Annotated in this window: 42 protein-coding genes and 1 pseudogene (2 of these 43 cut by a window edge); 25 read left to right on the top strand and 18 right to left on the bottom strand. The window is 32.1% G+C overall.

What is annotated here, in order from left to right; genetic code table 11:
- Nucleotides 1-482: the 5' portion of a GNAT family N-acetyltransferase gene (locus ACHRVL_RS06355; protein WP_395411224.1), read on the bottom strand. 43 nt of this gene lie to the left of the window's left edge; 482 of the gene's 525 nt are visible here — the first part of the coding sequence; the start codon lies at nucleotides 480-482; its stop codon lies beyond the left edge, outside the window.
- The gene (locus ACHRVL_RS06350) at nucleotides 466-759 is read right to left on the bottom strand and encodes a DUF1778 domain-containing protein (protein ID WP_395411223.1); all 294 of its coding nucleotides are present in this window, start codon (nucleotides 757-759) and stop codon (nucleotides 466-468) included. Before ACHRVL_RS06350 ends, ACHRVL_RS06355 begins: the two co-directional genes overlap by 17 nt.
- A gap of 582 nt (nucleotides 760-1,341) precedes the next feature.
- On the opposite strand from ACHRVL_RS06350, the gene ACHRVL_RS06345 reads away from it, so the two are divergent.
- A complete protein-coding gene (locus ACHRVL_RS06345) occupies nucleotides 1,342-3,225 on the top strand; it encodes an SIR2 family NAD-dependent protein deacylase (protein WP_395411222.1) in 1,884 nt (627 codons plus the stop codon).
- Nucleotides 3,226-3,290: 65 nt separating this feature from the next.
- Nucleotides 3,291-3,905: a recombinase family protein gene (locus ACHRVL_RS06340; protein WP_395411220.1), complete on the top strand. Its 615-nt coding sequence runs from the start codon at nucleotides 3,291-3,293 to the stop codon at nucleotides 3,903-3,905.
- Nucleotides 3,906-3,984: 79 nt separating this feature from the next.
- On the opposite strand, the gene ACHRVL_RS06335 is transcribed toward ACHRVL_RS06340, so the two are convergent.
- Nucleotides 3,985-5,145: an IS3 family transposase gene (locus ACHRVL_RS06335; RefSeq protein ID WP_395411218.1), complete on the bottom strand. Its 1,161-nt coding sequence runs from the start codon at nucleotides 5,143-5,145 to the stop codon at nucleotides 3,985-3,987.
- A 27-nt stretch (nucleotides 5,146-5,172) separates the two neighbouring features.
- Nucleotides 5,173-6,276, bottom strand: a complete 1,104-nt coding sequence (locus ACHRVL_RS06330) for an IS3 family transposase (protein ID WP_395411217.1) — start codon at nucleotides 6,274-6,276, stop codon at nucleotides 5,173-5,175.
- A gap of 274 nt (nucleotides 6,277-6,550) precedes the next feature.
- Between ACHRVL_RS06330 and ACHRVL_RS06325 the strand changes: the two genes are divergently transcribed.
- Both ACHRVL_RS06325 and ACHRVL_RS06320 read left to right on the top strand, forming a co-directional pair.
- The gene (locus tag ACHRVL_RS06325; protein WP_395411214.1) at nucleotides 6,551-6,967 is read left to right on the top strand and encodes a hypothetical protein; all 417 of its coding nucleotides are present in this window, start codon (nucleotides 6,551-6,553) and stop codon (nucleotides 6,965-6,967) included.
- Between the two features lie 59 nt (nucleotides 6,968-7,026).
- Nucleotides 7,027-10,188 carry a P-loop NTPase fold protein gene (locus ACHRVL_RS06320; protein WP_395411212.1) on the top strand — a complete coding sequence of 1,054 codons (3,162 nt, stop codon included), beginning with the start codon at nucleotides 7,027-7,029 and terminating at the stop codon, nucleotides 10,186-10,188.
- Nucleotides 10,189-10,309: 121 nt separating this feature from the next.
- On the opposite strand, the gene ACHRVL_RS06315 is transcribed toward ACHRVL_RS06320, so the two are convergent.
- Both ACHRVL_RS06315 and ACHRVL_RS06310 read right to left on the bottom strand, forming a co-directional pair.
- A complete protein-coding gene (locus ACHRVL_RS06315) occupies nucleotides 10,310-10,606 on the bottom strand; it encodes a HigA family addiction module antitoxin (RefSeq protein WP_395411210.1) in 297 nt (98 codons plus the stop codon).
- A 389-nt stretch (nucleotides 10,607-10,995) separates the two neighbouring features.
- Nucleotides 10,996-11,706 (bottom strand): annotated as a pseudogene (locus ACHRVL_RS06310) (magnesium chelatase domain-containing protein); the annotation flags it as partial.
- 202 nt (nucleotides 11,707-11,908) lie between these two features.
- On the opposite strand from ACHRVL_RS06310, the gene ACHRVL_RS06305 reads away from it, so the two are divergent.
- The 3 genes from ACHRVL_RS06305 to ACHRVL_RS06295 all read left to right on the top strand — a co-directional run bounded on the left by ACHRVL_RS06305 (nucleotide 11,909) and on the right by ACHRVL_RS06295 (nucleotide 17,912).
- Nucleotides 11,909-14,908 (top strand): amidohydrolase family protein, encoded by a 3,000-nt coding sequence (locus tag ACHRVL_RS06305; protein WP_395411209.1) that lies wholly within the window; start codon nucleotides 11,909-11,911, stop codon nucleotides 14,906-14,908.
- 37 nt (nucleotides 14,909-14,945) lie between these two features.
- On the top strand, nucleotides 14,946-16,253 hold the full coding sequence (locus tag ACHRVL_RS06300) for an amidohydrolase family protein (protein ID WP_395411208.1): 1,308 nt from the start codon (nucleotides 14,946-14,948) through the stop codon (nucleotides 16,251-16,253).
- 342 nt (nucleotides 16,254-16,595) lie between these two features.
- Nucleotides 16,596-17,912, top strand: coding sequence for an ammonium transporter (locus ACHRVL_RS06295; RefSeq protein WP_395411206.1), 1,317 nt, complete (start codon nucleotides 16,596-16,598; stop codon nucleotides 17,910-17,912).
- Between the two features lie 200 nt (nucleotides 17,913-18,112).
- On the opposite strand, the gene ACHRVL_RS06290 is transcribed toward ACHRVL_RS06295, so the two are convergent.
- The 3 genes from ACHRVL_RS06290 to ACHRVL_RS06280 form a co-directional block, all read right to left on the bottom strand.
- The gene (locus ACHRVL_RS06290; RefSeq protein ID WP_395411204.1) at nucleotides 18,113-20,215 is read right to left on the bottom strand and encodes a cytochrome c biogenesis protein CcdA; all 2,103 of its coding nucleotides are present in this window, start codon (nucleotides 20,213-20,215) and stop codon (nucleotides 18,113-18,115) included.
- The gene (tilS, locus tag ACHRVL_RS06285; protein WP_395411202.1) at nucleotides 20,215-21,525 is read right to left on the bottom strand and encodes a tRNA lysidine(34) synthetase TilS; all 1,311 of its coding nucleotides are present in this window, start codon (nucleotides 21,523-21,525) and stop codon (nucleotides 20,215-20,217) included. Before tilS ends, ACHRVL_RS06290 begins: the two co-directional genes overlap by 1 nt.
- A 242-nt stretch (nucleotides 21,526-21,767) precedes the next feature.
- Nucleotides 21,768-23,054: an anthranilate synthase component I family protein gene (locus tag ACHRVL_RS06280; protein ID WP_395411199.1), complete on the bottom strand. Its 1,287-nt coding sequence runs from the start codon at nucleotides 23,052-23,054 to the stop codon at nucleotides 21,768-21,770.
- A 264-nt stretch (nucleotides 23,055-23,318) separates the two neighbouring features.
- Between ACHRVL_RS06280 and ACHRVL_RS06275 the strand changes: the two genes are divergently transcribed.
- From ACHRVL_RS06275 to ACHRVL_RS06265, 3 genes are all read left to right on the top strand, one after another.
- Nucleotides 23,319-24,212, top strand: a complete 894-nt coding sequence (locus ACHRVL_RS06275; protein WP_395411198.1) for a DUF4349 domain-containing protein — start codon at nucleotides 23,319-23,321, stop codon at nucleotides 24,210-24,212.
- 210 nt (nucleotides 24,213-24,422) lie between these two features.
- Nucleotides 24,423-24,797, top strand: a complete 375-nt coding sequence (locus tag ACHRVL_RS06270) for a DoxX family membrane protein (protein WP_089054599.1) — start codon at nucleotides 24,423-24,425, stop codon at nucleotides 24,795-24,797.
- 698 nt (nucleotides 24,798-25,495) lie between these two features.
- Nucleotides 25,496-26,002 carry a hypothetical protein gene (locus ACHRVL_RS06265; protein ID WP_395411196.1) on the top strand — a complete coding sequence of 169 codons (507 nt, stop codon included), beginning with the start codon at nucleotides 25,496-25,498 and terminating at the stop codon, nucleotides 26,000-26,002.
- A 55-nt stretch (nucleotides 26,003-26,057) separates the two neighbouring features.
- Here ACHRVL_RS06265 and lpdA read toward each other — a convergent pair whose 3' ends face one another.
- Entirely contained in the window at nucleotides 26,058-27,461 is a 1,404-nt protein-coding gene (gene lpdA, locus ACHRVL_RS06260) for a dihydrolipoyl dehydrogenase (RefSeq protein ID WP_089054597.1), read from the bottom strand.
- A 561-nt stretch (nucleotides 27,462-28,022) separates the two neighbouring features.
- Here lpdA and ACHRVL_RS06255 point away from each other — a divergent pair.
- The 5 genes from ACHRVL_RS06255 (at nucleotide 28,023) to ACHRVL_RS06235 (ending at nucleotide 31,704) form a co-directional block, all read left to right on the top strand.
- Nucleotides 28,023-28,601: a hypothetical protein gene (locus ACHRVL_RS06255; protein WP_395411193.1), complete on the top strand. Its 579-nt coding sequence runs from the start codon at nucleotides 28,023-28,025 to the stop codon at nucleotides 28,599-28,601.
- Between the two features lie 4 nt (nucleotides 28,602-28,605).
- Nucleotides 28,606-29,295, top strand: a complete 690-nt coding sequence (locus ACHRVL_RS06250) for a hypothetical protein (protein ID WP_089054595.1) — start codon at nucleotides 28,606-28,608, stop codon at nucleotides 29,293-29,295.
- Nucleotides 29,296-29,405: 110 nt separating this feature from the next.
- Nucleotides 29,406-30,545, top strand: coding sequence for a tetratricopeptide repeat protein (locus ACHRVL_RS06245; protein WP_395411191.1), 1,140 nt, complete (start codon nucleotides 29,406-29,408; stop codon nucleotides 30,543-30,545).
- Between the two features lie 170 nt (nucleotides 30,546-30,715).
- Entirely contained in the window at nucleotides 30,716-31,159 is a 444-nt protein-coding gene (locus tag ACHRVL_RS06240) for a hypothetical protein (protein WP_395411190.1), read from the top strand.
- A 137-nt stretch (nucleotides 31,160-31,296) separates the two neighbouring features.
- Entirely contained in the window at nucleotides 31,297-31,704 is a 408-nt protein-coding gene (locus ACHRVL_RS06235; protein WP_395411188.1) for a hypothetical protein, read from the top strand.
- Nucleotides 31,705-31,923: 219 nt separating this feature from the next.
- Here the strand turns inward: ACHRVL_RS06235 and ACHRVL_RS06230 are convergent, their stop codons facing one another.
- Nucleotides 31,924-32,382 (bottom strand): Lrp/AsnC family transcriptional regulator, encoded by a 459-nt coding sequence (locus tag ACHRVL_RS06230; protein WP_395411186.1) that lies wholly within the window; start codon nucleotides 32,380-32,382, stop codon nucleotides 31,924-31,926.
- A gap of 269 nt (nucleotides 32,383-32,651) precedes the next feature.
- Here ACHRVL_RS06230 and ACHRVL_RS06225 point away from each other — a divergent pair, with 269 nt between their 5' ends.
- Nucleotides 32,652-33,854, top strand: a complete 1,203-nt coding sequence (locus ACHRVL_RS06225) for an aminotransferase class I/II-fold pyridoxal phosphate-dependent enzyme (protein WP_395411183.1) — start codon at nucleotides 32,652-32,654, stop codon at nucleotides 33,852-33,854.
- Between the two features lie 166 nt (nucleotides 33,855-34,020).
- On the opposite strand, the gene ACHRVL_RS06220 is transcribed toward ACHRVL_RS06225, so the two are convergent.
- The 3 genes from ACHRVL_RS06220 to ACHRVL_RS06210 form a co-directional block, all read right to left on the bottom strand.
- The gene (locus ACHRVL_RS06220) at nucleotides 34,021-35,115 is read right to left on the bottom strand and encodes a DUF695 domain-containing protein (protein WP_395411181.1); all 1,095 of its coding nucleotides are present in this window, start codon (nucleotides 35,113-35,115) and stop codon (nucleotides 34,021-34,023) included.
- Between the two features lie 149 nt (nucleotides 35,116-35,264).
- On the bottom strand, nucleotides 35,265-37,196 hold the full coding sequence (locus tag ACHRVL_RS06215) for an amino acid permease (RefSeq protein ID WP_395411179.1): 1,932 nt from the start codon (nucleotides 37,194-37,196) through the stop codon (nucleotides 35,265-35,267).
- Between the two features lie 173 nt (nucleotides 37,197-37,369).
- Nucleotides 37,370-38,323, bottom strand: coding sequence for a YARHG domain-containing protein (locus ACHRVL_RS06210; protein ID WP_395411178.1), 954 nt, complete (start codon nucleotides 38,321-38,323; stop codon nucleotides 37,370-37,372).
- Between the two features lie 428 nt (nucleotides 38,324-38,751).
- On the opposite strand from ACHRVL_RS06210, the gene ACHRVL_RS06205 reads away from it, so the two are divergent.
- Complete coding sequence (locus ACHRVL_RS06205; protein WP_395411176.1) at nucleotides 38,752-40,911, top strand: DPP IV N-terminal domain-containing protein; 2,160 nt, start codon at nucleotides 38,752-38,754, stop codon at nucleotides 40,909-40,911.
- A gap of 414 nt (nucleotides 40,912-41,325) precedes the next feature.
- Here the strand turns inward: ACHRVL_RS06205 and ACHRVL_RS06200 are convergent, their stop codons facing one another.
- From ACHRVL_RS06200 to ACHRVL_RS06185, 4 genes are all read right to left on the bottom strand, one after another.
- Nucleotides 41,326-44,232 carry an FAD-binding and (Fe-S)-binding domain-containing protein gene (locus ACHRVL_RS06200; RefSeq protein WP_395411174.1) on the bottom strand — a complete coding sequence of 969 codons (2,907 nt, stop codon included), beginning with the start codon at nucleotides 44,230-44,232 and terminating at the stop codon, nucleotides 41,326-41,328.
- 421 nt (nucleotides 44,233-44,653) lie between these two features.
- Nucleotides 44,654-45,610: a DUF3137 domain-containing protein gene (locus tag ACHRVL_RS06195; protein ID WP_395411172.1), complete on the bottom strand. Its 957-nt coding sequence runs from the start codon at nucleotides 45,608-45,610 to the stop codon at nucleotides 44,654-44,656.
- Nucleotides 45,610-46,167 carry a LemA family protein gene (locus tag ACHRVL_RS06190; RefSeq protein ID WP_395411170.1) on the bottom strand — a complete coding sequence of 186 codons (558 nt, stop codon included), beginning with the start codon at nucleotides 46,165-46,167 and terminating at the stop codon, nucleotides 45,610-45,612. Before ACHRVL_RS06190 ends, ACHRVL_RS06195 begins: the two co-directional genes overlap by 1 nt.
- A 174-nt stretch (nucleotides 46,168-46,341) precedes the next feature.
- Nucleotides 46,342-47,091 (bottom strand): DeoR/GlpR family DNA-binding transcription regulator, encoded by a 750-nt coding sequence (locus ACHRVL_RS06185; protein ID WP_129024185.1) that lies wholly within the window; start codon nucleotides 47,089-47,091, stop codon nucleotides 46,342-46,344.
- 220 nt (nucleotides 47,092-47,311) lie between these two features.
- Between ACHRVL_RS06185 and ACHRVL_RS06180 the strand changes: the two genes are divergently transcribed.
- The 8 genes from ACHRVL_RS06180 to ACHRVL_RS06145 form a co-directional block, all read left to right on the top strand.
- Nucleotides 47,312-50,374, top strand: a complete 3,063-nt coding sequence (locus ACHRVL_RS06180; RefSeq protein ID WP_370431971.1) for a SusC/RagA family TonB-linked outer membrane protein — start codon at nucleotides 47,312-47,314, stop codon at nucleotides 50,372-50,374.
- A gap of 15 nt (nucleotides 50,375-50,389) precedes the next feature.
- Nucleotides 50,390-51,667 carry a carbohydrate-binding protein SusD gene (locus tag ACHRVL_RS06175; protein ID WP_395411168.1) on the top strand — a complete coding sequence of 426 codons (1,278 nt, stop codon included), beginning with the start codon at nucleotides 50,390-50,392 and terminating at the stop codon, nucleotides 51,665-51,667.
- 246 nt (nucleotides 51,668-51,913) lie between these two features.
- Entirely contained in the window at nucleotides 51,914-53,485 is a 1,572-nt protein-coding gene (locus ACHRVL_RS06170; protein ID WP_395411165.1) for a glycoside hydrolase family 10 protein, read from the top strand.
- The gene (locus ACHRVL_RS06165) at nucleotides 53,472-54,794 is read left to right on the top strand and encodes an MFS transporter (RefSeq protein ID WP_395411163.1); all 1,323 of its coding nucleotides are present in this window, start codon (nucleotides 53,472-53,474) and stop codon (nucleotides 54,792-54,794) included. The genes ACHRVL_RS06170 and ACHRVL_RS06165 overlap by 14 nt, the downstream gene beginning before the upstream one ends.
- Before the next feature lie 21 nt (nucleotides 54,795-54,815).
- A complete protein-coding gene (locus ACHRVL_RS06160; RefSeq protein ID WP_395411162.1) occupies nucleotides 54,816-55,169 on the top strand; it encodes a hypothetical protein in 354 nt (117 codons plus the stop codon).
- Between the two features lie 32 nt (nucleotides 55,170-55,201).
- The gene (locus ACHRVL_RS06155; RefSeq protein ID WP_395411160.1) at nucleotides 55,202-55,651 is read left to right on the top strand and encodes a GNAT family N-acetyltransferase; all 450 of its coding nucleotides are present in this window, start codon (nucleotides 55,202-55,204) and stop codon (nucleotides 55,649-55,651) included.
- Between the two features lie 2 nt (nucleotides 55,652-55,653).
- Entirely contained in the window at nucleotides 55,654-57,267 is a 1,614-nt protein-coding gene (locus ACHRVL_RS06150; protein ID WP_395411158.1) for a glycoside hydrolase family 3 protein, read from the top strand.
- Nucleotides 57,268-57,390: 123 nt separating this feature from the next.
- Nucleotides 57,391-57,671 carry the 5' portion of a peroxiredoxin gene (locus tag ACHRVL_RS06145; RefSeq protein WP_395411156.1) on the top strand. The gene runs 358 nt beyond the window's last position, so the window shows 281 of its 639 coding nt (coding positions 1-281); the start codon lies at nucleotides 57,391-57,393; the stop codon falls past the right edge of the window.

The raw sequence follows: 57,671 nt of genomic DNA, 5'->3' as shown, positions 1-57,671 counted from the left end.
TCAATTGGCAGAAACATTTTTCCAGTACTAGGTATCATTATAAAACCATATTTATGGTAAAAATCAATAGCCTCTTGGTCTATTGGATCAACTACTATTGCACGAATGGCCAACGTTTTTGAACTTATTAAACATTTTTCTAAAGCATCAAATAATAGAATTTCTCCTAATCCTTTTTTTTGCTCTTTTTCATCCATCGCTAACCTACCAAGCAAAGCTATTGGTATGCTATAGGTCTTTGGTATTCTTTTACTCAATTCTTCAGGAAAATCTTCTAAAGGAATTGAACTGCTTGACAGCGTAAAATATCCAAGAACTCTATTTGCATCTGCATCTTGGTCTGTTAATACATGGCAGACAGATAATGATTTTTGGGCATCCTGCCCCGCTTGTTTATGCAAATAATTATCTAATAATTCTTTTCCAGATTTAAAATCTTTTCTTTTGTGTACCTTATTAAGGATTTCAATTTTTAAATTCATTTTTCCTGATAAGTTTAGAATGGTTCGCTTGAGCCCTCTTAAGTTTATCATTAGCCTTTGGCGGATTTAAAATTGCATCTACAAATATTTTTTTATCCTCTAGAGTTTTTAAAACAGTCTCATTTTCTTTAATGATCTTGTTTGCCTCTGTATTGATACAATAGATAACAAATTCTGTTAGATTTTTAAAACCTCTCAGTACTGATGCATGCTTAATCAACTCTTTTTGCTGTTTACTGATACGAACATCAATTCGGTCGTTGATAGTTACTGACATACTAATTTTGCTTTTTGAAGTGGATTTAATTTAATTTGATTTAATTTAATTTAATTTGATTTATAATTTTGTGCTTTGTTTTGTTCTTTTTTAATTACTTTCTCTTTTTAAAATTTAAGGTTACTTTTTCATTAAGTTTTTTTGTCTATTAGTTATGTCTTTTTTGCCTCTTATAATTTTATAGTTACATCGCTTGTACTACAGTTTTTATTTTTTGAGTTATTATTGACAATACTTTTAGACTTTTTCCGAATCTTCCCATCTTAGGAAAGTTAGTCTTTCGTATCAGTATTAGCTTTGCAAATGTACGCTAAATTTACGTACACAACAAATGTTTTGATTCTTTTCTTTTCTCTGTTTGTTATCTCTATTCCTCTTGTTCTGTTTTTCATGACTTATACATTCCTTGCCATCGGGCTCTCCTTACACAATTTTTCCGTTTTTTTTAAGGTAAAAAAAGGAACAATTAAAAAGAACGGAAAAAAGAACTATTCTTTAGTCCGATTTCTTATATTTGACAAAGTCCCTTAAAACGATCGTTTAGTGGAACAATTTAAATAATAACTAAATCAATTTTAATATATGGCTAATGAGAGAATCTTTGAACTTATAAGAAAAGAAGAAGTATTATTATTTGCTGGAGCAGGCATGTCAATATATGCGGGATATCCATCAGGAGCATCACTATCCCAAATTATATATGATAATCTTTCCAATGACATTAAACCAGATATTGAATTTACTTGGAACTTGCCAAAATTATGTGATGATATTTTTCAAATTAAAGGAGGAAATAAAAACTTTTTGATAGAAATTTTGAAAAGAGAGTTTAAAAAAACTCCTAAATCAATTGAGACTCATTCTACTTTGGCGAGAATACCACATTTTAGAACTATAATTACAACAAATTATGATACTTTAATTGAAAGTACAAACCAAAATATAGAGGTAATCAGAAGAAGTACAGATTATGCTAATGCAAATCCTAAAGATCAGCTATTATTTAAGATACATTCTGATTTTACAGATGCTGACAAAATTATCCTGACTAGTACAGATTATCTAAACTATTTTTCTAATAATAGTGAAAATACCATTTTCTGGAATGCAGTTAAAGATAGACTTGCTTCAAACCATATTTTATTTATTGGATATTCATTGGACGATACAAATGTCCAGGATATGATTAAAAAGATTATTGATGAACTAGGTGCGCATAGAAAAGAAATGTTTTTTGTTGCGCCTTCATTATCAAAAGTAAAGCAAGCCTTTTTAAACAGACATAATATTAAGCACATTCAATCTTCAGGGGAAATATTAATCAAAGAAATTGAGGAAGATATAAAAAAAAACTTCTTTCCTGATTTAGCGAAAGGTATTGGAACCGCAGATACAGCTTTAAATTTTGCTAAATCAAATCAGCTTAGTGTTGAACTAAAAAAAAGCGAAGTAGGTCTTGACATAGGTAAAGTTGAGTCTCTTGATTCAAACAGTTCTTATCAAATTGATTTTAAAGTCACACTTTCTGATGAAAAAAGAGAAAAATTTAAAAATTTCATTGAAAATAAAAGTTTCGAAGAAATTGATTTAGGTACCGACTCAATTAAAGAGCTTACTGTTTCGATGAAAGAACTGGTTATTAGAAATCAAGATAGTTTAGCAAAATTAATTCTTAAAAAAAGACCTTATTTCCAGGGAAATATAAATATTCTATTCGATGATGACTTTGAAATTGATAATTATCCTTTTCAAATCACTGCGATTAAGCCCGCAGAAAATGAAAGCAAGTTAAAAATTATAGTAGATGAATTTATCATTTTAATTAATTTTTATTGGGATCCAGCTTCTGACAAAAATCGGTTCCATATGGAAATATTTCCTCCTGAAAAAATTAAATCAACATATAGCGGATTACAATTTTATCAAATATTATCCAGAATAACAGAAAATCAAAGATTTAAAATTCGACATAATAGAAAATCTTTTTTTAATTCGAGTCAGTTTCCTTTACCGTTTACAAAAGATGCTTTTCAATCACATACTTTAAAGGAGTATTTCAAAAATCTAAAATTAATCGAAAAACATTTCGATGTAACTTTTAAAGAAATTGATTCTCAGCAAATGCTTTCAGAAAATTTAATTTTAATACTGAGTTTTATCAACAATGAAACCATAAAATATGATTTTAAGTCAATAAGTTTTGAAGTCAATAAATCAAATCGTGCAATTTTGATGGACTTAAAAGAAATTGACGAGGAAAGAGAATTTGCAATATTTGATAATAATAAGACAGTTATAAATTTACATGGACATGATTTTGATTTAGGATATAGAGCTGATATTATTAATGATCCTATCATTTTAAATCCTGAGATTCTAAATAATAAAATTAAAAATAGTAAAATCATAATCGGTAGTAAATCAAATAAAATAGATATTAAATTTTTAACTGAAAAAATTAATTAAATTACATATCATACATAAGTTGTTATCCAAGTATAATATGTGGTATTTAAAAATATAGATAAATTATGAAAATTGGCTATGCAAGAGTTTCTACAACTGAGCAAGATATTTCCTCGCAAATTTACTTATTAAAAGAGGCCGGTTGTGAAAAGATATATACCGATCACGCCACTGGTATAAATGATAATAGACCTGGTTTCCAAGATATGATTTCAATATTAAGGAAAGGTGATATCATCATAATCTACAAAACAGATCGTCTTTTTCGGTCACTGAGAAATATGGTAGATTTAATCGAAAAATTTAAAGATTTAGGAGTAACTTTTAAAAGCTTGAGTGAACCAGAATTTGATCTAACTTCACCTAATGGAAAATTTATACTTCAAATTTTTGGTGCTGTAGCTGAATTTGAAAGAAATTTAATTAGTGAACGTACTAAAATTGGGCTGGAAGCGGCAAGACGACGCAACAAATCTTTAGGCAGACCCAAAGGGATTAAGCCATCTACTAAAATTAAATATGAAACAGCGCTATACTTCTATAATTCCAAACATATTCCAATCGAAACAGCCTGTAAAAATGCAGGTATAAGCAAAACAACATTTTATAGAGTTGATTTATTTTATAAAAATCTGGAAAAAAAATCAGCTCCAACTAAGAAAAATGAAGATAAACAATAGCACTGCAATCTAAGAACTAATAGCAAAAAAATGGATTTAGCTTATTTAAAAAAGAAAATACATATTACTCGCAAGATTATTATATTATCATATTAATTCTATCAAATTCTTCAATAGTTTTATAACCTAGATGTGAATGCCTTCTTTTCTTATTGTACCAATTTTCAATGTATTCGTATACTTGTTCTCTCAACTGTTTTCTTGACGGTAGTTTATTTCCAGTAAGCAATTCAGCTTTGAAATAACTAAAAAAGCTTTCACAAACTGCATTATCATTATGATCTTCTCTTCGACTCATACTTCTTATAACAAATTTATAAGAGTCTAGCGTATTGGTAAACAATTTATTAGCATATTGAACACCTCTATCGGAATGAAATATTAATTCTTTAGTAATTTTTCTATTATTGACGGCCATTTTCAAAGCGGGCAAAGTTGTTTCTTTAGTGCTCATTCTTGTACTTAAATTCCATCCTATGATTTTCCTATCAAATAAATCCATTACAATGGTAAGATACAAAAAGCCTTTTGTAGTTTGTATGTATGTTATATCTGAAACCCAAGCTTTAGCAGACTCCATAACTGTAAATTCTCTATTTAAAATATTTGGAACTACATAATGATTATGAAATGAATCGGTTGTGACCTTGTATTTTCTTTTAATTTTTCTGCGTAGACCCAACATTCTCATGTATTTTTTTACTGAAGAGTTTTTTATTTTAAATCCTCTACTTTGAAGCTCTCTTGTAATTTTGAAGCATCCGTATCTTCGCTTAAATTCATAATAAATAGATGCAATTTCTTTCTTTAATAAAATAACTCTAGCTTCTGTATCTGTAAGTTCCTGTTTTTTTGTTCTGTAATACGTAGTTTCTGACACTTCTAATACAGCTAACATTTTTGCAATTGAAAATTCTGATTTATTATTTTCAATGAAATTTTTAGTCATTATTTTTCCTTGTGAAACATATTTGGTTCCTCTTTTTAATATCTCGAACGTAATTTTCGAATTTTCAACTTTTCTTTTAAGCTCTCTAATGACAGCTTGTTCCGTAGTTAAATTAGGGTTACCAGCACCTGGAAAACTTCTTTCTCCAAATTTTTCAAAGTCTTTTCGCCATTTGTACAAATTATCCGAACTTATTCCCAACTCTCTTGCAAGACACGCTAGTTGTCCTTTACCTCGCTCATAACTTAATTTAACTGCATTCACTTTGAAAGTACGCTCGTATGTTTTCATACTATAAATTTAATAATGAATGTTATCCTATTTTTGATTTTCGAAATATTCAGATATTTTTTCTTGCATTTGCTTTTTTGTAATACGCATTTTTGAATCAATCAACTCAGATTTAAGCGAATTAAAAGAGTCTCCAGATATAGTATTATCAGAACGATTTTCCTTCCTATCCATACTTCGTCTAATAAATTTATAAGAGTCTAGTTTATTACTAAAAATTCTGCTAGCGTATTGACTACTTGAATGAGAATGAAATATCAATCCTTTCATCACTTTTCTATTTTTAACAGCCATTTCCCACACAGGAAGAGTAGTCTCTTTAACAGTCAATCCATTACTTAAATTCCATCCAATAATTTTCCTGTCAAATAAATCCATAATAATTGTTAAGAATAAAAATCCATTGGATGTTTTTAATCTAATTATCCCTGAAACCCATACTTTAGAAGGTTCTTCAACCGTAGATTGCTGGTTTAAAATATCAGGAAACTTGTAAGGATTGTAAATCGAAGTCGTTTTAAGTCGAAGATTTCTTCTAATCTTACTAACTAATCCTAGATTCCTCATATGAATACACACTTGACCTGTTTTTATTTTAAACCCTCGACTTTGCAATTCTGCAGCAATTTTCGGACCACCATAAAGTTCTTTGTATTCATAAAATATGGAAATTATTTCTTCTTTTAATATTTGAGTTTGACGTTTTGTAGGAGTAAGTAGCTGATTCTTCCATTTCTTATATGCTATAACAGATGTCCCTAAAACATTACACATTTTTGAAATTGCATACTTGTCAGAATGGTCTTTAATAAATTGAAAAATGGCAATTTTTCCTCCGGAAGTATATTTGCTTACATTTTTGAAGATTTCAATTTTAAGTTCTGTGTTTTTAAGCTCTTTTTTAAGCTTTCTTTTTTGTTCGCAAAATCTTTTTTGTTCATCATTTAATCTTGTGTAGCCATGACCACAAAAACTTGCTTCTCCAAATTCGCGAAGTTCTTTTCTCCATCGGATTATAAGCGACGGCGATATTCCAAGTTCTCTTGCGCCTATGTAGCAACCTATTTGATATCCTAATTGGACTGCCTTTTCTTTAAAGTTGCGATCGTAAACTCTACTGCCTTTTTTCATTTCCTAAAGTTCAGATTCTATTACGTGAATTTAAGAAATATAATGTCATAAAATATTAATAAAAAAAGATATTAAATAAATCAAATTAAGAGCATACATCAAATATAAACTATACTCTTTGTTCTCCAACTATTATATAGTATGCGTCATTATTTTATCTTTTTTATAATACTTGATACGATAATAAGTTGTCAATCTAGATGATTTAATAATAGGTATTTTTACGTATGAGATAGTAAAATGTAATTAGTATGTTTGAAGTAAAATCAAAATTATGTACATTCAAGCAGATTCCAGCCGAAATAATCAAAATGCTCAAAATTTTAAATATATTCAAATAGCAGAATTAATCGCTTGCAAAGTGAACAGCAATATTCCAGAAGCATTAGGGTTAAGTTTGATATTTGATGGCAGTTCAGTTAACACAAGGCAACACTCTGAACATGATTATTTCCCTAAACACACAAAAATATTATCTGAGTTAATAAATGAAATTTTAGTACTCGATAAGAAATTTGAGGATCGTGATGATTATTTAATTTTACTTCTAAAGTTTATGAAAGATAACATCTTAAATAACCACGATAAAAAAATTGTAAAAGAAATGTTTTTCAACTTTTATTTAAATGATTTCTTTGATGATATTTCTGCAACATTTTTAAGGGATAAATTAAATTATTATCTTAAATAATAATGCACAAAAAAAGAATCTTGATGAAAAACCTCTAATAAACACTTTATAATAAATAAATGAGCAATACGAGTACTCCAAAGTTTTTAAAAAATAATCCAATCGGAGAAGATTTATTTGAAGGAAAATCACAAGATAAAATTGCAGATATACTATCAAAAGTTATCAAAGAAGAAAAATTTCAAATAATTGGAATCGATGGAACTTGGGGATCAGGAAAAAGTAATCTAGTAGCCATCATAAATAAGAAACTAACTGATCACGTTTTTTTTATATATGATGTTTGGGGACATCAGGAAGATGATCAGCGAAAATCTATTTTAGTAGAACTAACAGATTTCATTTCAAGCAATGAAAACAAACTAGTCTGCAATAAAAAAAAATGGAGAGGAAAATTAAAGAGATTACTTTCAAAAGAGAAAGAAGTTACAACCACTAATACACCACATTTAAGCATTGGCTTTATCCTTACTTTAGTAATGATTATTTATGTGCCAACAATCAATACGTTTGCAAAATCTAATAAAGATTTCTACGGAATAGAAAATTGGATTTGGAAAATTACTATTATTTTATTCCCTGTTTTTTTAATTTTTATAATCTATATTTTAAAAGTTTTCAATCACATTCTCTTTAAAAACAATAAGTGGAAATCTTTCAAAATTGCTTTTCAGGAGACATTTCAAATCTATAATAATAAACAAGTAGATGAAACAAAAACTGAAACAATCTCCGAAAATGAACCTTCTGTAAAAGATTTCAGAAATTGGATGAAAGAAATTGATTTAGATCTTGGGGAAAAAAAACTTATCTTAGTTTTTGACAACTTTGATCGTTTACCAAAAAAAAATATTTTAAGTATTTGGTCCTCAATTCACATTTTCTTTGCTGAAGATCAGTATAAAAACATAAAGGTTATCATCCCATTTGACAGGTTACATATAAAAAATGCTTTTAGTGACTTAAATGGAAACAGTAAAAATGACTTTGCAAATGATTATATAAATAAAACATTTGATTTAGTGTATAGAGTCTCTCTTCCTATATTATCTGACTGGAAAACTTTTTTTAAGGCAAGATGGGTAGAAGCGTTTACTGTAATTGATGAAAATGAATATTTAAGAGTAGAACAAATATATGAAACTTACAGAACAACTATTACTCCGAGAGAAATGATTTCTTGCATTAACGAGATAGTTTCTATAAAATTATTAGATTATAGTGTTCCTGAACGATTTATAGCTCTTTTTGTCTTGAATAAAGATATTATAATAGAAGACCCATTGAAAGCCATTACAAACCCAGAATTCCTTAGAGGCCTTTCCTATTTATATATAGATGATCCTAACTTTCAAAAATATATCACTGCATTAGCTTATCAAATAAATCCTGAAATTGCTCTAGAAGTAGCATATAAAAAACAATTAAAAGAATCATTAGTAAATAAAAATATTGAAAAATTTCAAGAAATTTCAAAAACTGATATTTTCCATAAAATTATAATAACAGCTCTAAATGAAATTGAGAATCTTGAAAATCCAATTATAACCCTGGATTCCCTTACTGATGATGGAAAAATAAGTGGTGTCGAAAAACAACAAGTGTGGAACACCATCTATTTAAAGATTAGATATTTAACTAATGACAAGTCAGTAGTTCTGGAATATCAAAAAATCGTTATAAAAAATATAGACATAAATGAAGCAAGAAAATGGGTATTGTCAATTATATCTCAATTAAGAACAAATGAAAATTTTTCTCCTTTTGAATATTCTAAAACGATAGACGATATCGAATCTTACTTCAAAACAAATAATATAAGTATTGATGTTTTTGAAATAATTCGCAATGTAACTACTAAAGAAACTGAACCAGACCTATTTCTAAAATTAGTAAGTGAAAAAAAATCTGATTATAAAAAATACAATGTGTCAGTAGAAAATAGCAAGTTAAATGAGACACTAAAGACGCTAACAACTATTAATCTAGAAAGTGTCGACTACCTACAGTACCTTAGTCAAGACTATAAATTGGATAAATTCATTGAAGAATTAAAAGATAGAATTGTTGCAGATGTACATGAATTGCAAACTGTAGCCATTCTTCTTCAAAGGCTAAAGCAAATTTCGAGTAAACCACTTCCTATAGAATTGGAAGATAAAGATATTCATAACTTATTTACGGAGTGTCAAATAAAATCAGACGTATATTATGATTTAATAGCAATGAGGCTTTCAAAATTAAATAGTTTTGCTTCAACATATGACAGTGTTTTTAATGATGTCCTTGACTCTAATGATGATGAACTAGTTGAACAAATTACATCAAGAATAGAGTATTTCATTAACTATGATGATTTTTTAATTGGTTCTAAAAACTTTACGACATCAAGTTTATTCAAGAATGTTGCAAGAAAATTAATCACAAGTAATCATGAAGATTCTAGATTAGAACTTCATTCATTATTAATGAATTTTGAAACTATTTGCGAAAATATTGAGATTGATTCGGACATATTCTTAAATCATTTAGACGAATTTGATTTTGATCATTTAGAACCGTCCTTTATAAAAGACTATCCGCTCTGTCTTATGGAGACAGTTGTAAAAAACAATTCTAATTTAGGGTTGAAACTTCTAAATTTAGCAAATCAATATCTTAATTCATTAAATCAACAAGAATGGTCAATTGTATTCAGTAATTTCAAGGAATATAACTACAATTTATTAAAAATCATTCATTTTAATAAATGGAACAGTTTTTCATCTGAAGCATTAAAAGAAACCTTAATTAATGCAATTATAACTAAGAATTTAAACAAAGATATAGTTGAATGGCAATATTTGTTTTCTAGCTTTAAAAAGAGCAATTTAAGCTTAAAAAATACTTTTAAAGAGATAAGGGATAAATTATATAACGATAGTAGTTTGGTTACTAAAGATTTATTCAGCCTGTTATTAAGTGAATTTATTGAATATTCTACTTTTAGTGACAAACCGGGGGACTCATTTAGAACCTTTTTTAAAGTTGAATTTCTAAATGATGGCACTTTAATTGAAAAATTTATTATGCATTCACAAGAAATCAAAAAACTTATGAAAAACTCATCTCATGATGAAGTTTCCGATTTTAAAATTGGCATCCAAGACAGAATGGAAAATAATGACTCCATTAAAAATTTAGCAAACGCCTTGGACATAAAATTACCAACCAAAAAATAGCTTTTATTAAAATAAAAAAATCCTGCTTATTGAGCAGGATTTTTTATAAATTTTAGATTATTAAGAAAATTGACTAATTTGACAAAACTAACAGAGTCTATTGCGAATTTCATTCGTAATCTCAAAGAAAATCATAACGTATTATTTTAGGTGGATTTTCATTAAAATCTTTTTCTGCCTCTAAAAGATCATAATTGCTTTGGAGATTTAAAAAATGTTTCGCTGTACCTCCAAAAACAATAGCCAGTTTTAAAGCCATATTTGGCGTTATAGAAGTATGTCCATTAATAATATTAGACATGTTAGAGCGAGTAGTATCAAGTAATCTAGCAATTTTACTAATTGATAATTTTCTACCTTCTACCAACTCCATTCGTAAAATGTAACCTGGATGGATATTTGTCATTTTCTTTTCCATAAGTCATTTATAGTAATAGAGAATCAAAAATTCATTCGATATAAATTTACAAAAAAGAAGTTTTCAAATCTTTGAAGTAGAAAAACAATTATCATATTGATATTTAAAACTTTCTAATTAATTATAAGAAGAAAACAATAATTATCTCAAAATTGCGTAAATTATTATCAGTATCATTTTAAAACCAATAATCTCAACGTAAAACCATCAATCTCATTTTATGTGAAATTTGACAATTGACATAAGTTAAGTTAAAATTATAATTTAGTATGATGTGCTCGTCGTAATGTAAGTAAACTTGCAAACAAGCACCCAAAAAGATTATCACTTACTTAAACAAAATTATCATTTACTAGTGTAATTTATCATTTACTAATGTAATTGACAAAAATACTTGGAACACGTTTTGCGAGCATCGTTTTACCAGCTCCAGGCGGGCCAATTAAAATAATATTATGCCCTCCTGCCGCTGCAATTTCCATACAGCGTTTTATACTTTCCTGCCCGCGAACATCAGAAAAATCATGTTCAGGAAAATCTAGTGTTTTGTAAAACTCTTCTCGAGTATCAATTACTGTTGGTTCAAGAGTACCTTTTCCACCAAAAAAATCAATTATTTCTTGTAAATTAGAAACACCATAAACATCTAAACCAGCAACAATTGCTGCTTCTTTTACATTTTGAATGGGCAGAAAAAAGCCTTTATATCCTTCTTCTTTTGCTTTTATAGCAATTGGCAAAGCGCCCCCAATAGGCTGTAAACTTCCGTCAAGAGAAAGTTCACCCATAATAATATACTGTTCAATTTCCGGCGCTTTTATCTGATCTGAACCAACCAAAATCCCTATTGCCAGTGGTAAATCGTATGCAGAACCTTCTTTACGAAGATCGGCGGGCGCCATATTTATTGTGATTCTTTTTCCAGGTAAGCTTAATCCATTGTTTTTAAGCGCTGCTGCAATTCTAAAACTGCTTTCTTTAATTGCATTATCAGGAAGACCAACTAAATGATAACCAATTCCTTTATCCATATGCACTTCGATCGTAATCGTTGTTGCTTCCACTCCAAAAACAGCACTTCCATAAACTTTTACCAGCATAATATCTTTAATGAAAAGTAAAAGTATTTAATTTAATTGAAAACCCTTTATTTTTTGTAAATATTTTATTACATAATTTTCAAACTGTTACTTTAACCGATCCAGTTATTAATTTCTACCTAACAAAAAAACACTTTTTAAATTTTACACTTGGTTAAATACTAATAATTGTTATTTTTATGAAAAATTAGCCTTATTATCCATGAAAAAAACCTTACTCCTACTCTTTTTGAGCATGTTTTTAACAAAAATACATGCCCAAGATTATTTCCCTGTTAATGAAAGTGTACATAACAAAATTAAAAACTACACAGTATTCACAAATGCAACGATTTATGTAACTCCAACGCAAAAAATCGAAAAAGGAACCTTACTCATTCAAGACGGTAAAGTTGTTGCCGTTGGAAATACAATTTCGATTCCTAAAAACAGTATTACAATTGATCTTACAGGAAAAACAATTTATCCTTCCTTTATTGATATTTATACTTCGTTTGGGGTCGAAAAACCAAAATCCAACTTGACCCGAGGACGTGATCGCAGTCCTTTGTATGACACCAAAAAAACGGGCTATTACTGGAACGAAAGTATACTTCCAGAAGTAAACTCATACGAAACTTTTAAGTACGACCAGCCTAAAGCCGAAGAATTATTAAAAGCAGGTTTTGGAGTTGTTGGAACCCATATTCCAGATGGAGTTGCTCAAGGAACTGGCGCTTTGGTTGCTTTAAACAATACTGAAAACAGCAAACAAATTATTGCCAATAAATTGACCAACCATTTTGCCTTTACCAGAAGTGCTCTGACCAATCAAGCTTACCCAAGCTCGCTTATGGGTATGATGGCATTATTGCGTCAAATGTATTTAGATTTGGATTGGTACAAAAAAGGAAATTCTGAAACCAAAGATTTATCATTAGAAGCATTGGCAAACAATGAAAAACTAGTTCAAATTTTTGCTTCAGAAGACAAATTAAATAGCTTAAGAGCATCAAAAATTGCCAAAGAATTTGGTTTAAACTATATTCTAAAAGGAAGTGGTAATGAATTTGAACGAATAGAAGAAATTAAAAACACAAATGCTAAATTTATTATCCCGATAAGTTTTCCAGAAGCATATGATGTCACAAATCCTTATTTATCCAATCAGATTGAACTGGCTGATATGCGTTTTTGGAATCAAGCTCCAACGAACTTAAAAGTACTTTCGGACAACGGAATTGTTTTTGCCTTGACTACAGACAAGCTAAAAAAAATAGAAGATTTTAAACCCAATCTTTTAAAAGCAATTAAATATGGTTTTGATAAAACAAAAGCATTAGAAGCACTAACTACAATTCCTGCAGCAATTTTAGGAAAAAGCAATGAAGTTGGAAGTTTGAAAACAGGCAGTTATGCCAATTTCATTATTACTTCTGGAGAAGTTTTTGACGAAAAAACAATCTTATTTGAAAACTGGGTTCAAGGAAATAAATTTATAGTAACCGATATTAATGCAAAAGATATTCGCGGCAATTATGATTTAACTATTGGAAAGGACAGCTACAAATGGAAAATTAACGGAACTGCCGATAGTCCTAAATCTGAAATAACAACCGTTGATACCAAAAAACTAAAAACAACTTTTGCCGTTTCTAAAAATTGGATTTCTCTAGTTATTAAACCAGCAGATTCTACTAAATCTACTTTTACACGTTTAACAGGATTTATTGAAAAACCTGAAAGTTTGTCTGGAAAAGCGGTTTTATCTAATGGAGATGAATTAGTTTGGAATGCAGTAAAAACAAGTCCATTTGTTACTGTAAAAGATTCAGCTAAAGTAGAGAAACCTAATAGTGTTATCCCTGTAACGTATCCTAATATTGCTTTTGGAGATGCTAAAAAACAAACTGCTCAAACTTTATTGTTTAAAAATGCTACCGTTTGGACGAATGAAAAAGATGGGATTCTAACAGAAACTGACGTTTTAATAAAAAATGGAAAAATCGCTGCTGTTGGTAAAAATCTCTCTGATGCTTCTGCAACTATTATTGATGCAAAAGGCAAGCATATTACAAGCGGTATTATCGACGAGCACTCACATATTGCCATTTCAAAAGGTGTGAATGAGAGCGGACATAATTCTACTGCAGAAGTTACCATTCAAGATGTTGTAAACTCTGAAGACATTAATATTTACAGAGATCTTGCAGGAGGTGTAACCATTTCGCAATTATTACACGGATCAGCAAACCCTATTGGTGGTCGTTCTGCGATTGTAAAATGGAAATGGGGATCTTCTCCAGACGAAATGTTATATAAAAATCAGCCTAAGTTTATCAAATTTGCCTTGGGAGAAAATGTAAAACAAGCCAATTGGGGAATTGATAATCCTACTCGTTTTCCACAAACCAGAATGGGAGTTGAACAAGTTTTTACCGATTATTTTCAGCTTGCAAAAGAATACGATGAAAACTGGAAAAAATTCAATACCGGTTCTAAAAAAGGAAAAGCACCAAGAGTTGACTTAGAATTACAGACCATTGCAGAGATTTTAAATAAAGAACGTTTTATTACGTGCCACTCTTACGTAGAATCTGAAATTTTAATGTTAATGAATGTTACCGAAAAATTTAATTTCAAGGTAAATACATTTACCCATATTCTTGAAGGTTACAAAGTTGCTGATAAAATGAAAGAGCACGGTGTTGGCGCTTCGACGTTCTCTGACTGGTGGGCTTATAAATTTGAAGTAAATGATGCCATTCCGTTTAACGGACCAATTATGCACAATGAAGGATTAGTAGTTGCTTACAACTCAGATGATGCGGAAATGTCGCGAAGATTGAATCAAGAAGCTGCAAAAGCAGTTAAATACGGGAATATTTCTGAAGAAGAAGCTTGGAAGTTTGTAACTCTAAATCCTGCTAAATTATTACACATTGATGATAAAGTAGGAAGTTTAAAAGTAGGTAAAGATGCAGATGTTGTATTATGGAGCGAAAATCCATTATCTATTTATGCAAAAGCAGAAAAAACAATCATTGAAGGAGTTGTCTATTTTGATCTTGAAAAAGATGCACAAAAACAGTTGGCAATTACAAAAGAAAGAAATGAATTGATTGGACAAATGCTGCAAGAAAAAAACAAAGGAAACAGCACACAGCAGCCAACACGAAAAGAAAAAAAAGAATATCACTGTGACACTTTAGAACAGTTATAAAACTTTTAAAAATTTCAAAATAATAAAAAAAGACAACATGATACATCAATATATTTATAAACTGCTGCCTGTTTTTTTTGCTTCTGTTTCAATATATGCACAGCAAATTCCGTCACCAAAACAAACTAAATCTGTTTTGATTTTAAATGCCACTGCACATTTAGGCAATGGTAACGTAATTCAAAATAGTGCTATTGGGTTTAAAGACGGGAAAATTACCTTGGTGGCAGATGCAACAACTATCAGATTAGCTGCCAACGCTTATGATACTACTATCGATGCCAGTGGGAAGCACGTTTACCCAGGTTTTATAGCAGCAAACACCACCTTAGGATTAGTCGAAATTGATGCTGTAAAATCATCAGACGATCAAGAAGAAATTGGGAGTTTTAATCCGAATGTAAGAAGCATTATTGCTTATAATTCAGAATCTAAGGTTGTTGAAACCGTTCGTCCAAATGGCATTTTAATCGCACAGGTTACACCGAGAGGCGGCAGGATTTCAGGAACGTCTTCTATTGTTCAATTAGATGCTTGGAGCTGGCAGGATGCTATTGTAAAAGAGAATGACGGAATTCATCTTAATTTTCCATCTAGTTTTAAAAGATCTGGTTCATGGTTTGAACCCAGACTAATTGAAGCCAATAAAGATTATCCTAAACAAGCCGAAGAAATAAATGCATTTTTAATAAATGCTAAAGTCTACAATCAAGGTTCGAGTAAAGAAAGAAATATTGTTCTTGAAGCTACAAAAGGGCTTTTTGATGGAACACAAACGCTTTATATTCATGCAGATGAAGAAAAACAAATTGTAGATGCTATTCAATTAGCAGTTGACAATCAAATTAAAAAGATCGTTATTGTTGGAGGATTTGAAGCTTACAAAGCAGCTGATGCATTGCAAAAATACAACGTGGGTGTTTTATTAAGACGTGTACACGACATGCCTACAAGCGATGATCAAGATGTAAACCTGCCCTATAAAATGGCCAAAATCTTAACGGACAAAGGTATTGTAGTAGGATTAGAAAACAGCGGTGATCATGAACGTATGAGTGTAAGAAACCTTCCGTTTTTAGCAGGAACTTGCGCCGCTTTTGGTTTAGATAAAGAAAAAGCTGTACAGCTCATAACTTTAAACACAGCAAAGTTACTTGGTATTGATACTAGCTGCGGAACATTAGAATCAGGTAAAGATGCAACTTTATTTATCTCCGAAGGTGATGCACTGGATATGAGAACAAATAAATTAACGAGCGCTTTTATTCAAGGAAGAACTATTATTTTAGAAACTTTCCAAACCAAATTAAACGATAAATTTAAGACAAAGTTCAATCAGAAATAAACCTTTAGTTATTTCCAAAAGAAGGCATCATTTGAATAATTCATCTGATGCCTTTTTTATTTACAAATAAAACCGATTTTTCAACATTTTTCAATTATTTACGTATAGTTACTCTTAAAAACAAAACTATTCTTACGTTTTTTTGTTAACAAAACTCACAAACAGTATAAATCACTTTCCAACGATTAACAAATTGTAAATTTTAAGTTTATTTTAAGAAATAGATTTAAAATTATAGGGGTCAAAATGAAAATTTAATAAAAATAAAACAGTTGCCCCTATTTTTTTATGGGGTATTGAATGATTTTATACTTTTATCAAAAATTTTAAAACTAAATAACTATGCGAAAAATTATTTTAAGTGTGATTCTTATCACTATTTTAGTACTAACCTTTATATCAAATTTTATCATAGCAGATAATCCAATTCCTGCAGAAGCGGTAAAGTTTGACACGGGAGATACTGCCTGGATGATCGTTGCGACGGCGTTTGTATTGTTAATGACTCCTGGATTAGGTTTTTTCTATGGCGGAATGGTAGGTAAGAAAAACGTTATCAGCACAATGCTTCAAAGTTTTATGGCAATGGTAATAGTTACAATTCTATGGGTTGTGGTTGCCTTTGGATTAGCTTTTGGTCCTTCAATCGGAGGAATCATCGGAAATCCATCATACAACTTATTCTTTGAAGGTGTTGGAACCAGCACAGCATGGAGCCTTGCACCAACAATTCCGTTTATGTTATTCGCATTATTTCAGGCAAAATTTGCAATCATTACACCTGCCTTAATTACTGGTGCATTTGCAGAACGTGTACGTTTTTGGGCTTACTTGTTATTTATGGTTTTATTTATCATTTTCATATATTCTCCTTTAGCTCATATGACATGGCATCCTGATGGAATTTTCTTTAAAATGGGAGTTCTTGACTTTGCAGGAGGAACAGTTGTACATATGAGTGCAGGCTGGGCAGCTCTTGCTGGAGCAATCTTTTTAGGAAAAAGAAAAGTTCAAAAAGTTAATCCTGCCAGAATTACTTATGTATTGCTAGGAACTGGTTTATTATGGTTTGGATGGTTTGGTTTTAATGCTGGATCAGCTTTAGGAGCTAATGGTTTAGCCGTACAAGCTTTAGGAACAACAACTGTTGCCGCTGCCGCTGCCGCTATGGCTTGGGTTTTCTTAGATAAAATTTTAGGTCACAAATTATCTGCCCTTGGAGCTTGTATAGGAGCAGTTGTAGGTCTTGTTGCTATTACACCTGCAGCTGGTTTCGTAAGTATATCTCACGCTATTTTTATTGGTGCATTTGCTGCCATTGTAAGTAACCTTGTAGTAAGCAAATTCCCTAAAGGAAAAATTGACGACGCTCTTGATGTATTTGCTTGTCACGGTGTTGGTGGTATGGTAGGTATGCTGTTAACTGGAGTGTTTGCTTCAAAAGCTATCAACCCAGCTGTTGGAGATAATCAAGGTTTAGTTTTTGGAACGCCAACATTGTTTATCAACCAATTAACAGCATTAGTAGTGGTATCGATCTTTGCCTTTGTTGCTTCTTACGCATTATTCTTTATCGTAAATAAAATTACTCCTCTAAGAGTTACTGAAGAAAAAGAAGAGTTAGGATTAGATATCTCTCAACACGGAGAGTTTTTATAAGAATCAATTTCCCCTTTTGCCTTTAAATAAAAAAGCACTCTAGATTTAAATTTAGAGTGCTTTTTGTTTGAATTAATATTTTATTTAGTCCTTAGTGATTAGTCACTTTACCATCTAGTTTACTTAGATTAGCCTTTAATCACTAACTCCAAATAATTATAAAGAAAAGAACTAATCACCAAGGGCTAAGTACTAAAAACCTATTTAAAGTTTGAAATTCCTTCTTTCAGCCAGTGCAAATATTCATCTGCGCTTACATAACTAATTGTTGGTTTAGAAGCATTCAAATTATTTCCTTCTAAATCTGTAATTATATACAAAGGCTGTGTATTGGTTTTATATTTTGAGATCATAAAATCTGTCCATTTATCACCAACTGTAATAATTTTATCACCAGAAGCAGTTACAAATTGCTCCTCTTTTGGTAATTCACGTTTATCATCAACATATAAAGAGATCAAAACAACATCATTTTTTAAAATTGGCAGAATCGTTGGTTCAGACCAAACATTATTCTCCATCTTTCTACAGTTTACACAAGCATAACCAGTAAAATCTAACATAATTGGTTTGTTGATTGATTTTGCATATGCCAATCCATCTTCATAATCATGAAAAACCATAATTCCATGCGGTCCTAATTCAGCGCCTTCCGGCATTCCTTTTACAGCAGCTGTGCTATTATTCCCAGCTGATGAGTTTCCTCCTACACCAAATGGACTTTCGCTATATTGCGGCGGCGGTGGAAATGCACTAATTAATTTCAAAGGTGCTCCCCAAAGTCCTGGAATTAAATATACTGTAAACACAAGCGTAAGCAATCCTAAATACAATCTTCCTACTGAAATATGATGTAACGGACTATCATGCGGTAAGGTAATTTTTCCGAATAAGTACAAAGTCAAAGCCGCAAAAATAGCAATCCAAATCGCGATAAAAACTTCTCTTTCTAAAAAGTGTAACTGCAGCACCAAGTCCGCATTTGATAAAAATTTGAATGCCAAAGCCAATTCTAAGAATCCTAAAACAACTTTTACTGTATTTAACCATCCGCCAGATTTTGGCAATGAATTTAACCAACCTGGGAACATCGCAAACAACATAAATGGTAAAGCTAAAGCTGATGAGAAACCTAACATTCCAACGATTGGCGCAATTCCTCCGTTTGAAGCAGCCTCAACTAATAAAGTTCCAACAATTGGCCCCGTACAAGAGAATGATACAATTGCCAAAGCCAAAGCCATGAACAAAATTCCAATTATTCCTCCTCTATCAGCTTGCTGATCTGCTTTGTTTGCCCATGAATTTGGCAGCATAATTTCGAAAGCTCCCAAAAATGAAGTAGCAAAAATGATTAGGATTACAAAGAAAATCAAGTTAAACCATACATCTGTTGACAACGCATTTAAAGCATCTGCACCAAATATCTTAGTTACTATTAATCCTAAAATTACATAAATAGCAATAATCGAAAGTCCATATATTACAGCATTTCTAATTCCCTTTGCTCTGCTTTTACTTTGTTTTGTAAAAAAACTAACTGTCATTGGAATCATCGGGAAAACACAAGGCGTTAATAAAGCCGCAAATCCCGAGATAAAAGCAATAAAAAAGATTGACCACAAACTTCTTGCAGGAGCTGGTTTCTGTACATCATCAGCAGCTTCAGCAGCTGCATTATCAACTTTTGCTGGTTCTACTTTCTCAACTGCTGCTGTTTTACTTACCGTATCAACTGCTATTCCAGCTACTTTCGTTTCATCCAGTTTGGATTCTGCAACCGCAGGAACCTCATCCATTTTGAATGTTGAAGGAACTGCAATTGAGAATTTCTTGCTTGAATTGATACAAACCTCTTTACAAACCTGAAAATCAAAATCTACATCAACTGTTTTTAAGTTTGGGTTTATGATTTTTATTTCTTGCTCAATATGAGCTTTCCCTTCAAAAAAAGTTTCATTTACACCAAAAACATCATTAAAAGCCGTTTTCGTTTTACCTTCTTTTGCTTTTCCAACTAATTCGTAATTTCCTTTTTGATTTTTAAACGTAATTTCCAACGCAAGCGGCCCGCCGTCTGGCGTAAACTGCGAATACATATGCCAGTCTTTTTCGATAGTTCCATCAAAAATTAATACTGCATTGTTTCCTGATTTTTTTTCAATTTTTGCCGTCCATTTAACCGGCTCTAAAATTTGAGCATTACTTTTTGCAAAGGCAAAAATGAAAAACAGTAAAAATAAAATCGATTTGCTCCTGAAACTTTGTAGCATTCCTGCTTGATTAGATTGAGTAAAATTCATTATTGTAGTTCTATTTTAAGTATTTTATTTGAGGTATTTTTTATTCTAAAACGTTCATCCTGTCTAATGCCAATCACCCAGACTATTTTATCATCTGAACATAAAATCCAAGTTTGTTCCTTTTCAATTAGAGATAACTTTTCATCTTTAAAAAGCTTACTCACTTTTTTTGATTTTCCGTGCATTCCAAACGGATGAAAAACATCTCCTTCATTCCATTTACGCAAAACTAACGGGAATTGGATTTTATCGGCGTCCACAAATATAGTTCTATTTGAATCTATTGTTATGTGACCTACGTTACAAAGCTTTAACTTTAAGGGAAAATTAACTTCTTTTTCGTTTTCATTAATTTCAAACTGTTCCTTTTCTGACATTTCAGAAATGGGACTCAAAATTAAAATATCCCTATTTTTCAGCAGTCTAAACTCAGCCGAAAAAACTTGTTTCCCAGACTGCCCATTTACCAAATCATAAATATCATTCCACGCCAAAAAACCAAATTCATGAAGCCACTGGTACAAATAAGATTTATAATTGGGTAATTTTTTAAGTTTTTTTAAATCGAAATGAATATCCTCACCAGCCTCTTTTGCAACCTGCTGATAAATCATAATCGAAGCATCTTCAACCATAATCTGTGACTCCTGCAGATAAGACTGTGTTTTCTGAAAAGCATTTAAAAAGTTTGGATTGAGTTCTTTTAAAACTGGAACTAAATCATGACGAATTTTATTTCTCAGGTATTTATTAGATGCATTACTGCTGTCCTCGCGCCATTCGATCTTATTCTCTTCGGCATATTTCAAGATTTCTTCTCTCGAAAAAGGCAAAAGCGGTCGTATTATTTTATCATTTTGCTCTGGAATTCCGCTCAATCCATCCAATCCCGTTCCCCGAGACAAATTGATTATGAATGTTTCCAAATTATCATCAGCATGATGTGCTGTTAGAATATAATCGAAGTTTTTCTCTTCCAAAAGCTCATAAAACCAACTGTAGCGAAGTTCACGAGCGGCAACTTGTGTTGATAATTTGTAGTCTTTTGCAAAAGCTTCAGTATCAAATTGAGTTGTAAATACTGCTATATTGTTTTGATCACAATAATTTTCGACAAAAGTCTGATCTCCAAAACTTTCTAATCCGCGAAGCTGAAAATTACAATGAAGCACAGCAATTTCGTATGGCAGCTGTTTTAATAAATGCAACAATACCATACTATCTAAACCGCCGCTCACAGCAAGAAAAAGTTTTTTTTCTGCTAAAAATGGAAATCTTGAAACGATATGATTTTGAAATTTTGAAAACATTTGATAAAAGTAAAAAATTAAATTCGATCTATTTTTAAATGAAATGTTAAGCATTCTTTTTCGCCGCGAATTACACAAATTTGCACAAATTTTTTCCTTTCAATTGTAGGTGAAAAAATATAGCTACAGATATAAGAGATTAAAATGATTAAAAAATCTGTATAAATCTTTTCATCCCGATAGCTGTCGGGAGCGGAAAAAAAACAATTCGCGCAAATTCGTGTAATTTGTGGCTGACTAATCTACTGCAAAACTTCGTGCATTGCTTTAGCTTTCAACAAACATTCTTCGTATTCTTTTTCAGGGATTGATTGTGATGTTATAGCGCTTCCAACAGAAAAAGAAACATATTTATTCTCCTGATTATAAAAAATACTTCTAATTACAACATTGAAATCAAAATCACATTCGGGTGTAAAATAACCAACGGCACCGCTGTACAAACCACGCTTGGTTTCTTCTAAATTTTCAATAATTTTCATAACTGAAATCTTTGGCGCTCCGGTCATGCTTCCCATTGGAAAAGTCGTTTTTAAAACATCGACTGGTGAATATTGGGCATCTAATTTTGAAGTTATAGTCGAAATCATTTGATGCACCTGCAAAAACGAATATATTTTACACAACTCTGTAACTTTTACAGAGCCTTTTTGCGCGGTATGTGACAAATCGTTTCGAACCAAATCTGTAATCATAATGTTTTCGGCTCGTTCTTTTGCATCAGATTCTAGATACTCTTTTGATTTTTGATCTTCAATTGGATCTGAAAAACGTTTTGAAGTTCCTTTTATCGGCTGAGAAATAATATCCTCTCCAACTTTTTTAAGATATCTTTCTGGTGAAGCCGAAAGCAAATATTGCTTGTGATTTTTAAAGAATACTGAAAATGGCGCTTGCGAAATTTCATTTAGTTTTAGAAATTTTTCTAACGGATTTATAACAGCATTTTCACTGTAGAATTCCATACAAAAATTCGCTTCGTACATATCTCCAAGATGAATATGCTGTAACATTTTATTGACTTTTTCAACATATGACTCTTTAGAAATACGATGTTCAATTTTTAAAGGCACCCCACTTTCGTCTTTCGACTTTTGACTTTCGACTATATCCTTAAAATCATCCTCAATTTCATCATCACAAAGATGTAAATATTGAATTTCGAGCTGATTTTCTTTCAACAAAAATATTTTTTTTGGTTGAAAGAAAAATAAATCCGGAAAGTCTAACCCATCAAAATTATTGGATTTTAAATCTTCTATATCATTTTTCAAATCATAAGAAAGATAACCAAAAAGCCAGTCTTTGGTAGTTTGCTGATATTGTTTTAAATCATCAAACGCATTTTGAAAATCGGTTTTTAAAGAGGTAAAGGCATCCACAGCCAAAATAAAATCAAAGCTTGAATATTCCTGCGGATACAAATTGCTGTCTAGAAAAACGATCTCACGAAACTGCTGTGACCAGCTCATCAGCTGTTGTTTAAATTGGGCTGGATTGGAAATATGTTTATGAATTGAAACTCTCAAAGAAGTATGAATTTTAGGTTTCAAAATTACGACAAAAAAAATCCTTCGATATAAAGAATCCTTAAAAAAAAATGGCACACTTTTTAGTATATCGAATTAATGCTAATTATTAAACCTTTTCTTGCTATTTGATTAAAAAATTACTCGAAAAAAAACTTTAAAAGATTTATACCGATTTCTATAATCCTATAAATCTTCTAATCTAAAGCTAAAAAAGTCTGAAACACAGACTCATATTTTTATTAATCAAATTATATAACCTTTATGAAAACAATTGCAAAATTAGGATTGACTTCCTTGATTATTATTACGGTATTATTTTCTTGTAAAAAAGCAGATTATTCTTCTGGAGAATCTGCAGATTTAAAAATGGCAGCAGACAGCACTGTTGTTTCATCATCGGCAGCGGTCGAAAAGAAAGACAGCAAGCAAAAATTTATCCGAACGGCAGATATTAAATTCAAAGTCAAAAACGTCGTCAAATCTACTTATGCAATTGAAAATGCCACGCAAAAATTTGGAGGCTTTGTTACTTATACGAATTTACAAAGCAATATTCACGATCAGATCAAAACTAAAATCAGTCAGGATAGTACGCTTGAAACTACAAAGTATTCAGTAGAAAATAATATTACAATTCGAGTTCCTAATACACAACTGGATACGGTAATTAAGACAATTGCAAAGCAAATCGATTTTTTGGATTTTAGAATAATCAAAGCAGATGATGTTTCATTAAAATTATTAGCCAATAAACTTTCGCAAAAAAGAAGCAGTGTAAGCGAAAAAAGGATAGAAAAAGCAATTGATACTAAGGGTAAAAAAATAAACGATGTTATTGATGCCGAAAATACATTGGCAAATCAAAAGGAACAAAATGACAATAGTACGATTGAAAATTTATCGCTTGAAGATCAGGTTAATTTTAGCACAATTACATTACAGTTATACCAAAATGAAACCATAAAACAGGAAATCACTGCAGGCGAAAAAGATCCTTCTGACTATAAACCAAACCTAGGAATTCAGATTATTGATGCCTTAAAAAGCGGCTGGTTTATATTGCAGTCTATTTTAGTTTTCTTTGTCAATTTATGGCCATTTATTCTAATTGGCATAGCAGCATTCTTTATTTACAAAAAATACGGAAAGAAATAAGAAAAGTGTTAATAAAATAGCAATTTCGTAATGAAAAAATCGTTATATTTGATATAGCATTAAATTAATCTCAAAAACAGAATAATACTAATTGTTAAATTCTCAATAAAGTCTTATTTTATTACGCATACAACTTTATTTGAGAAATATAAATTTTGCATTTTCAGCACATAAATTATATCATTTTAACCTTTTAAAATCTTAAGTATTATGAAAATTGCTACTATTATTGTCCGCGTTTTAATCGGCCTGTTATTGCTGTTTGCCTCCATTTCATTTTTCTTTAAGCTGGCTCCAGAGCCAGAAACGACTGGCAACTTTAAGGCGTTTAATATGGGGTTAGTTGCTTCAACGTACTTGCTTCCATTGGCTAAAACAGTTGAATTGCTTTGCGGAATTTCGTTTGTGAGCGGCCGCTTTGTAACTTTAGCAAATATTATGATCCTTCCCATTACCATCAACATCTTGTTTATTAATTATTTTTTAACTCCTGAAAGCCTGCCAATAGCTGGATTACTTTTCTTGGGAAATTTATTTTTAATCTACAGATACTGGGATAATTATAAAACTGTTTTTACTCCTTGATTCATTTTTTATCTAAAAAAAATAAACCCGGAAGATTTAAAAACCTTCCGGGTTTATTTTTTCAGCCCGTTTTTCTTCATGTTTCACTCGAAAGAATACTTATATTTTAAACTTTCGCCGGCTGCAAGTGCACCTTTTAATCTAAAAAATTTATCCTTAATAAAAAGGACCAAAAATGAGACCCTGAGCATACCAACATTGTCCTTTTTGACAAACTCGGCTTTCCCGATGCTTTCTTCCCATTTGTCTTTTTTGACACTATAGTCCTAATTACTGACTTTTATGGTACTTTAATCATTCTTAGTATTATTTACAACAATTTTATGCTATTCTTGACTTTTAGAAAAAAAACTAATCTATTGTATTTATCACTAAAAACACCCCAATAAACACATTATCAGAATGATACCTCTAATTTACAAAAATTTCCTGACACTTAATGTTTTTTCGAGCATTAAAAAGCGTCTAAAAAAGCAAAAAAAAAGTTTCTTCTATATTATTAGAATATCCTTACTAAAACCTACATTTGGTTTACTAACTAACATATCTAAATGAAAATCCACCTATTCTTTATTCTCTTATTTTACACTTCTATTTCCAAATCTCAATCTATTCAATCTGTTGATTCATTAAACATTGAAATCTGTAAATCATTGATTCAAAATAAAAACTTGAATAATGAGATTAGAACAAATACAATGGAAAAATCGCACATATTTCCATACTTATCAAGATTTAATGATACAATAATTCAAAAAAAAGTATTTACTCAGATCTACTATCGATTACTAAAAAACTGTGATGAATTTAAAACTCTTTTCCCAGCCGAACCATTCTCAAATGGCTATGGCGAACAAAATACAGAACCAATAATTAACATATCTAAAGAACAATGTAATCATTTTGATAAAATTTCAAAATATTATTATTTTGAAAATGAGGGTAAAAAAGTAGAAGTTACTTTAAGTGCTGGTTTATGGATAGAAAAATTTGAAGACAATACGTATTCAAAATTATATTATAGAAAAAAGAGTAATTGTCAATTTGAATTAGAGTTTATTGAAAGTAATAACTTTTCCAGAGGAAATTTAAGCGTTAAAGGTGAAAAATATCTATATAAGATATTTAATGAAGAAAATGAAACATATAGTGTTTACATGAAAAACAAAGAAACCTATTATACTTTTAAAATAATGAGGCAATAAAAAAACCGTCAAAATTATTTTTTTGACGGTTTAAATATAATTTAAACGTAAAAAATTATACGTGTAAAGCTCTATTATCTGTTGCTGCCAACGCTGCTTCTTTTATTGCTTCAGCAAAAGTTGGGTGTGCATGGCTCATTCTTGAAATATCTTCAGCAGAAGCTTTAAATTCCATTGCAGTAACCGCTTCAGCAATTAAATCAGCTGTACGAGCACCAATCATGTGAACTCCTAATACCTCATCTGTTTTTTCATCAGCAAGGATTTTTACGAATCCGTCTAAATCAGCACTTGCTCTTGCACGTCCTAACGCTTTAAATGGGAAACTTCCTGATTTGTAAGCTACTCCTGCCGCTTTCAATTGCTCTTCAGTTTGTCCAACTGCAGCAACTTCTGGCCAAGTGTAAACGACACCAGGAATTAAGTTATAATCGATATGTGGTTTTTGACCCGCTAAGATTTCAGCAACCATAGTTCCTTCTTCTTCTGCTTTGTGTGCTAACATTGCTCCACGAACAACATCTCCAATTGCATAAATATTAGGAACGTTTGTTTGTAAATGATCGTTTACTTCAACTTGTCCTCTATCAGAAATTTTTACTCCAGCTTTGTCAGCGTTTAATCCGTCTGTGTAAGGACGACGACCAACAGAAACTAATGAATAATCTCCCTCTAGAGTGATTGTTTCTCCTTTTGCGTTTTCAGCTTGAACTGTAACAGCATCGCCGTTTCTTTCAACTGATTTTACTTTGTGAGAAACATAGAATTTCATTCCTTGTTTTTTCAACACTTTAGTTAATTCTTTTGAAAGAGAACCATCCATTCCAGGAATAATTCTGTCCATGAATTCTACTACAGAAACCTGAGCTCCTAAACGAAGGTAAACTTGTCCAAGCTCAATTCCGATAACACCGCCGCCAATAATAACTAAATGTTTTGGAACTTCTTTTAAAGCCAAAGCCTCAGTAGAAGTGATGATTCTTTCTTTATCAATTTTGATGAATGGTAAAGAAGATGGTTTTGATCCTGTAGCAATTACAGTATATTTTGCTTCAATCGTTTCAGATGTTCCGTCTGCTTTTGCAACTGAAATATGTGTTGCATCTACAAAAGAACCTAAACCATTAAAAACAGTAATTTTATTTTTATCCATTAAATAGTTCACACCACCCGAAGTTTGATCTACAACGGCTTGTTTGCGGGCGATCATTTTCTCTAAATTGATTTTTACATCGCCAGAAACTTCGATTCCGTGATCTGCGAAATGTTTAATTTCTGCATAATGGTGAGAAGAAGCTAATAATGCTTTTGAAGGAATACAACCTACGTTAAGGCAAGTTCCGCCTAATGAATTATATTTTTCTACAATTGCAGTTTTGAAACCTAATTGTGCGCAACGAATTGCTGATACATATCCTCCAGGACCTGAACCTATAATGACTACGTCAAATGAACTCATAGTATTTTGTTTTTATTTTAGCGGTTACAAAATTAAGGAATAAAGTTTTGTTTAAAGTTTAAATTTCAATGTTTTTTGTGTGAAATTTTGGGGTTACGTTTTACCGCTAGGAACGCTAAGAATTACGCAAAGGTTCGCTAAAGTTTTTTAGAAACATGGAATTTTGCTCACGGAGACACAAAGTCGCAAAAGTTTCTTTTTGTTTCTTCTCTTTTTCATTCTTTGTAAAGCACCGTAAAATCTTTCTCTTAATTATTGTCCTTACTTGATCTTCTCATATTACATCATAAATTATCAAAACATATTGAATTGCTTTGACATGCGAGAAATAACTCTATTTTTGTAATATATTGCTTCTAAAAATTAATATGTAAAAGCACAAATAAAACATCTAGCTAATATAGTTGCTTAGAACAAAACTGAATAAATTTATGCACACATGTTTATGAGTTATGAATTACTTTACAGCTACTTAAATGAAAAATAAACTTTTGATTACAGCCCAAATTTCGATAATGCTATTCGCTTGCGGGTAAAACGAATTAGAAATAAAATCATAAAATGAACAAGAAAACAATCCGAGAAATATTGAATGGTATTTCAATCGAAACAGAAGAGGCGCTGTTCAAAATTTCAGATAAAATATTCATTGAAGAGTCTATTGAAGAAATAAAAAATAAAACAACACTCGAAGCATTCACAATTTTTATTGGAGTTCAAACAATTGGCTGTTGGAAATCGGGTGGCTGGGCAATTGAGATTTTTGGAAATTATCCGGAAATTGTTCCATATATTCCAAGTGTAATGAAAAGTTTGCAATTAGAAAATGTAGCCAAGCTTGTCGAAAAAACAATCCATTTATTTCCTGAGGAAACAGACTTTACAAAGAATGACCAAGACTATTGTGATGTAATTAATTTTCTGGAGGGACACGACCGATTTATTAAAAATAAAGAAAAATTCGAGAAATATTCTTCTGAAGAAAAATCTCAAATTCGGGAAAATTATCGCAATGCAATAGAAAAACTTGAAAAAGAAGTAGATCAAATTTGGGGATATAACGCACCAAATCAAGAAGGATGGGGAAATATTATATACTTCTTAAAAAATAATCTTAATGTAAAAATTTGGAAAGAGTAAAAACATGAAAAACCGAATAATTATAGTCTTTTTTTTATTGACAATTGTTTCTTGTATTTCTATAAAAGGCAAAAAAGAACTGATGTCGCTAAACAATATTGGGGACTCGAACACTTTGAGAAAAGACGGCTACTATTATACAGAGAGTTATGTTAAAACAAATCCGTATTACAGAAATGAATATGGTGGTTATGTTAGAGATTCCACAAAAACCTTTTACCAAGTCCGAATTTCTACACTAGCCTTAAAAGAAAATGGTTCTGCAATGAAATTAGGTTCATATTCTGGAATGCAAGACAATCTTGCGTATAATTTTGGAATTAAATGTGATTTACCAGATAACAATACTTTGGAAAGTGCATTTGAACATTTTCAATGTTATTTAACTGAATTGAAAAATAAGAATTTATTTTTTTTGAATTCCAAGGCAGAAATTTGGGATCAAGGAATATATAAAATTGAAAATAATGCTATTACAATTCAAATTTTCTACAATACCATTGGTGATTACAATTTATATGAAGAAACAGGAATAATTAAAAATGATTCCACCTTTGTTCTGACCAATGCAACAGACTTTCAAACAGGAAAAAAGCATGAAATAAATAAAGTATACAAATTCAAAAAAATGAAAAACTTTCCTGATATTGACAACTATGTATTGAAAAACAAAAAGAAGTTTAGTAAAAACTAGATCTATCAGCTGCTACAACAGATCTGGCAAATTTGAAAATAGCACCTAATTTAGTCCTAAATCCCCTGTAGTAAATAGATACTATGCCCAATTATAAAAATGACAACATAATGACAATTAAAAAAAATTTAGCACTACTCATTCTGATAATTTCTAACTTGACAACTTTTGCTCAAGACCAAATAACTAGAGAGCTAAAAACTTTAAATGACAATAACGAATTCGATAAAATTATCGAACAGCACGCTTCTAAATCTTTAGACTATTCTGCAAAATCATTGTATTATATTGGACTAGCTTATTACATGAAAGAAGACGATAGTAATTGCATCAAGTTTATGAATTTATCCATAGACAAAGACTCAAAAGACCCTGCATCATTTTACATTAAGGCATCCACTTTAAATTATATGCAGAAATATGATGAAGCTGTAAAAAATTTTCAATCCGCAATTAATTTAAAATCGGATGATGCCGAATTTTATAGTGGACTTGGTGATTCCTATTATAATTTAAAAAAATTAGATTTAGCTTTAGAAGCATACAAAAAGGCAACAGAACAAAAGAATTGCCCTGCTAGACCTTATTCATTTGTCGCTCAAATTTATTCTGATCAAAAAAATAACGATAAAGCTTTAGAGGCATTTTACATAGCAAAATCAAAAATTGATACAAAATCTAATTCATACATAAATGCATTGTTCAACATCGGACTTCTTGAATCTCTAAAAGGCAACTATGATAAAGCAGAACCCGCCTTTGTTGAACTTTTGCAATTAGACCCAACAGACTATCACACTTACGCTAAACTTATTCAAATATATTATAATAGAAAAGAGTATGACAAAGCAAAACCATATAAAGACAAATTGTATGAGGCTCACAAGAAAAATCAGCTTAAAGATAATTTGAAAGATATGTTTTGCTACGACCAATTTAAATGGAATGACAAATTAATCCAAGCTTTCGAAAGATACCAAGAAGACTCTAAAGATGTATACAACAAACATTTGTTTTATATTATAAATCAAGATGATAAAATTGAATATCGTATTCAAACAGAATATTCTCCAATTTCAGTAGAGCGAGATGGAACAAAGTATTTACTCTGCCGAACAAAAGGAGATACACATTCTACATTCAACATTGGCTTTAACGAGAACTTCAAATATGATGATTTGAAGAAAAGTGTAATTGAGGTTCTTGAAGAAAAAGTAAAACCGACAGCAACATCAAGACCAACTAAATAAGCAGAATAACTGAACATAACAGCTATTACAACGGATTTGGTAATTGATTAAATGGAAAGTTGATTTCAATTTGGCAAATCCAAAAACAGAGCTTAATTTAGTCCAAAACCAACTATAATGAGGAGTCGTAGATAATTATTAAGAACCATAAATAAACAGATTAAACTATTATGAAAAGACTTTTATTGATTTTATTAATTTCCTTATCAGGAAATATCTTTGCTCAATCGGAACCACAGAACTTGTTGGACAATTTTTTTAAGACCTACGAAAAAGATGCAGGAAAAGCTATAAAAGATTTATACGCATCAAACAAATGGACAGAACGAGCAAAAGATGACATTGATAAAATTATTGGAACAGTAAATGGTTTTACAGAAAATTACATGGGGAAGTATAATGGATATGAAATTATCACAACTAAAAAATTCTCTGAAAGTTTTATTCTATACTCATATCTCGTAAAATATGATAGGCAACCTATTAGATTCATATTTAAATTTTACAAACCAAGTACCAAATGGGTACTATATTCATATGCTCTTGATGACAGTTTAGATGCTGAAATCCAAGAAGCGGCTAAACTTTATTATTTAGATTTAGACAAAAAGTAGCTGCCTACAACAGCTAACGCAATGGCTTTAGGAAATAGACTTTATTTACTCCCAAACCTTCTTAAGTACCAGAATGTTATATACAATATCTCAAAAATTAAACACAAAAAACAATCCTTAAATAACATCTTTTAAAAATGACATTAAATAAAATAAATATTATACATTTCATTTTACTTTTATCAGGGCTAAACATCTGTTACGCTCAAGAACAGCTTCAAAAACCATTAAAAGGTTTAGTCAAAGTTGATGACGGTTATATAATTGGACTTACTAAATATGAAAACACAATTGAATGTTATGCTACAGATTCACTAAAGACAACTATTCCTGTCAAAAATTTAAATGCTGCCGTAAGTTTTATATACACTGATGAAACATATAAATTCCAAAATGACTTAAAAAAAGGAAAAAATAATGTATTCGTAGCCGATATTCCCACGGAAAAAACAATAAATTTTATTGCAATAGTGCTAAGAATAAAAGGAAAATTATATACCGCATATTTCCCATATCCTAAAAATTCTAAAATTGAAGAAAAATAAAGCCTAGGTTAACCTAAATTATTGCACCAGGTACTCGAAAATATAAAGCATTGTGCATAACAGCTACAACGATGAATTTGGGCAATAAGCTCAATGGAAAGTTGGTTTTGCATTTGAATAATTGCTTCATCTGTTCGCTATCGCTCAAGTCTCCTTTCGATCGAAATAACATAAAATGCACCAAGACTGGAAACCTAAAATCAAAAACATTTGAGTCTCTCAAAAAGAAATCACTGTTGAATTCTTGACCTCACTAATCATAAAAGTACTCTGCGTACTTCCAATATGTTGTAATGAAGTCAGTTTTGTAACCAAAAATTCTCGGTACGCTTCCATATCTTTTACTAATACCTTCAGGATATAATCATAATCGCCGCTTACGTGATGACATTCTAGAACTTCATTGAGTTTGATAACTTCGCTTTCGAATTTGGTTAGAAATTCTTTTGTATGCTGAATAAGTTTTAAATGACAGAAAACTACAAATCCTTTTTCTATTTTAGATTTATCGACTAGAGCTGCATAGCTTTTAATTATTCCTTCGCGCTCCAGCTTTTTTATCCTTTCGTATACTGCTGTTACTGAAAGATTAAGTTTCATGGATAACTCTTTGTTGGTTTGCTTGCTGTCAGTTTGTAATAAAACTAAAAGCTTTTTATCTACGGCGTCTAAAATCATGATTTCAGTTTGATGGTTAATTGTTGAAATGAAAAAAAATCTATTGAGTTACTTTTTTTGCATCAAATTTAGATTAAAAATCATAACAAATACATTTTTATAGTTTTAAAAACTAAACACAAAGACAAGTATTGATTAATAATCTAAATAGATCTTATTTTGAACAGAATTTCTTTTGAAAATGAGTTTTCTACCCCTAATCCAAGCGATATCACTTCGATCAGGAATCAGCTCCTAAACAAATTGAATCAACAATAAACCATTAACTAATGAAAGACTTTAACCCAGCAGATAAAATACAGGATTTACAATACTTTGGTGAATTTGGAGGCGTAAATCCGTCGATTTCTGATTCTTCAACTTATACTTTTCTTTCGGCTAAAACGATGTTTGACACTTTTGAAGGAAACATGGAAGGCTGTTATTTGTATTCTCGTCATTCTTCACCTAGTAATTTATATTTAGATCAGGCTTTGGCAGCAATGGAAGGAACAGAAACTGCAAATGTTTCGGCTTCAGGAATGGGAGCTATCACGCCTACTCTATTGCAATTATGCGGTGCAGGCGATCATATTGTTTCGAGCAGAACGATTTATGGCGGAACTTACGCTTTCTTGAAAAACTTTACACCAAGATTCGGAATTGAAACAAGCTTTGTTGACATTACAAAACTAGATGTCGTTGAGGCTGCAATTACGCCAAAAACGAAAGTTTTATATTGTGAAACCGTTAGTAACCCATTATTAGAAGTTGCTGATATTACAGGTTTGGCTAAGATTGCTAAAAAACATAATCTGAAATTGGTAGTTGATAATACGTTTTCGCCATTATCAGTTTCACCTGCAAAATTAGGTGCTGATATTGTCATTCATAGTTTAACGAAATACATTAATGGAAGCAGTGATACTGTTGGCGGCGTGACTTGCGCATCGAAAGAATTTATTAATGCTTTGAAAAATGTAAATTCTGGAGCAAGTATGCTTTTAGGCCCTACAATGGACAGTTTACGTTCTGCAAGTGTGATGAAAAATCTGCGCACACTTCATATCCGAATTAAACAGCACAGTCATAATGCACATTTTCTAGCCGATCAATTTGAAAAAGACGGTTTAAAAACGGTTTATCCAGGGTTAAAAAGCCATCCGAGTCATGAATTATACAAGACCATGATAAACCCAGAATACGGCTTTGGCGGTATGCTGACAATTGATGTTGGTTCTTTGGCAAAAGCCAACGAATTAATGGAATTAATGCAGACTCGAAATTTAGGCTATTTGGCGGTAAGTTTAGGCTTTTACAAAACATTGTTTAGCGCGCCGGGAACTTCAACTTCAAGTGAAATTCCGTTAGAAGAACAACAAGAAATGGGATTGACAGATGGTTTAATTCGTTTTTCTATTGGATTAGATAACGACATTGAGCGTACTTACGAAATGATGAAGGCCTGCATGATTGAACTTGGGGTTTTATAAATTTGAAACAATTCTTTATAAATAAATTTGCACGATTTTTTTTTAGCTTGTTTGAATCCGCAGGAGATTTTTCTCTATGCGGATTTTTTTTGCTAAAAAACAAGTCCTGCATTCTCGGGTAAAAATAAAAAAAACCGTTCTGAAAATTTCAGAACGGTTTTCTATCTTAATCTTGTTCAAAATGTTTAAAAGACTGCCAGTATTTATCTTTATACAGCTCGTAACTTATTTTAAAATCGCCGCTGTATTTTTTTATTAACTCGTCTGCCGTCTTTGAAGGATTTCTAAAGTCTTTACACGCAAAAAAGAGTTCTCTTTTGTTGTTTGCTGTTTCTCTTCCTATATTTAAATATCCCTCAAAATCTGGTAAATAATTTATTATTTCTTCTTCAATTTCTTCTAATCTATTATTAGTTTTCCCGTCTGGCAATCCTCCATTATCACAGTCCTCAAATTCAAGTGCAAGAATAAAAACCCACGGATGCGACGCTTTTTTATCCCATTTTAAAAGGGTTGTATTTATTAAAGCCAATACGATTCCGCCATCTTTACGTTTTCCTTCAAAATTGGTATAACCATCATTTTCCGTGTTATGTCTTATTCCTTCGTATTTCTCGACAAATTCTTTCTCTCTCCAAATCAAATAATCGCTTAATTTTTCAATAGGAATTAACTCTTCTGAAACTTCACCATTTCCTATAACTTTTAAATTATCGATTAGTGTAACTGAATGCATTTCGCCCAAATAGTTGTCTAAAAAAATATGAACACCGTTTGTTACAGCAGCCTTTTTTTCTTCGCTGTAATCATCATACACAATCGTTAAATCTATTTCATCTGGATAGCTTTTATGTATGTTGGGATAAAATTTCAAATTGTCTTTATTGAATTCAAAATTCTCATACTTAATCCCTACATCTTTAATATCGCAGGCTGGTTTAAGTGCAGTAAATTTCCAACCGTTGATCTTGGGAGCTGTCTCAACTAACTCTTCAATAATATAGATATTTCTTAATGCTCCGTCAGGTGTTAGAATCAACTCAGCTGTTTGATCATCGCACATTCCTGTCAAAAAATAAATTCCAGAATGAATTTCTTCCAGTTTTGGTGCCAGTTTATCAAAGAAACCTATATGAATATTTTCTCCGTTTTGAACGATTTTAAAAAACTCTTTTTCCTGTTTTAAAAACCAGTTCCAAAAATCGCTGCAGGATTCTATTTTTACTTCTTTTCTACCTAATATATTCTTTAAAAAACTCATTTATAATAAAAACAATTTAAATTTTACAACAGAACAAACCTAAGAAAAAACTTTCGTAAACAGGACGATATTTTTATAAAAAAGCCATAAAAAAAACCGTTTTGAGATTTTATTCAAAACGGTTTTTTTTATAATTTTCAGCTTCTAATTTATGCCTCTGTTACATTCAGTTTACTATTTTTTCTACTGTAAGTAAAGTAAATCAATAATCCTATCAGCAACCAAATTGTAAAATAAATCCAGTTCCAAACACTTAATTCAGCCATCATATAAAGACAGCAGATTAATCCTAAAAGCGGGATTAAAGACAGGTTCTTTCTAAATGCCCAAACGGCTAATCCAACTAAAACAAAAAGGAAAATCCACATTGGAATTTTATGTTTAAATAAACTAATCCCTGATTCGTATTTTAAAGAATCTGCAATAGGCATTCCTTTTACAACTTCGGCATATTTTGCATCATCATCTTGATATTGACTTAGTAAATGTTCTAAATCTGAGGTTTCAGACGTTTTATTATCAACATCAATGCTTTCTAAATAATTGAATACTTTTTCAGATTCACCTTTATTTAAAGACGTAATAATAGTTGTTGCATCGTTTATTTGTGTTTCATTTTTAATAAAGGCCATTGTTGCTTTATTATTAAAAGCAAAAGAATAATACAGTCCTGCAATTATTGCCAATGGCAAAATGAACTTTGCGTTGATATAAGGAGTTTTGAATTTTCCTCTCGGAATATCTGTTTTATCTTGTAATACTAAAACTCCTGCACAAACTAATACAAAGGCAAACAAAGTTCCAATACTACATAAATCAGTCACCATTGTCAGGTTCAAAAACAAAGCGGGAACTGCAACCACAAAACCAGTTACTACTGTGGCAAATGATGGTGTTTTGAATTTTGGATGAACTTTAGAGAATTTCTTTGGTAATAAACCATCACGGCTCATACTCATCCAGATACGAGGCTGACCCATTTGAAAAACCAATAAAACACTTGCCATTGCTACTACTGCACTTACTGCAATAATTCCTGACATCCATTTTAAGTCTAATTTTTCGAAAACAAATGCTAATGGATCTCCAACATTTAATTCGTTATAACGAACCATTCCTGTTAAAACTAAAGCAATCGCTATATATAAAATGGTACAAATAATAATGGCCCACATCATACCTCGAGGTAAATCGCGCTGCGGATTTTTACATTCTTCGGCAGTTGTAGAAATGGCATCAAAACCAATATAAGCAAAGAAAACTGCCGATACTCCTTTTAATACACCACTAACTCCATTTGGAGCAAACGGATCCCAATTTGCTGTATCTACATAAAATGCTCCAACTGCAATGACTAAAAGAACGACACACAGTTTTACAACTACCATTAAGTTACTGGCATTACGAGACTCTTTCATTCCTCTATAAACCAAAGCTGTAATCAAAATAATAATAAATAAAGCTGGAATATCAGTTACAAAATGAAATGATCCTATAGTTGGCGCCGTTGTCCAAGCAGTGTGTGCTGCCTGCAATGCGGTACTTAAATTTTCGAATGATTTTCCGCCTCGCATTAACGCTTCGGCATCTTTAAAGCCATTTGAGGCCGTTAAATAATCCATCTGAATCCATTGCGGTAAATGAATCCCGCCGCTCTGGAGAAGTCCTGTAAAATAATCACTCCAAGATATGGCGACAGTTATATTTCCTACAGCATATTCCATGATTAACGCCCAGCCAATTATCCAAGCAATAATTTCACCAAATGCAACATAAGAATACGTATAAGCGCTTCCAGAAACTGGAACCATTGAAGCAAATTCAGCGTAAGCAAAAGCCGCAAAACTACAGGCTAAAGCAGTAAATAAAAATAGAAAAATTACAGCAGGACCGCCATCTGCACTGGCTTTTCCGATGGTACTGAAAATCCCTGCTCCTACAATAGCTGCAATACCAAACGCGGTTAAATCTCTTGTGGTCAAATGCTTTCCTAATGCATCATGACCATCTGATTCGTTCTTTGCAACCTGCTTCAGAATATCTTGTACCGTTTTTTTTCGGAATAAACCTGATAATGCCATATATGGATTTACTTTTTAAATTAATTTATAGTAGTGATTATGCTTTTATTTTGCAAATAATGCAATTTTTATCGTGATTTCAAATATATAAAACGATTTTATTTTAAATGCTTTTAGTTAAATTTATTACTGCCCAAACGATAAATTACAAACAAAGCACTATTTATGAAGGGCTATTCAGAGATAAAAGTTATTTTTTTTGCCATTTTTTTTTGCCATCCATAAGGCAAAATCGAATGCTCATTTTCGACCATTAAATTCATTTGTTCTACAATTTTGGCCTGTATTTTATTTGGCAGCGTATAAAACTCAGTATCTACTTTAAAATTTCTTTCATCATCCAAAACACCATTTTGAATTCGGATTCCTATTTTCTTTCCTTTATAATATAATAGAATTTTGATTCTTCCATCACCATATGAATTAGATCCAGCAGTACCATAAATTACAATCGGATCAATAATCCCATCGTTATCAAAATCTTCAACATAAATATATCTTGACCAAAACCAAATACTTTCTTCATAACTTTCTTTAAAATCATTAATTTCAAACGTTTTTATCCAGTTCTCGTTATCTATTTTAAAATTAAAAGCCTTGACTGCATTATTGAAATTATTACCCGCGACCGTTTCCTTAAATTTATCTTCTGTCAGTACTAAATAATATTCACCCGTTTTATCTTTATAATGATAAACCTTCCAAATAACGAAATTGATTCCAAACTCCTTTCTTTTCTCTTTTGTAAAAATTCGAATTACTTCTTTTTGAGATAACGTTTTATACTTGCTATTCTGCTCGTTGCTCAAATATTCTAATATTTCACTAATTCTCTGGTTAAGAATAGCAATATTTTTTATTTCAATATCTGAATAAACAATACTGCCATTATCATTTAAAGGTTTGTACCAGTCGTATTTTTTAAAAATATCTGAATATTGAGAATTGGAAAATACGTATCCCTTTCTAGCATAAATTTCATTTTTCAGCAATTTCAAAGAAAAAATATCTTCATTTTTCAATTTACTTTCGTCAATAATTTCAACTGAGCATTTCGAACAATTTAGTCCTTTTTGCGCACTAATCGAAAAAGTAACAAATAACATTAAACAGAAATAAAACTTCATTTTTAATAACTTAATTAATTTGATTTGAAATATATAAAACAATTTTATTTTCTTCAACAGATATCCAAATAAAATAAACAGGAATAAACTTGACAAAAATAAGCACTTAGCTTCCTTGCCAAAGCAAATACATCCACAAAGAATGATTAAACCAATAATATATTAACCTAAAACAAGATAATATTCGCTTACTAAATAGTAATATAATACCAATTTGTAAAAAAAGCCTATAGTATTTTTATCCAAATATATTTCAGCCTAAAAATTTAAAAATAATGTCGTTTCTATTCTTTCCTTTCTTTCGTCAATAGTCTTAAAAAGATCAAAATTCCAACAGAATTTATAAGTTAATTCCTAAACAAACGAAATACTTACTATATTTACTCCTTCAAAATACAATACTATAACAAACTAAAAACACCTATATAATGAAGAAACATTTGTTACTCTTTTTATTAATCTGCTCCAGCGTTTTTGCGCAAGAGGATATTGATATTAATCAACTAAACTGGCTGCCAAATTCCCACTCTTTTTGGGTGAACTCTGAAGAGAATGTTATAGTTTATGATGTTGACAAACTAAATCAAAAGAAAATCATTTTAACAGATGGTCAATTAAAAAAATCTGGTTTTACAGGAGAAATTGAAGATTTGGTTTGGAATGAAAACAAAACAAAGGTCTTGATTTTTACCAATTCTAAAAAAGTTTGGAGAGCCAATACGAAAGGAGATTTTTGGTACTTTGATTTAACAACTGGAAAAGGCAGACAACTGGGAACGAGCTTAGAAAAGTCGTCATTGATGTTTGCTAAGTTTTCTAACGATAACGAAAATGTGGCTTATGTTTCGCAGCATAATATTTATCTTGAAAATCTAAACTCTGGAAAAATAACGCCTTTAACTACAGATGGTACAGATAAAATTATTAACGGTACTTTTGACTGGGTTTATGAAGAAGAACTTGCTGCTCGTGACGGTTTTAGATGGAGTCCTGATGGAAAGAGTATTTCATTTTGGCGTGTAGATGCTTCAAAAACGAAGTTTCATTTGATGATCAATAATACTGATGCTCTTTATCCGTTTACGATTCCAGTCGAATATCCTAAAGCTGGAGAAAAACCTTCATCCGTAAAAATTGGTGTAATTGATGTTACTTCCTTACAAACAAACTGGCTGAATATTCCCGGCGAACCTGATAATAATTATTTAGTTCGAATGGAATGGATCAGTAATCAAAATGTAATGGTTATTCAATTAAATCGAAATCAAAATCAAGCTTCTATTTATAAATGTGATACTAAATCTGGAACGGCGAATTTAATCTATCAGGAAAAATCAGATTCTTGGATTGATGTTTTTGATATTTCATCTGGCGAATATGATGTTTTTCCGTGCCAGTTTGTAGATAACGGAAAATCATTTCTTTGGAGTTCAGATGCTGACGGGTGGATGCATATTTACAAAATCAGCAGCGACGGCAAAAAGAAAGAACTTATTACAACTGAAAATTTTGATGCTTACTACAAAGCTTACAATCAAGAAACAAAATCTGTTTATTTTATTGCCAGCCCAAAAGATGCTACACAACGTTATTTGTACGAAACTAATTTAAATACAAAGAAAACGAAACGCGTAACGCCACAAGAATTTGAGGGAACAAATGAATACAGTTTTTCGACTGATGCTCAATATGCTAAACACGTAAATTCTAATATCAATCGCGATTACAACAAACGTTTGGTTGCTTTATCCGGTCATAAAAAAATACTTCCGGCTGCTGCAGATTCTTTTTCGGCACCAAGACGCAATTATTCATTAGAGAAATTTAAGGTTACAACTGTTGATGGAATCGAAATAGACGGTGTTATGGCCAAACCTTTAAATTTTGACGCTTCAAAAAAGTATCCTATATTCTTTTATGTTTATGGCGAACCAATGGCGTCTGTTGCAAATGACGAGCCGTATTTTTATCCCTTTATTGCCTCTTTAATTCCTGAAGGATATATTGGAATTGCAATGGATAACCGTGGAACTCCAGTATTGAAAGGTACAAAATGGAGAAAATCAATTTATAAAAACATCGGAATTATCAATACGCACGATCAAGCTATGGCCGCTAAAGAAGTTTTGAAATGGAACTTTATTGATTCTGACAGAGTTGCTATTCACGGATGGAGCGGCGGCGGCGCTGTAACTTTGAATTTGATGTTTCAGTTTCCTGAAATTTACAAAACTGGAATTGCTATCGCAGCGGTTACAGATCAGCATTTTTACGACAATATTTATACGGAAAGATATATGGGATTGCCAAGTGAAAACGAAGCGACTTACATAAAGGCTTCTCCAGTAACACACGCTAAAAACCTGAAAGGAAATTTATTATACATTCATGGAACAGGCGATGATAATGTACATTATAAAAATGCCGAGGTTCTGATTAATGAATTGGTAAAATATGATAAAATGTTTGATTTGATGATTTATCCAAATCGTTCGCACAGTATATACGAGGGAGAAGGAACTACAAAACATCTTGCCGATACTTTTACAAAGTACATCAAAGAGCATTGCCCTCCTGGCGCCAAATAGTCTACAAGAATTTAAACTTGTCATTTTTAAGCCCTGTTATTCCTCGGAATAATGGGGCTTAGTCGTTTTATAGATTGCTTTTTTTTGCCACTTATTAAGAATGATTTTTACAGAATATTTTAAGCAAAACTAAAATAACATACACCCAAAGTTTGTCATTTCGACGAAGGAGAAATCACACTAGTATATCGACAAAGATTGGCGATTTCCGCGTGTGATTTCCGCGTGTGATTTCCGCGTGTGATTTACTTCGTCTGTTCGCTATCGCTCGAGTCTCCTTTCAGTCGAAATGACATAAAATGAGAAAAAAATCCTTTTAATCCCTTTAATCAGTGGCTAAACTTTTTTACTCTTCGCGTTCCCTTACGTAATTCTTTGCGCCAGATAACTATTGGGATTGCGGTTAGAAATCCCTTACTTCAAGCAATTTCTCAAAATACTAACCGGATGCTGCGCTTCACGTTTGGTGCCATCATAAATTTGATGACGACAGCTTGTTCCTGCAGCGGCAATTTTTACATTTTCGGCAGTGTTGCGAACTTTTGGAAATAAAGTATCTTCACCCATTTGCATACTCACCTTATAGTGCTCTTTTTCATATCCAAAAGAACCCGCCATTCCGCAGCAGCCCGAATTGTAAATTGTAACCGTATTATTTTTAGGAAGATTCAGCATGGCAAAAGTTGCTTCAACAGAACTTAAAGACTTTTGATGACAATGTCCGTGAATCTTAATTTCTTTTGTTTCTTCAGAAAATGAATCAGGTCTGATTTTTCCGTCGATGATTTCTTTCTTAAAGAATTCTTCGATTGTAAAGGCATTTTGCGAAATTCGTTCGGCATTTTCTTTATCCGACGCCAATCGCAGATATTCATCTCTAAAAGTCAAAATCGCCGAAGGTTCTATTCCGATTAACGGCGCGTTGCTCGAAATTAAATCCTTGAAAATATTGATATTGATATCGGTTATCTTTTTGGCTTCTTCCAAGAATCCTTTTGAAAGATACGTTCTTCCGCTTTCTTCATGATCTGTAATTAAAACCTCGTAACCCAATTTTGTCAATAACTCAAAAGCATCAATACCAATATTTACGTCGTAATAATTGGTAAATTCATCAACGAATAAATACAATTTTCCGTTTGGAAAATCTGCACTTTTAGGTTTGTTATTTTCATACCATTTTCTGAAAGTCTTTTTTGCCAAAAGCGGCACTTGTCTTTCTGGTGCAATTCCCATTGATTTTTTAACAAGCGATTGATTCGAAATAAAATTCGTAATCGACGGAAACAAACTTCCCATTTTATTCAACTTTGCATTGTTGGCAAAAATCTTACTTCTCGTTGAGAATCCGTTTGCTTTTTGATATTGGTATAAAAATTCCGCTTTAAGAGTTGCAACGTCAACATTACTCGGACATTCGCTCGCGCAGGCTTTACAGCTTACACACAACTCAAAAACTTCGTATAATTCTTTCTGATCAAATTTATTTTCCTTTTCAGAATACGTCAAATATTCACGTAAAGCATTTGCTCTTGCACGAGTTGTCTCTTTTTCGTTTCTAGTCGCACGATAACTCGGGCACATTGCTCCTCCTGCCGACGGCATTTTTCGGCAATCGCCAGAACCGTTGCATTTTTCGGCAGCACGCAAAATTCCTAAACTGTCTGAGAAATCCTGAAACGTTTTAATATCTGGTTCTACTCTGCCCGAAACTACTCGATGGTTTTCATCCATTTTCAAAGCGTTGACAATCTTCCCAATATTAAAAACCGAATTAGGATCAAAGGCTAATTTGATTCTTTTCAACAATTCGTAATTCTTATCGCCAATCATAAACGGAATAAATTCTCCGCGTACTATTCCGTCACCGTGTTCTCCGCTTAATGAACCTCTATATTTTTTCACCAAATGCGCTACATCGGTCGCAATGGTTCTGAATAATTTTAGATCTTCCGTTTTCTTCAAATTCAAAACCGGGCGCAAATGCAATTCTCCCGCGCCGGCATGTGCATAATAAATCGCTTCCTGTCCGTGGCTTAACATCATCGCCGAAAACTCTGCAATATACGCTGGCAAATCGCTAAGTTCTACTGCTGTATCTTCAATAGAATCTGCAGCTTTGTTGTCGCCTACAATACTTCCTAAAAGTCCAAGTCCGGCTTTTCTAAGTTCGTTGGCTTTATCAATATCGGCTCCGTAAATTTTTACGAGCGCGTAACCGAAATTGTTTTTCTCTAAATCGGCAATTAAAGCGTTTGCCTGATTTTCTGCATCTTCTAAAGTGTGCGATGCAACTTCAAAAAGCATAATCGCTTTTGGTTCGCCAACTAAAAAGAATCTGTTTTTGATATGTTCCCGATTTGTTTTCGTACAATCTAAAATCGTGTCGTCGATCATTTCGCAAGTGTACAAATGATGTTTCATTGCCACTACAACAGATTCCAGCGATTCCTGAATAGTATGGTAATGCCCAACAACCATAATATTATGTACTGGTGGCAAATCGTCAACTTTTAAGGTGATTTCGGTTGTAAAAGCCAGTGTTCCTTCGCTTCCGCAAAGCAGTTTTCCTAAGTTTATTGTGGGTTCAGTTCCACCAAATATCTCTGATTTTAAAAGAATATCAACGGCGTAACCTGTATTTCGCCTGTGAATTTCTGGTTTCGGAAACTCTTTTATAATTTCTTCCTGATTTTCTTTTACCGAAAGTTCGTCGTAAACACTTTTGTAAATTTTATTTTCTAAAGAATCGCCTTTGGTTTTCTCGATAAATTCCGCCGTAGTCAATTCGCCAAAAGTTACTTCTGTTCCATCGCTCAAAATTGCTTTTACTTCAGCAATTTTATCACGCGTAACACCATAACGAATCGAGGTTGTTCCAGATGAATTATTTCCAACCATGCCGCCAATCATCGCTCGATTTGAAGTTGATGTAATTGGCGCAAAGAAAACACCGTATGGTTTCAAAAATAAATTCAACTCATCACGAATCACTCCGGGTTGAACGGTAACCGTTTTTTTCTCAGCATTGTATCCTAAGATTTTGGTGAAATGCTTCGAAACATCAACCACAATTCCATCTCCTACTGCCTGCCCCGCTAAAGAAGTTCCTGCAGTTCTTGGTGTAACCGAAATATTATGCTGTGCCGCAAAGCGAATTAACTTGCTAATATCTTCAGTAGTTTTAGGCAAAGCCACCGCATTAGGACGAATCCTATACACCGAAGCATCTGTAGAATATAGTGTTTTATAAAGATCATCGTATAAAAGTGTGCCTTCTAATGATGCTGCTAGTTCTTGTAACTCTTTATTTATCGACATTATTGCTTTCTTTTTGAGTTACAAAAATAGGTATTTTTTTAAGGTTCAAAGGGGCATAGTGACAAAGGTTTAAAGGTTTTCTTTGCTATTGTTTTTGAAATTGAAATTTGGGGGTTTAACTCGATTGTCATACTGTGCGTACGCAACAAAATTCCCCAATCTTGTCATTTCGACCGAAAGGAGACTCGAGCGATAGCGAACAGACGAAGTAAATCACACTAGAAACTCCGCACAAAATATCTCCAATCTTTGTCGAATCCCGAGTGCGATTTCTCGTTCCTCGAAATGACAAACTTCTTGTGAAAATCTATTCGAATTTATCTTTTCTCAAAATAACGTTTAATATTTATCGCGCAGAGATGATTTACACAGCGTCAGCAAGAAAAACTTCGGAAAGTGTTATATTTTTAATCCTTTTGATTTACCCCTTCCCCCAAATTCTAGTATTCAAATCCAGTTCTTGAACAATATCCTGCATGAACTGAACGATAGAAAGATCATCTGTAAGTAAATCGGGAGCTAAAAGCGAAGAATGAATAGGCGCTTCAAAGTAATTGTGAGACAGCGGAAAAGCAATATACATTTTTGAACTTATAAAGGAAATCGAAATTGTTTCGTCGCATTTGTTGTTTAAATTCAGAATTCTTTCCATCATAGCAGGCGTTAAAATATACCTTGCTTCGATTTGGTTTCTGGAATAGGTTACAAATTTATTGTCAAAATCAGTATTTTCTAATTGCACGACATCGGTATTTCCGAAACTAAAAATGTTTTTAGAAAACCATGCCCCAACGGCGTTTCCTAAATCTTTAGGGCGAACAACAGTCGAAACTTCAAAGTTTTTATTAAAATCGGCCACAAAAACAATTCCCTTAAAAATAGTGTGCCATTCGGTACGAGTTCCATTTTTAGTACTTGTTTCAGTTTTGTATTCGGCATGAGCTTCGGCAAACCAAAAAGAAGTTTTATCTGCTGTTCCGCTTATTAAATCCTGCGTGTGGTAACGATCAGGTTCTGTTGTAAAAAGCTCAGAACTTATAAATTCATATTCTGGAAGTCCGCTTTGCGGTGTAAGAGATAAAGTTTCATTAATCGTTTTTAATGCTGGATCTACTACGTTTATTTTGTAAACTGCTTTATAAGCACGAACATCACCATCTATTCTAAAATGCATTACAAGAGCAATAAGAGCCGAAATTGCAAATCCGATAAAACCTATAGCTGGAAAACTAATTAAAAAACCAATTGCCAAAAGCACTATAGCAAGACCAAATAATATATAGCAGGTCTTATAAGTTTCAGCTATTTTTTTTCGATCGGTTTCTAAGGTATTTAAAGCTTGCTGCAGAACTGAATTACTGTTTATTTCTGAATCCATTAACGATTAAAAAGTTCTTTTGCACTTATATTTTTTCGCTCTTCTTCTGCCGTTGCCAAAACTTCAATTGGCGTATAACTCAGCATTCCTGCAAACAAATTACCCGGAAACATCATTATAGCATTATTAAAATCTGTAACTACAGCATTATAAGTTCTTCTGGCTGCTGCGATTTGTTCTTCGCTTTCTGTCCAAGTGGTCTGCAGATTTAAAAAATTAGTATTGGCTTTTAGGTCTGGGTAATTTTCAACATTTACCATTAAGCCTTTTACTGTACTGCTTAATTCCGCATCAAGACTGGCTTTTTCTGTATCGCTGATCGAACCAGAAGTTGCTTTTGCACGAAGTTCTACAATTTTGGTTAAAGTGCTTTGCTCGTAATCGGTATATTGTTTTACGATTTCAACAAGATTCGGAATTAAATCAAAACGTTTTTTCAACATTACATCTATTGCAGAAAAAGCATTGGTAACCTGATTTCTTTTTCCGATAAGGGAATTATAGTAAAATATCCATAAAAGTATAAAGATGACAATAATGGGCAATACGATAAACATGATTTTAGTTTTTATTGGTTTGGTCAAATATAAATAAAAAATAAAATAATACCGTAATAAACTCATAAGCTAAATCTTACGTTTTATTCTAGCAATATGTCAAGAAATTCAAGACTGCATTCTATAATTTATAGATGCTTGCAGCAATTAGATTTTTAAAAAGCTTGTAATTCTTTAAAACAAACGAGCGCCGGCATCGGCAAAATTTTTAATTTTAGAACTATTAGGACTTAATTCCGTCACAATAGCATCTATTTGATTTAGATCGCAAACTTTATGAGGCATTTTACCATTGATCTTGTCTGAAGTTGCCAAAACGATAACTTTGGCAGAAGCTTTAATCATTTCTTTTTTAATAATCGAAACTTCATAACCCATCTCGGTAAGTCCTTGATTTACATCTAGACTGCTCACGCCCAAAAAACAAACGTCGGCTTTAATTTTTGACAGTACTTGCACAACATCTATTCCTACGGTTACCATTGCATTTTTTTGCAATTTCCCTCCAATAAAAATCAGTTCTATATTAGGATGCTGTGACAACTGCATGGCTATGGGCAGACTATACGTATATATAGTAGCTGATAAATCTTTTGGAATAAGTTTACAAAAAGCTAAGTTAGTAGTTCCTCCAGTCATTATAATTACTTGTCCGTCAACTAAAAACGACAGGGCTTTTTGACCTACTATATTTTTTTTATCTTCATTAACAATAGCAATATCAAACACACTGCTTGGCTTGTCTTTTACTAGAAAAGCGCCTCCGTAAACTTTATTAATCAAGCCTTTATTATGCAATTCATTAAAATCTCTGCGTATTGTATCTTCAGAGATATTTAATTCTAAAGCGAGATCAATAGTATTGATTTTTTCGACATTCTTAAATTTATCCATGATAAATTGATGTCTTTCTCTTTTAAGCATCTGATTTTTTTTACAAATATAAAATATATTGCATTATTATGCACGTTTTAAGAGTGATAATTTACCAAACACGCTTACAAATCAGAAATAACGATTAAACAAAAAAATAAAATGCATTATTATGCATTTTCTATATAATAAATTAAATAAGATGCAAAAAATCGCATTTATTAATTTTTTTTTCTAAATTTAGATTCTATAACTAATCAAATACTGTAATATGAAAAAACTATTATTTATTTTATTTGGAACCATTTTGTTTGCGCAGCCCATTTTTGCTCAGACAAAAACCGTAAGTGGTACAATTAAAAGTGAATCTGACGGACTTTCGCTGCCAGGGGTTTCTGTCTTAATAGAAGGAACTTCCAAAAGCACCGTAACCGATTTAGACGGAAAATTCAGCATTTCTGTAAATGAAAACGAAACATTAATTTTTAGTTTTGTTGGCTTTGGTACTAAAAAGGTCAAAATTTCCAGCGGCACTAGTGTAATTAATCTAAGACTGGCGGAAGAAACCAACACACTTTCTGAAGTTGTGGTACTTGGATCTACTGTACGCGCTACTCGTAAAGAGTTAGGAAACGCCGTTACAAGTTTAAAAGGCGAAGACTTAATAAAAGCGCAGCCTGGCGGACTTTCGACGGCATTGCAAGGTAAAATTGCAGGGGCTCAGGTTTCTCAAAACTCAGGTGATCCTGCTGGAGGTTTTAGTATTAAACTTAGAGGAACATCGTCTATTTTAGGTTCTTCAGATCCATTGTATGTTATTGATGGAGTTGTTTTAAACAATGCAACAACAAACGTAACGAACTTAAATGTAACGACTGGAAATTCTAATATGCAGATTGGTCAAAACAGATCGTCTGATATTAATCCTAATGACATTCAAAGTATCGAAGTATTGAACGGTGGCGCTGCCGCTGCAATTTACGGATCGAGAGCGGCTAATGGTGTGGTTTTAATTACAACTAAAAAAGGTGTTGCCGGCGAAACCAGATATACTTTTTCTACTAGTGTAACTTCTAATCAAATCCGAAAAAAACTTGATCTGAATACTTCAAATAAACAGTTTGTAAATGCGTCACCTGCTTTGTTTCCTATTCAAGGGAATCCTAAAAGCCCAACTACTGTAAATGTATTAGGAAGAGATCTTGAAACTAGAACTATAGATGTACAACGTTACGATTATCAAGATGACATTTTTACAACTGGTGTTGGAACAGATACTTATTTCTCATTACAAGGCGGAGATGACAAAACAAAATACTTTGCATCGCTTGGTTATTTAGTAAACGAAGGAATTATAAAAAACACCGATTTTAAACGAGCGGGCGCAAAAGTAAGATTGAAACACGACTTTAATTCAAAATTATCTGCGACTGTTGGTTTAAATTATATTAATTCTGCTTCAAATGAAAAACCAGATGGAAACGTTTTCTGGAGCCCAATTAATGCTATAAATATTACCAATAATACTTATGATATTAATAAAAGAGATGTTAATGGCAACTTATTAGCAGTTGACCCTAATAGAGTTAATCCGCTTTCTATCATAGAAACGTTCAAAATCAAACAAAATACAGATCGTATTATTTCGGACTTACAATTAAATTATGTTCCTTTTAAAAATTTTAATGCCGATATGATTTTTGGTATTGACAATTATAACCAAAGAGGAAATGTATTTATTCCGAGATATCCATATGTGGTTAATCCTGCTTATTATAATGACGGTTATGTTTCTGAAGCGACTAATAGAGTAGTTCAATTTAATAATGACTTGAACTTAAGATACCTTTGGAATATAAACGACAAATGGAAAGCTACAACTTACGGAGGTTACAACGTACAAACGTATCGCGATAATTTTGCCGCTGTTGAAGGACGTAACTTAAAACCATTTATCGAAACCATAAATGCTTTCAATACCTTGATTCCGGGTTCACCAAGTTCAAGTCAGTCAAAATACAATTTATGGGGTTTTTATCTTCAGGAAACTATTGGTTATAAAGACAAATTATATATCACTTTGGCAGGAAGACAAGATGCTTCGACTATTTTTTCTAAAGACAATAGATCTCAGTTTTATCCAAAAGCAAGTTTAAGTTATGTACTTTCTGATGAAAAATTCATGGAAGGTATTCATGATGTTGTAAGTTCTGCGAGACTTAGAGGTTCATGGGGAAAATCAGGAAGTTTAACCGCTATTAAACCGTATGCTCGTTTTACAAATTACTCTACAGGAACGCTTTTAGGAAATAGTACTTTTACTATTGAAGGTTTCAAACAAGGAAACCTTGATTTAAAACCAGAACAAAGTGTTACTTATGAAATAGGTGGGGATTTTGGTTTTATAAAAGATCGTTTGAATTTATCGTTCAGTTATTATAATGCTGATATTGATGATTTGTTACTGCCTGTTCAATTAGCAGCTTCTGAAGGTGCTACAAACACGATTAAGAACATTGGTCAAATGAACAATAAAGGTTTTGAAGTAAACTTGAAATATGATCTTATCAAAAAAGAAAACCTGCATCTTGATGTTTTTGTAAACTACAGCAGCAACCGAAATAAAGTAACCGGCTTACCGCAGCAGCGTTTTAAACTAGACAGCAATTTAGCTGGAGCACCTGTTTTTGTTGAAATGAACCAGCCAATTGGTATTTTCTATGGTACATACTTTGCTAGAAACGCTGACGGAAGTTTATTACTTACGCCAACGGGTTATCCTCAAACTGAAAAAGGAGACGTAAATACTGGAGCTCCGCAAAGAGATGCTTCTGGACAGCCTACAGGAACAATTTTGAACAAACAAATTGGAAACCCAAATCCAGATTATATTATTTCTTTCGGAACAAATCTGAATTACAAAAAATTTGGTTTATCTGTATTATTTGATGGCGTTCAAGGCGTAGATGTTTTTGATGCTGATTATAGAACAAGACAAGGTGTAGGTTCTGGAACATTAGTTGCTAAAGAACTTAACGGAGAATTACCTCGTGGATACATTTGGTCTGTTTACAACATCGAAGAGTTTAGAGTTGTAGACGGAAGCTACCTAAAATTAAGAGAGGTATCTTTAAACTATTCTTTTGGGAAATTAAATAGTTTCTTTGATGATTTAGTAATTACTGCAAGCGGAAGAAACCTAATTTCATGGGATAATTTTACGAGTTTTGATCCAGAAACAAATTCTGGCGGACAATCTTCGGTGGCGAAATACAATTTTGGAACAGTGCCAATTCCTAGTTCATACTCATTGGCAGTAAAAGTTCAATTTTAATCAAATAAAAATATTATGAAAAAAATATTCATCCCTATAGTAGCCTTTGCAACACTTTTAATAAGCTGCAACGAAGAGTATTTAGATCCAACCAAACCCTCTCAGGATTTAGTTTTTGGCTCTAGAGAAGGAATTATTGGTGCTGCAAACGGATTGCAGCAACTTTGGACTATTGACAGAACCAGCCCTGTTTACAACACTATTACTGGAAACGGATTTACAACAAAAGAACTCCGATTGCTAAATGCAGGAAATGTTGACGAAGGTGAACTTTCTGTGGGCGGCGAAGTACTTTCTACTAAAAATAACGTAGTAAATAATCTATGGTCGCAATGTCTTGTTATTAAATCCGAATCGCAAAAAGTTATTGATCATATTGATGTTTTAACTGCCGAAACTGAAAAAGCAAGCGTTCTTGTTCACGCCACTATTTTCAAAGCAATGGCAATAACTACAATGGTTCAGTACTTTCAAAGTGTTCCTTTAAAAACAGGAAAAAATGCCACTTTTGACACAAGAGCTGATGTTTTAGCTGAAGCCATAAAAATTCTAAAAGCTACAGAACCTATTTTAGACAAAGCAACTGGAGTTACTGGTTTAGTAAGCACTGTTAATTACAAAAACACAGTCTATGCACTTTTAGCCCGAACTTATTTAATGGCTGGAGATTATGACAATGCTATTGCATATGCTGCCAAAGTTGATCTTGCAGTAAAATCTGTATTTGCTTTTGATCAAATTAGTCCAAATCCAATTGCTTATATTTCTATAACCACAAACAATGTATTCCAGCCTGTTGATTTAACATTAGGTCTGCCTGCTGCATTAGCTCCTTCTAGTTCTGACGGAAGGTTAAACTTCTACATTAAACCGGGTTCAAATCCTACGGTTGCAACTGGTTTTTTTGACACCAATCTTAAGCCGATTCCTGTTTATTTACCAGGTGAGATGACATTGATTACTGCAGAAGCTTATGCTAGGAAAGATAATCTGCCTCAAGCCGTAATAGAATTAAACAAAGTTTTGACTAAAACCGCTGCCGGAGATACTTACGGAATTGGAGCAAATCTGCCGCCATATGCTGGAGCGCTGACAAAACCTGCTATTTTAACTGAGATTTATAGAAATCGCTGTATCGAAATGTATATGTCAAGTTTAAAACTAGAAGACAGCAGAAGATTTGATCGTCCGGGTGCCGGAACTCCTGGTGCAGAAAGAAACCGTAATTGGTATCCGTATCCAGATTCTGAAAGAAACAATAACACGAATACACCACCAGATCCTGCAATATAAGATCTACTAAAATCGAGGCGTCTCGTTACGCCTCGATTTTAATATCATAAATACATTTATCTGTTTTCAAATTACCCCATAACATTAAACAGTCCTTGTCTAAAATTGAAAACTGGCAAAAACTGTCGTAAAAACAAAAACCAATTGTAAGAAATCCGCATAAATAACGTTGAAATTATAATTTCTGAATTATTTATTATAATCCATTAAAAAAACTATTTTTGGTTTCTGTTAAAAAAGATTGAAATGCATAAAAACCAGCACTTACTGTTCTCAATACTATTTTTATTTTTCTTCGGATGGAAATCCTTTTCACAAGAAAAAGTAATGCATCCTAAAAATGAATTTAGAGGTGTTTGGATCGCCTCCGTGGTAAACATCGACTGGCCAAAAACAGCAATTGATAATGTTGAAAAAGAAAAAGCTGATTATTTAGAAATTTTAAACACCTATAAAAAGCTAAATTATAATGCTGTAATTGTTCAAATTAGAAGTGTAGGTGATGCTATTTATCCAACAGAATTAGCACCTTGGTCAAGATTTTTGACAGGAAAAGAAGGTCAGGCACCAAACCCATATTATGATACTTTGGCTTGGATGATTGAAGAAGCGCACAACAGAGGTTTTGAATTTCACGCATGGCTGAATCCATATCGTGCCACTTTCGATTTAAACAAACAGCAATTGAGTCCAAATCATGATCTTTTTAAACATCCCGAATGGATGATTGAATACGGCGGGAAATGGTATTATGACCCTGCATTACCTGAAGTTCAAGAACATCTTACGAAAGTTGTTAAAGAAGTCGTTGAAAAATATGATATTGATGCTATTCATTTTGATGATTATTTTTACCCATACACAATTCCTGGAAAAAATTTTAACGACAACGCTTCGTTCAAAAAATACGGTTCAGGCTTAAGCCGTTCTGACTGGCGTCGTGCAAATGTGAGCAATTTTGTACATACCATTTCTACTACAATAAAAGAAAGTAAACCGTGGGTTCAATTCGGAATTAGTCCGTTTGGAGTTTGGCGAAATAAGACACAAGATCCAAGGGGTTCTGAAACACAATCAACATCAAACTATGACGATTTATACGCTGATCCTCTTTTATGGATGGATCAAAAATGGATCGATTATATTTTACCTCAATTATACTGGAGCATGAACAATCCGAGAGCTTCGTACTCGAAATTAGTAAAATGGTGGTCAGAAAACTCAAACAATACCGCTATTTATATTGGACATGCTACTTATAAAATTAGAGGTGACGGCGATAAAAGCTGGAATTTTGCCAATGAAATTCCAACGCAAGTCGACTTTGCCAGAAGTTTCAAAAATGTATCAGGCAGCGCTTATTTCAGCTCGAAATGGTTTATGAATAAAAACTTTGATGTTGCCCGAATTTTAGAAGAAAATCAATATAAATATCCTGCAATTCCTGCAGCTGTTCCTAATTTAAAACACATTATTATTGATACACCTGTTATTACTGAATTTGTAAAAGACAGTACAAAATATTCATTCAGCTTAAAAAATCCGCTTAATACAAATGTTCGTTACATTGTAATTTATGGAGGCGATCATGTTTCAAAAGTTGATATTAACGATGCAACGAAAATAATCGACAAAATAAGAGTAATTGAAAAAGATGGTGTTATTTCATTTTCGATCCCTGCTGAAAAAATCAGACCATACAAAGCCTGCGCAGTTACCTTTATTGACTATTACGCCAATGAAAGTACTCCAACTGCTGCCGACTTAAAAAAGAATTTTAAAATCTATTTACCTGCCCAACCTAATGAAAACAGATAATCACTCTCCTTGGTTTTGGATCCCGCTTCTTAACTTTGCCTCTGGATTACCATACGCCGTAATTATCTCAGTTTCGGTAATTATGTACAAAAACTTAGGAATTTCAAATGAAGACATTGGTGTTTATACCAGTTTATTATATCTCCCGTGGGTAATCAAACCTTTATGGAGCCCATTTATTGATTTAACCGGAACCAAAAGAAAATGGTTTTTATCAATGCAGTTATTAATTTCAATTGCATTTTTACTCGTAGGATTTACAATTCCGCTCAATGGCTTCTTTATAATGACACTGGCTATTTTTTGGGTCGCTGCTTTTGCATCAGCTTCAAATGATATTGCCAGCGATGGCTTTTATTTATTGGTTTTACCAAAAGAACAGCAATCTTTTTTCCTCGGAATCAGAAGTACATTTTACAGACTTTCGATGTTAGCAGGAAATGGATTAATTGTACTTTTTGCAGGTTATCTAGAACATAAATATGGTGATAATACCAAAGCTTGGTCCTATACCATGATTGCTGTTGGTTTATTAATGACCTTTATAACTGCTTACAACTTTATCTTCACGCCAAAAAATGAAATAAACGCATCTGAAAATGATAAAAAAACACAGCAGCACCAAAGCTTTGCAACGGTATTTATCAGCTTCTTTCAAAAAAAACAAATTGGTTTAATTTTGGCTTTTATCCTTGTTTTCAGACTTGGAGAATCTCAGCTTCTAAAAATGTTAAGCCCATTTTTACTTGACGGAAAAGAATTAGGCGGAATGGGATTAGACACTGAAGCGGTTGGAATAATCTATGGAACTTTGGGTATTTTCGCTTTAACTGTTGGAGGAATTTTAGGCGGAATTGCAATCTCTAAACATGGACTTACAAAATGGATGCTTCCTATGTTTCTTGCCATGCATTTACCTATTATCGGCTTTATTGGATTAGCGCATTTTCAACCTGAAGAAATTTTTCACCTGCATTTAAATCTCTATTTTTTCGAAATTAACTCTCCTTTAAATCTCTATACCTGTATAACGGTTGTTCTTGAGCAGTTTGGATACGGTTTTGGTTTTACAGGTTTTATGATGTATTTAATACATGTTGCCGAAGGAGAATCCAAAACAGCACATTATGCTCTCGCAACTGGTTTTATGGCTTTAGGAATGATGCTTCCGGGAATGTTAAGCGGGTTTATACAAAAATATCTAGGTTACGAGAATTTCTTTATCTGGGTATTATTAGCTACAATTCCAGGTTTGATTCTTTCTAGATTTTTAGATTTCCCGAAAGATTTTGGTAAAAAAATAGAATAACCGCTATACCATATAACGCCCATGGAAATCAATGAAAATAAACAGGCTGAAAGAAACCTGAGAGCAATTGAATTTGAAAAAGCTGGAGAAATTGAAAAAGCAATTGCGTTATACGAAGAAAACATAAAAGAAGGTTTTAAAGGAAATTATTCTTATGATCGACTTGCCGCTATTTACAAAAATCAACTTGATCTAGACAATGAAATTCGAGTTTTAGAAAAAGCGATTATTGTTTATGAAGCGATTACAATCGAAGACAGAATTGAAGGTTTGCCAAAACTTTTCCGTTTTAAAAACCGATTGGAAAAAGCAATTGAAACCAAAAAGCAATTGAAACCAAAAAACAATTGGCAAAACAAAAGAAAGCAAAACTAAAATAAAAGCGATTTTACACAATTTTAGAAATCATGATTACCATAAAACGAACAAATTCTGACGATATCGATTTTAAAAATCTGGTTGTTTTATTAGATCAGGATTTGGCCATTAGAGACGGCGACGATCATGCATTTTACAATCAGTTTAATAAAACTGACACTATAAAACATGTTGTCGTTTTTTATGAAAATAATACTGCAGTTGGATGTGGTGCTTTTAGAGAAAAAGAATCAGATACGGTCGAAATTAAACGAATGTATGTTCATCCTGACCATCGAAAAAAAGGAATAGCCTCAAAAGTATTGGCCGAATTAGAAATTTGGGCAGCCGAAATAAAATACAAACACACTATTCTGGAAACAGGCAAAAACCAGCCAGAAGCCATAAATCTATATCAGAAATTAAACTATACCATCATTCCAAATTATCCGCCTTACGAAAAGGTCGATAATAGTGTATGTATGAAAAAGACTTTATAAAAATGAAAATCACTACCGAAGCATTAAAACAAAAAATAGGACAGTTCTTTTTTCCTGCCGTTTTTATCAACGATACCGAAGAAAATATTCAGGAAACGGAACGCCTTATAAAAGAGCACAATATTGGCGGATTAACGTTTTTTCACAGTCGTGCAAGCGCTGCAACGAACTACGAAAGCAAGAAAAAAGTTGTTTTTAACGATGACAGCTATGAGAAAATTAAAGTGCTTATTGCCCGTTATCAAAAAGCAGCTTCTACTCCCCTCTTAATCAGTATTGATGCGGAATGGGGATTGGCAATGCGTATCGAAAAAACACCACAATATCCGTATGCGATTACGCTTGGTGCTTTGCCAGAAAACAAAGCTGGTTTAGTTTATGAAGTTGGAAAACAAATCGGGTTGGATTTAAAAGCAGCCGGAATACAGTATAATTTATCGCCTTTGGCAGATATCAATAATAATCCAAATAATCCGGTTATTGGCTATCGTTCATTTGGTGAAAACAAACAAAAAGTAGCCGATTTTTCCATTGAATATTTAAAAGGAATGTCGGAAGTTGGTGTTTTAGGCTGTTTGAAACACTTTCCCGGACACGGAAATACTAATGTTGATTCGCATTTAGGATTGCCGGTTTTAAAGGAAACTCTTGAAGAATTGATGGAAAACGAATTGTATCCGTTTATAAAAGGAATTGAAAATAATGTCGATTCGATTATGATTGGACATTTGGCTGTTCCGAGTTTAAATGACGGAAAAGACACGTCTGCAACTTTATCAAAAGCAGTTATTCAGGATTTATTGCGTGATAAATTAGGTTATGATGGTTTGGTTATTTCTGACGCTTTAAATATGCACAGCGTTTCTAAGCTATATGAAACCAAAGGACATTTAGAATGGGAAGCTTTTAATGCTGGAAATGATGTTTTATGTTTCGCCGAAAATGTACCTGAAGGAATTGAGGAAATCTTAAAAAATGCTTCGCCAGAACGTATTGAAGAAAGCTTTAATAGAATTATGAAAGCTAAAGAAAAAGCTGGAATTCTTTCTGGAAATACTTCTGCTTCGGGCGAATTAAACTTCGAAAAAACAGCAGCTCTAAATCTAGAAATTGCTCAAAACACGATTACAAAACTTACTGATAATTCAAGTACAGAATTAGCTTTTGGCGCTCAAAAAAACAACAAACTTGCCAAACTGAGTTTATATAAAAATACCGAAAACAGCTTCTTCAAAAACTTAGGCGCAAAATTACCTTCACCAGAATTTGCTTTTGAAAATTTAGAAGTTTCCAATATTTCATCTATCAGAAAAGAATTAGAAAATTTTGAAACCATTATTATTTCATTATTTGTTCCAAAAGCAAAACCAATGAACAATTTCGAAATCGACAATGAAGTTTTAGAATTGCTTTCTGATTTGCTTCAAACCAAAAAATGTATCGTTTATGTTTTTGGAAATCCATACGTTTTACCCATAATTCCGAATCTAAAAAAGGTTTCAGGATTATTTCAAGCGTATCAAGATTTTGAGGAATTTCAAAAAACAGCAGGAATTCAATTTTTAGAAAATTTTATCTGCAGTGGGACTCTTCCCGTAAATATTGATATTCAATAATTTACACTTAATCATAGTCAGAATTTATCAACTTATAAATTTTTATAATCACATCTTATTGTAAGAACCTGTAGTTATACCCTACTTTTGCATCAAATAAATTTTTAACGTAAAACGAATATTATGTCTTTAGTAGGAAAAAAATTCCCAAGTATTGCAGTAGATGCTATCTCAGAAATGGGTGACAATTTAAAAGTCAACATTTTTGAAGAAGCAGTAAACAACAATAAAAAAGTACTTTTATTTTGGTACCCAAAAGATTTTACTTTTGTATGTCCAACTGAATTACACGCCTTTCAAGCTGCATTACCAGAATTCGAAAAAAGAAATACTATCGTAATTGGTGCTTCTTGCGATACTAACGAAGTTCACTTTGCTTGGTTAAATACTCCAAAAAACAACGG

This window comes from Flavobacterium sp. FlaQc-28 (assembly GCF_044007415.1).
GTDB lineage: Bacteria > Bacteroidota > Bacteroidia > Flavobacteriales > Flavobacteriaceae > Flavobacterium.
The sequence above is the reverse complement of the archived record's forward strand: the minus strand, read 5'-3'. Positions and strand labels throughout refer to the sequence as shown.

Excerpts from the sequence above, each read along its gene's own strand:
- ACHRVL_RS06325 (WP_395411214.1), top strand. The coding sequence starts at position 6,551 with ATGTACATTCAAGCAGATTCCAGCCGAAATAATCAAAATGCTCAAAAT.
- ACHRVL_RS06270 (WP_089054599.1), top strand. The coding sequence starts at position 24,423 with ATGAAAATTGCTACTATTATTGTCCGCGTTTTAATCGGCCTGTTATTG.
- ACHRVL_RS06330 (WP_395411217.1), bottom strand. The coding sequence starts at position 6,276 with ATGAAAAAAGGCAGTAGAGTTTACGATCGCAACTTTAAAGAAAAGGCA.
- ACHRVL_RS06165 (WP_395411163.1), top strand. The coding sequence starts at position 53,472 with ATGAAAACAGATAATCACTCTCCTTGGTTTTGGATCCCGCTTCTTAAC.
- ACHRVL_RS06190 (WP_395411170.1), bottom strand. The coding sequence starts at position 46,167 with ATGTTTATCGTATTGCCCATTATTGTCATCTTTATACTTTTATGGATA.
- ACHRVL_RS06275 (WP_395411198.1), top strand. The coding sequence starts at position 23,319 with ATGAAAACAATTGCAAAATTAGGATTGACTTCCTTGATTATTATTACG.
- lpdA (WP_089054597.1), bottom strand. The coding sequence starts at position 27,461 with ATGAGTTCATTTGACGTAGTCATTATAGGTTCAGGTCCTGGAGGATAT.
- ACHRVL_RS06290 (WP_395411204.1), bottom strand. The coding sequence starts at position 20,215 with ATGAATTTTACTCAATCTAATCAAGCAGGAATGCTACAAAGTTTCAGG.
- ACHRVL_RS06295 (WP_395411206.1), top strand. The coding sequence starts at position 16,596 with ATGCGAAAAATTATTTTAAGTGTGATTCTTATCACTATTTTAGTACTA.
- ACHRVL_RS06250 (WP_089054595.1), top strand. The coding sequence starts at position 28,606 with ATGAAAAACCGAATAATTATAGTCTTTTTTTTATTGACAATTGTTTCT.
- ACHRVL_RS06235 (WP_395411188.1), top strand. The coding sequence starts at position 31,297 with ATGACATTAAATAAAATAAATATTATACATTTCATTTTACTTTTATCA.
- ACHRVL_RS06160 (WP_395411162.1), top strand. The coding sequence starts at position 54,816 with ATGGAAATCAATGAAAATAAACAGGCTGAAAGAAACCTGAGAGCAATT.
- tilS (WP_395411202.1), bottom strand. The coding sequence starts at position 21,525 with ATGTTTTCAAAATTTCAAAATCATATCGTTTCAAGATTTCCATTTTTA.
- ACHRVL_RS06180 (WP_370431971.1), top strand. The coding sequence starts at position 47,312 with ATGAAAAAACTATTATTTATTTTATTTGGAACCATTTTGTTTGCGCAG.
- ACHRVL_RS06265 (WP_395411196.1), top strand. The coding sequence starts at position 25,496 with ATGGAAAAATCGCACATATTTCCATACTTATCAAGATTTAATGATACA.
- ACHRVL_RS06150 (WP_395411158.1), top strand. The coding sequence starts at position 55,654 with ATGAAAATCACTACCGAAGCATTAAAACAAAAAATAGGACAGTTCTTT.
- ACHRVL_RS06225 (WP_395411183.1), top strand. The coding sequence starts at position 32,652 with ATGAAAGACTTTAACCCAGCAGATAAAATACAGGATTTACAATACTTT.
- ACHRVL_RS06300 (WP_395411208.1), top strand. The coding sequence starts at position 14,946 with ATGATACATCAATATATTTATAAACTGCTGCCTGTTTTTTTTGCTTCT.
- ACHRVL_RS06195 (WP_395411172.1), bottom strand. The coding sequence starts at position 45,610 with ATGGATTCAGAAATAAACAGTAATTCAGTTCTGCAGCAAGCTTTAAAT.
- ACHRVL_RS06170 (WP_395411165.1), top strand. The coding sequence starts at position 51,914 with ATGCATAAAAACCAGCACTTACTGTTCTCAATACTATTTTTATTTTTC.
- ACHRVL_RS06350 (WP_395411223.1), bottom strand. The coding sequence starts at position 759 with ATGTCAGTAACTATCAACGACCGAATTGATGTTCGTATCAGTAAACAG.
- ACHRVL_RS06200 (WP_395411174.1), bottom strand. The coding sequence starts at position 44,232 with ATGTCGATAAATAAAGAGTTACAAGAACTAGCAGCATCATTAGAAGGC.
- ACHRVL_RS06185 (WP_129024185.1), bottom strand. The coding sequence starts at position 47,091 with ATGCTTAAAAGAGAAAGACATCAATTTATCATGGATAAATTTAAGAAT.
- ACHRVL_RS06210 (WP_395411178.1), bottom strand. The coding sequence starts at position 38,323 with ATGAAGTTTTATTTCTGTTTAATGTTATTTGTTACTTTTTCGATTAGT.
- ACHRVL_RS06240 (WP_395411190.1), top strand. The coding sequence starts at position 30,716 with ATGAAAAGACTTTTATTGATTTTATTAATTTCCTTATCAGGAAATATC.
- ACHRVL_RS06315 (WP_395411210.1), bottom strand. The coding sequence starts at position 10,606 with ATGGAAAAGAAAATGACAAATATCCATCCAGGTTACATTTTACGAATG.
- ACHRVL_RS06305 (WP_395411209.1), top strand. The coding sequence starts at position 11,909 with ATGAAAAAAACCTTACTCCTACTCTTTTTGAGCATGTTTTTAACAAAA.
- ACHRVL_RS06335 (WP_395411218.1), bottom strand. The coding sequence starts at position 5,145 with ATGAAAACATACGAGCGTACTTTCAAAGTGAATGCAGTTAAATTAAGT.
- ACHRVL_RS06205 (WP_395411176.1), top strand. The coding sequence starts at position 38,752 with ATGAAGAAACATTTGTTACTCTTTTTATTAATCTGCTCCAGCGTTTTT.
- ACHRVL_RS06340 (WP_395411220.1), top strand. The coding sequence starts at position 3,291 with ATGAAAATTGGCTATGCAAGAGTTTCTACAACTGAGCAAGATATTTCC.
- ACHRVL_RS06155 (WP_395411160.1), top strand. The coding sequence starts at position 55,202 with ATGATTACCATAAAACGAACAAATTCTGACGATATCGATTTTAAAAAT.
- ACHRVL_RS06175 (WP_395411168.1), top strand. The coding sequence starts at position 50,390 with ATGAAAAAAATATTCATCCCTATAGTAGCCTTTGCAACACTTTTAATA.
- ACHRVL_RS06220 (WP_395411181.1), bottom strand. The coding sequence starts at position 35,115 with ATGAGTTTTTTAAAGAATATATTAGGTAGAAAAGAAGTAAAAATAGAA.
- ACHRVL_RS06245 (WP_395411191.1), top strand. The coding sequence starts at position 29,406 with ATGACAATTAAAAAAAATTTAGCACTACTCATTCTGATAATTTCTAAC.
- ACHRVL_RS06255 (WP_395411193.1), top strand. The coding sequence starts at position 28,023 with ATGAACAAGAAAACAATCCGAGAAATATTGAATGGTATTTCAATCGAA.
- ACHRVL_RS06345 (WP_395411222.1), top strand. The coding sequence starts at position 1,342 with ATGGCTAATGAGAGAATCTTTGAACTTATAAGAAAAGAAGAAGTATTA.
- ACHRVL_RS06215 (WP_395411179.1), bottom strand. The coding sequence starts at position 37,196 with ATGGCATTATCAGGTTTATTCCGAAAAAAAACGGTACAAGATATTCTG.
- ACHRVL_RS06230 (WP_395411186.1), bottom strand. The coding sequence starts at position 32,382 with ATGATTTTAGACGCCGTAGATAAAAAGCTTTTAGTTTTATTACAAACT.
- ACHRVL_RS06320 (WP_395411212.1), top strand. The coding sequence starts at position 7,027 with ATGAGCAATACGAGTACTCCAAAGTTTTTAAAAAATAATCCAATCGGA.